Source organism: Nucisporomicrobium flavum (assembly GCF_016464385.1).
GTDB classification, from domain to species: domain Bacteria; phylum Actinomycetota; class Actinomycetes; order Mycobacteriales; family Micromonosporaceae; genus Actinoplanes; species Actinoplanes flavus_A.
The window spans coordinates 287,329-344,059 of record NZ_JADMLH010000006.1; the positions used below are offsets into that span (position 1 = coordinate 287,329).

A 56,731-nucleotide genomic window follows, 5' to 3' on the forward strand; every position below is an offset into this window, starting at 1 on the left:
GCCCCGTATCCGAAGCTCCAACGCGACCGAGCCGCGCAGCGAGTACGTGAGCGCCGGCCGTCCGGGACCCCGCATCCGGGTATCGGAGGCGACCGCGACGTCGGCGGCGAACTCGGCCCGGTACCGCTCCAGCACGCCGGGCAGGCTCGGACTGCCGATCTCCTCCTCCCCCTCGTAGAGGCACACCACGTTGACCGGCAGCCGGCCGTGCCGGCGCAACAGGTCCTCGATCGCGGCGACGTGGGTCAGGAGCTGTCCCTTGTCGTCGCTCGTGCCCCGGCCGTACAGCCGATCGCCGCGCAGGGTGGGCACGAACGGCGGCGACCGCCAGACCGTGCCGGGACCCGCGGGTTGTACGTCGTAGTGCCCGTAGAGCAGCACCGTGGGACGGCCGCGGGCGTGGCGCCACGAGCCCACCACGACGGGATGGCACGGGGTCGCGAGCAACCGCACGTACTCGAGGCCGGCGCGGCGCAACCGGGCCGCCAGCCAGCGGGCTGCCGCGCGGATGTCGGCGGCATGGCCGGGCTCCCCGCTCACACTCGGGACGGCCGCGAAGGCCCGCAGATCCCGGACGAAGCCGGCCGCCGGGAGCGCCGGGCTCACGGGCCGATGCGGACGACGGCGAGCCACCCACGCCCGCTGCCGCTCAGCGGCAGCAGCCGGCCGCCGCTGAGCCGGTGCCGCTCCCACCCGACCGTGCCGGCGCCCTTGTTGCCGCCCACCACGTCGATCTCGTCAGTCCCCACGCGCACGACAACGTCGCAGTGCAGCGGATGCGCCGCGGGCGGTACGGACATCGCGGCCAGTGCGGCGTACGACAGCGGCCGGCCGCTGCGCCAGTTGCACACCAGGTCCCCGGCCCGGGGTGTCACCTGGGTGACCGGGAAGGCCTGGATCGGGCGGTCCGGGCGGTGGACGGCGTTGCGGATCGCGTCGTGGACGTAGACCAGGTGCGCCCGCGAGTAGCGGAACGCGCTGCCGGCACCGGCCGCGCGGAGCACGTACGAGATGAACGCGGCACTCCACGCGGTCTGCCACACCGCCACGCCGGTGAGGGCGGTCCCGGGCGTCGCCCGCCAGTATCCGGCCAGCCGGGACTGCGCGGCCGGCTCCCACTCCATCCGGGTGCCGTGGCCCCACCACGCGCGCTCGTCGAAGGCGATCCGGCGGGCGTCGGCCCGCACGGTCGCCCACAGCAGGGGCCGGACGACACCGCGCCGGATCCTCACCCATTCGTCGCGGAGCCGCGCGAACCCCGGCTCGCCACCCATCAACCGGCGGCCCCGGCGTTCCGGGTGCCGGCCGGAGAAGACGAGATCGGTGAGCCGGTTCTCGTCACGCACCCCGGACGCCACCGACCGGGCGACGCGGGCCGCCTCGTCCGTGGCGGGCACGGCGCGCAGCAGCGGATCCATGGTTGCCGACGAGGATGTTCCGGACGCCGGGCCGAACCAGGTCTGCAGGAGCGACGAGAGCATGACCTGCTCCCCCTACTCCGCAGCCGTACGCCGGGTGTGCGCCTGGGACCGGCGGGGATCCCACGGCAGCGCGGCGGGCCGGCGCTGCCGGGCGCCGGTCAGTCCCAGTGCCTCCGCACTGGTCACCCACTCCTCGGCGTACTCGGCCACCCGCAGCAGCAACGCCTCGAACTGGGCGCGGTTGCTCTGCAGCACGTACGGCTCGGCGACCCACCGCAGCAACTCCCGGCCGGACACGGCGAGCCGCTGCCGGAGCGAGGTGGACAGCGGTTCCCGGAAGTACCGGGTCAGCACCTCCTCGACCACGTCCCAGGCGTTGTCCGCGCCGAACTGTTCGCGGATGTCCGCGGCGCCGAGCAGCGTCATCGCCTCCTCGAGCAGGGCCATGACCTCCACGCGCAGCACGTTGATGTGGCCGTACGAGGCGAACTTGAGGTTGTTGCGCAGGTCCAGGCCGGACCGGCGGACAACCGCGATACTGCCGAAGCTCGGGTCGTACGCGCGCTCGCGGATGACGTCGGAGACCCGCTTGTCGCGCCAGAACGCCGCCACCTCGGCGGCGAACGCCGTGAAGTGGGGATGGAAGTCGCGGTTCGGCCGCCCGCCCGCCGGTGCGGGCACCGTGCCGTAGCCGAAGGCCCGCTGGTACGCGGCGGCACGGTCCTGGCGGGTGTACCGCAGGACCCGTCGCCGGTCGAAGCGGTAGAGGGCGTACGCGCCCGGGCCGTCCGACAGGCGCAGCGTGCCGGCCCGGAACAGTTCCTCCAGCTTGCGGACGACCCGGAAGACACCGAGCCGTTCGTGCTGGTAGATGTAGTACAGGTCGGCGATGGCCAGGATCCGCTCCGAGGCCACCGACTCGTCGTACTCCTCGACCTTGCCGGGCAGGCGCGTGTCGGCCAGGTCGGCCGCCGCCGCATCGCCCAGCCCGACGAGGGCGGCCAGCCCGTTGTCCTTGGGCGGGCCGCCGTTGCCGCCGGCGCCGAGCAGGTCGACGAGCCGTCGATCGATGTCGTCCGCCAGACCCGGCTCACCGCTCAGCCGGCTGCCGAGCAGATCGACCAGCCGTTGGCGCAATTCCGCGGCCTGGTCCTGGAGCCGCTGGCTGTCCCGCACGGTGGCCATGTCACTCATCCTCCCCGTCCGACCGGGTCTGTGGGAGCGTGCCGTTCACGTCCAGCTCGGCCTTCCGGCCGTCCGGGTGGGTGACGACGATCTTGTCGATGCCGGTGCCGTGGAAGTCCCCGACCACGAGCTCGAGCATCGCGTCACCCAGCACCACGATCTGCGCCGGGCTGAGGACCTGGTCCTTGACCACGACGGCGACGTGGACGCTGGGGTCGAAGCCCGAGCCGTACAGCGTGGCGTACAGGCAGGTGTTCGGTCCGGCCGCGTCACCATCGGCCACGTAGGCGGACTTGCCCAGGCGCGCGCTTGTCAGCGTCAGCGGCCGGCGATCCTCCCTGAGCCGTAGCTCGGCCACGGCGCCCGTGGAATTGTGGACCTTGACCACGGCGATGTCCTCGGTAGGACCGCTGGCGACGATGAGCTGCCCTTCGTCGATCACGATCGGCCTGCTCGCCGCGTACACCGTGCCGTACACGCTGGTCAGATCGACCGACGTGTCGGCGTCGAAGCCGGCGCCGTACACGCGCAGCCACGAGCCGCTCGGGGATGCCTGTACACCGGCGGCCATCGGGTCATCGACGAAACGGCCAGCGTCGACCGCGTCAACGGCCAGCGGTCGACCGGCCGGCGGTCGACCGGCCGGCGGTCGACCGGCCGCGGGTCCCCCGATCGCGACCGTGCTGCGGGCGGCGCCCCGCGACCGCGACCGGCCGGAGCGGCGCGACGAGGATGTCGACCGGCCGCCACTCGCTGACATCGTGGAGGCGGAGGGCGGGGGTGGGGGCGAGGCGGCGGCGACGGCTGCCTGCCTCGGCTGTTGCAGCCTCCGCGCGAGCATCGTCACCGTGTCGATTCGGCGCAGCAGCGACTGGAGAGCGTCGCGCACCGGTTGACTGTCGAGCCCGGTCAGCCGAGGGGCGCCGGGACCCGGAGCGACCGCCTGCATCACGGTGCGGATCGTGCCGGTCAGCTCGCCGGTCTCGCTGACGAAGGAGTCGATGCCGTCGCGCCCGCCGTGGCGCAGACGGTCGAAGCCGCGCTGGGCGACGTCCTCCGTCCAGGCGAGAACGGCGCCGAGGCTGGGCACGCTCCGACGGTTCCCGGTCGTGGCGTAGATGCCGGACGTGGGGATCGGCGGCGGGAGGAAGCGTTCGTTCTCCTCCACCTCGGCGCGGTCGAGGGCTTGCCGCACCTCCTCGACGGACTGCCCGACGACCGCGAGCGCGCGCTCGATCTGCACCAGCTGGGTCCCGAGGAACGGCTGACCCGTCAGCGGGTCCAGGTACCGCCGGTCGGCCACCCAGCCCAGGCACAGCGACGACACCGTACCCACGATGGCGACGAAGCTGGTGTACGTACGCTCGTCGTCGAGGCTCGACACCTCGGTCCGGTGCATGCCGAACACGTCCGCGAGCCGTTTCAGGAGACCGTCGAGGGAATCGAGTGCCACCGGCACGGCCTGGTCCCGGACGGCGTCCTCCCCCGCGAGCTCGGCCAGCAGCCGGTCGACGCGGACCACCGTCGGCCCGCCCGGCCGGCTCATCTCCTCGACGGCGGCGTCCACCACGGTGTGCACGAGCGACCGTACGTCCCGGACGGCGTCCGGGTCCGGGGTCAGCGCCAGCGGTACGAGCGCGTCCAGGTTCTCGAAGATCTCGGTACGCGCGAGCTGCGCCCGCTTCACGATGCTCGCCTGCGCACCGGTGAGCACGGCGCCCTGCTTGAGCATCAGGGCCCCGGCGGTGGTGGGACGCCGGTAGCGCACCACCTTCCGGCCGCCGTCCTCCTCGACGACGAACGCGCGGTCCAGGAGCGTCCGGAACTCCTCGGGGTTCTCGGGGCGTGCGCCCAGCAGCGACTCGATCGCCGTGTCCACCACGTCGGCACCGCTCCGGGACGCGGCGGAAACCTTGCCGGAGCCGTCCTGATTACGGGCGAGGAACGACGCCGCGTCGACGATCGTCTGTTTCACATTCGTCACGGTAAGCACCTCCACGTGCTGTTGCCGTCGGCCGACTGGCGGCGGTCCGATCCACCGGATGAGGCGGATGCGGCGGAGACAAGGGATGCGGTCGGCTCCTCGGAACCGGCTGGTGCGGGCGGCGGCTCCGCCGGCCCGGCTGCCTGGCACCAGGCGGCCAGCAGAGCGGTCTGCACGGCGGCGAACGGCGGCCCGCACGCCTCGACGCCGAGCCGCATCGTGGCCAGCCAGCCCTGCCACTCGCGGCCACGGGCGCGGGACAGTCGCCCCAGTTCGTCGTAGGTCTCGTACGGCAGCAGACCGGTCCAGGCACCCTCCGCCAGCCGGTGCACGCGTTCCTGGCACGCGGCCAACCGGCGCAGCGTGCCGACCGGGTCGTGGTGCACCCGGAGGGCGTCGCGCCCGGCGCGTGCCTCGGCGCAGGCCTCCGCCACCCACCCGGCCCGGTCCTCGACCGCGGCGGCGACCCGGTCGAGGATCAGGTCGTCGGCGTCCGCCGGCCGGTCCTCCACGGCGGTCAGCCGCAGCGCGTCCACGGCCCCGGCGAGGCTCCCCAGCCGGGCGGTCAGCTCATCGAGTGCGCTCTGCAGTCCCACGGCTCACCTCCTGGCCAGTTCGCGATAGAAGGCGTCGGTGATCCGGTCCGGCGGGGCGAGCCGACGGTCCAGCGCCGAGCGCGCCGCCCCGATCAGGTACCGCTCGGGCACCACGCCCGGGTCGGTGCCGGCCGCCAGCCGTTCGGCGGCCTCACACACCATGGCCTGGTCCTTGCGGGCGAAGCGCAGCACCGAGGCCAGTGCCCGGTCACCCAGGCTCGGGTACGGGGTGAAGCACATCGTCTCGACCACGACCGGCATCAGGGCGGCGTACGTGTCGAGCACCGGCACAGGGATGTCGGTGGGCAGACCCGGCGGGTACAGCCGCTGCCAGAGCTCGCCGTAGCGGTCCGCCTCCGCGGCGAACCCCATGCGGCGCAGCAACTCCAGGCTCAGGCCCGGGCGGAGGTACGGGGTGGGATGCGGACCCGCCGCCTGGTACTCCAGGACGGTGGGTACACCGCGACCCACCACGTCGATCAGCGAGGCGACCACGGCGGGACCGCCCAGCAGCAGGGCGCTGAGGTCGGCGAACGTCTCCCGGTGCCAGCGCAGCCATACCCGCGTCACCGCCGGCGGTGCGCCGGCCGCCTCGAGCCGGCGGCGCAGCGCGTGCGGAACCGTCTGTGCCAGGCCGAGGTCGTTCTGCAGGTTGTGACTGACCTCGTGCAGGATGGCACCGAGCGTCCACGGGTTGACCAGCCGGTGGTACGGCAACTGGATCAGCGGGAACGGGTTGAGCCGGCGGCCGAGGCGCCGCAAGGGGATGTCCCGCCGGAAGGTGGCCGGCGAGAACCCGGTCCGCATGTACGAGAACGGCGCCGGTGCCGGGATCGACCGTGCCGTGCCGAGGTTGACGAACGCGGTCTGGTAGCAGTCGAGCGCGATGCGATCACAGCTCAGCAGCCGATCCGCCATGCGCGACTGCCGCTGGCCGAACAGCTCGAAGTAGAAGTCCCACACCCGCTCGACCGCCCGCACCCAGGTGTGCGCGCGCTCCTTGTGCCGCAGCACCCGGTGCAGACCCGCCGTGCCGGGCTGCCGCGTCACCGCGTCGATCTCGGCGATGGTCGCGTCGGTCTCCCGCGTCAGGGTGTCCCGGAGCTGGGCCATCAGCCTGTTCACCGCCTGCAGATGCCCGGAGGTGGGTGCCGCGGCGTCCCGCCCGAACTCCCCGTCCACGAACGGCCGCAGAGCCGCCAGGTGGCGTTCCACGTTGATGCCCTGCGTGTGCAACCAGCGGTTCACAGCGGCCGGTGACCGCGGAGCCGGCGGCGCCATGGGCGCCCGCATGACGGTGGTCATGGCTTCAGAAGCGCAGGGACGGCTGACGCCCGCCCGTGTGACGCCCGGCCCGCATCGGGGCGGCCTGTCGCCGGGTTGCCGGCGTGCGTCGCTGCGGCGGCATCCGCCGCGGCTGCAGCGTCGCCCTGGCCGAGCCGACCGGCCGGCGGTACCCGCCCGCGCCCGGCATGACGGCCCGAGCTGCGGGCATCGAGCGCCGGGCGGCCACAACGGTGCCGCGGGCGTGGTTGCCGAGGGCGCGCTGCGTGACGCGCGGCTGGCCCAGCACCCGGTACGTCTGCCGCGCCATGACACGTGCCGCCTGCCTCGGCGTCACCTGCCGGCCGGTAGCCGCCTGCCGGACGAGCTTGCGGGCGGTGCCCCGCACGACGGTGGGTACGACGCGAATGGCCGGACGGGTGGACGATCGGCGCCACAGCACGCGTACCAGGACGGCGGAGCCGCGGACGAGGCTGGCCAGGACGCGTTCCAGTTCAGCCCGTTCGCGGGCCGACAGCGTCGAGAGGGTCGCCGCGCCGATCATGGCCTCCGCCTCGGCCTCCGTGGCGGCGCGGGCGGCCACCGCCGCCATCATCTCGGCGAGAGCCTGCTGCGGAGTGAGCGCGGCCATCTCCTCGGCCTCGTCTTCGAACTCACCCTCCAGTTCGAACTCGTCCTCCAGCTCGTCCTCGAACTCGAACTCCCCCTCACGCAACAGCTGGGTGGCGCCGCGGGCGAGGATCCCACCGAGCGGGCCGCCGACGGCCGTACCGACCAGGGGTGCGGCGATCCGGGCGGCCTGGCGGAGGACCGGCGCGGCGCGGCGCAGCCAGCCCCGGGCTCGGCGGAGGAACTCCTCGGCTTCGTCCTCGGACTCGTACTCATCCTCGAACTCCGCCGAGCCACCGCGGGGTGCGCCGGCGACCTCCTCGCCCTCGTCCTCGAACTCCAGCTCTTCCTCGAACTCGCCCTCGAACTCCATCTCGTCCTCGGACTCGCCCTGACCCGGACCGAGGAGGCCACCGCCGCGTGCGACGGTGCCGAGGAACTCCTCGCCCTCGTCCTCGAATTCCAGCTCTTCCTCGAACTCGCCCTCGGTGAGCGCGCGCTGGCCAGTAGCCATGGCAGGACCTCCTGTCGCACCGACTAGTTCAGCCGCCATCGCACCGCCGCGCGGTCAGTGCCCGGTAGTCGCGCCTTCACGGGACCCACGAACGTGCGTCGCATCCTCCGGTGTCACCGGATCGGACGACACCGCGCCGCGGGGAGCGGGCGAGGGTGGCCCTCCCACGGCGGTGAGCAGGCCGGCGACCATCGCCGCCCGCGAGTTGACGTTGAGCTTGGCGAAGATCCGCCGCAGATGGGTGGAGACCGTCCAGGTACTGATGCCCAGCACATCGGCGATCGCCTGATTGGTGCGGCCCTTGGCCACCATGCGGGCGATCTCCTGCTCGCGCGGACTGAGCGCCGCCCGGGGCGCCCCGGGCGGCGGGGCGACCCGGACGCAGCGGCACCGGACGCCGTCGACCTCCAGATCGAGCAGGTCCCCGGGCTCCGGGGACATCGGCGGACCGTCCGGCCGTTCCGCGGTCAGCGCCGCGACGAGTTGGCGCGCCAATGCCCGCACGGCCGGGTTGTCCGCCGCATTGCGATAGTTGTTCATCGCCTGCCTCCCGACAGCCGATGGATTACGGCTTGCCCTCGGCGGAACCGATCAATTTCCGTTCCGCATTGCGGCCGTCCTGCTCCTCCTTCGGGTACGGGCTCAGAGAATCCTTGCTGCGCTTCGCCGCCTCGAAGTCGTTGACCAATTGCCGGAGGAATCCGTCGTCGTACCCACCGGCGCGGGCCCATTCGAGCGCATCGGCCAGCCGGCCCTTGATCGAGCCGTACTGCGAGGAGAGCTCCCGGGCCTTGCCGGCGGTCTCGCCGTAGTTCTTGACCTTGGGCACGATGCCGATGGCCGCGGCGGCCATGGCCACGAAGGACACCGCAGCCTGCCCCCACCAGTCCTCCGTGCTGGACAGTGCCGCCCAGACGGCGAGACCGGTCAGGGCGCTGAGCAGTGCGGCGGAGATCGCGAAGGCGTCGGCACGCCGCTGCATGCGATCGGCGAACTGGGGCAGCCGCTGCGCCCAGTAGGTGCTGCTCTGCAGGCACATCTCGATGCGTCCGGCCGTGATCGGAGCCACCGCCTCGCCGACCGGCGACGCGGGTGTGCCCGTCGCCGCTGCCCTGCGCCCGGAGGCCCTCACCGCGCCGGAGGACGTGACAAGGTCACGGGAATCGTCGGGCAATATCCCGTTGACCTTCGTGTCGGAACCCATTGTCTGATCACGCATGTCGGCCGCCGTCCGTCATCCTCTCCGCATTCTCAGAAATGGATCACGGACGCCTGTAGAGCCGAACGGCCCGCATACGTGAATGACACGGAGTGCGCATTCTGGCGGTGCTCGTCAGACGGTGATGACCTGGCAGCCCCGGGCCCGGATGGCATCGAGCGCGGCGCTGCCGGCCCGGGCGTCGGTCACCAGATAGTCCACATCAGACATGGCGCACACCCGGGCCAGCGCCACCCGGCCGATCTTCGTGGCGTCGGCGAGCACCACGCTGATCCGGGCCTGGTCGCGCAGGACGGCGTTGACGCGGCAGCCCACCGGGTCGTAGTTGGTGCAGCCCGCCGTGGCGTCCACGCCGTCGACTCCGATGAACGCCACGTCGATGTTGTAGCCGGCCATGAAGCTCTCCGCGCTCGGGCCGACCGCCTCCTGGCTGCTGCTGCGCACCTCGCCGCCGGCGGAGAAGACCCGCAGGCGCGGGTTGGCGACCAGGTAGGTCGCCACGTTGAGGGCGTTGGTGACGATGGTCAGGCCGTCGCGGTCCATCAGCAGGCGGGCGAACTCCGAGACGGTGGTGCCGCCGGTGGTGCCGATGACCCGGGCGCCGTCGAGGAAGCTCAGGGCCTGCTGGGCGATGCGCCGTTTCTCCCCGGTGTCCTGCTCCGTCTTGTACGACAGCGGCAGGTCGTTGAAGGACGCGTGGGTGGTCGCGCCGCCGCGGGTACGGGTGACCAGCCGCTGCTGCTCCAACAGCTCCAGGTCGCGCCGGACGGTGGCGGCGGAGACCGAGAACAGCTCGGCGAGGTCCTCGACGTCGAGTCCGCCCTTCTCGACGATGGCGGACACCATCTCGCGCAGGCGCTGCTTGCGTTGCATGGCGCAGACGCTAGCACCCGTACGCGCAATCTGAGTGCTTGTTGTGCGCATGGATTCGGGGGTCAACTGCGCACTACGCAGCTATTGCGCAGAATTCATTGACCGTATGCGCACCCGGTGCCATAGTCGTGCGCACTGCGGCCCGGAACTGCGCGGAAGCGCACCGGATGCAGGCCCGCGTCGCCATAAGAAGGGCTGACCGTGATGACCTCCTTCCTCCGCTCCCGAACGCTGTTGCTGACCGGCGCCGCCGTGCTCGTGGGCGCGCTGACCACCGGCTGCGGCGGCGGCAAGAGCAGTTCCGGCTCCGACCAGACCACCGGCGTGACCATCACGGTCACGCTCGCCACCGAACCCCCGCCGAAGGCGTCGCTGGACGCCTTCACCCAGAGCACCGGCATCACGGTCAAGTGGACCAACACCGACTGGGACAGCCTGCAGACCAAGATCGCCGCGGCCGCCACGGCGAAGACCTACTTCGCGGACGCGACGAACGTGGACTGGTCGCGGGTCGGCCAGCTCGGCAAGCTCAACTGGTTCCACCCGATGGACGAGTACCTCGACACCAAGGCGCTGGCCGGCGAGATGCCGCAACTGCCCGCGTTCACGTCGAACGGCCATGTCATCGGCATTCCGTACGACGCCTCGTTCCTGGTGACCACGGTCAACAAGAAACTGTTCACCAAGGCCGGCATCACCACCATGCCGACGACGATCGAGCAGTACACGGCCGACCTGAAGCAGATCAAGGCCAAGGGCGTGGCGCAGTACCCGCTCAACATCCCGTTCGCCGCCGCGGAGGGCCTGTCGACGTACTGGTACCAGACGACCGCGGCGTTCGGCGGGACGATCCTCGACGGCGCCGGCAAGCCGCAGTTCGCCACGCCCGGCTCGCCCGGGTACCGCGCCGCGGAGTGGATGGTCGACGCGCTCAAGCAGGGCCTGGTGCCGCCCGGCAACATCAACGTGGCCGACAGCCAGGGACAGCAGACGCTGATGGCCAAGGGCGTTGTGGCGAGCACCTTCGCCGACTACTCCGGCAACGTCGGCAGCCTGTACAGCGTCCCGGCTTCCTCCACTGTGGTCGGCGACGTCACGTACCTGGCGACGCCCGGCGTCAGCGGTCCGGGGCCGAACATGAGCAACCCGGACGGCATCGGCATCCCGCGCCAGGCCAAGTACCCGGCCGCCGCCGCGAAGTTCATCGACTGGTTCACCTCGGCGAAGAACCAGGCCGAGTTCGCCGGTGCCGCCGGGCCGGACAAGGTGATGCCCGGGTACTTCCTGCCGTCGCGCCTGGCCGGCATGACCGAGCTGACCCAGAAGGGCAAGCTCATCGGCGGGCAGCAGCTCGGCGACCTGCTCAAGAACAGCGCGAAGCCGGTGTTCCCGGAGGGCGCCCCCTCCTGGTACCCGGAGTTCTCCAAGGCGGTCTACACCAACCTGCACGCCGCGGCGACCGGGTCGGTGAGCACCGCCGACGCCGTCAAGGCGATCGCCGCCACCGCCGACAAGCTGTCGAGCTGATGGTCGGCACCCGCAGCGGCCGGCGGCACGACGTGTCCCCGGCCGGGACCGGAGCGCCGGGCACCCCCCGGCGCCCCGGGCGGCGGTTCGACCTGCTGCCGTACGCGCTGGTGACGCCGCTGGCCCTGTTCATCGTGGCGCTCGCCCTGTTCCCGGCCGGGGTCACGATCGTGCAGTCGTTCTTCCGCGTCGACGAGCTGAATCCGCCCACGACGTTCAACGGGCTGGAGAACTTCCGGCACCTGTTCGCCGACGGCTCCGTACGCTCCAGCCTCGTCAACACCGGCCTGTACGTGCTGATCGGGGTCGCCCTGTCGACGGTGCTCGGCATCGTCATGGCGGTCACGCTGCAACGGCCGTTCCGTGGCCGCTCGGCGCTGATCGCCGTGCTGATCCTGCCGTGGGCGCTGCCCGGCGTGGTCGAGGGCATCGTGTGGACGGGCATCTGGGACAGCAACACCGGCCTGCTCAACAGCGTGCTCACCTCGGCGCACCTGATCCCGGAATACCAGGTTTTCCTGGGCCAGCACCGGTTCCTCACCATCTTCGCCATCGAGCTGGTGCAGGTCTGGCAGATGACCCCGCTGTCGACCCTGCTGATCCTGGCCTCGCTGCAGAACATCCCCGGCGAGCTCTACGAGGCGGCGGTGCTCGACGGCTGCTCACCCTGGGCGGCGCTGCGCCGGATCACGCTGCCGCTCGCCCGGCCCGGCATCGCGATCGCGATGGTGCAGGCGGTCATCGCCACGATCAACGTCTTCGATCAGCCGTACGTCCTCAACGGCTCCGCCGACACCGGCGCCTCACTGACCATGCAGACGTACTTCATCAGCTTCCAGAACCTCGACTTCGGCGAGGGGTACGCGCTCTCGCTGCTCATCACCGTCGCCACGCTGATCCTCTCGCTCGGGGTCGTGAAGCTGGTCTACCGGCAGGTGGAGTTCTGATGCCCCGACGCCTTCCCTGGGCCCGTACCCTCGGGATCCTGTTCATCGTGCTGTGGTCGCTGGTGCCGCTCTACTGGAGCCTCAACACGAGCTTGCAGACCGACGCGCAGATCAGCGAACGGCCCGCGAACTACGTGCCGCCCGGCCCGACCCTGCGCAACTATCACGCGTTGCTGACCGGCCCCGGCGAGATCCCGGAGACCATCCGCCGGTCGTCGCTCAACATCGTCGTCGAGTGCACCGCCGCCACGCTCATCACGGTCGTGCTGGCCACGCTGGCGGCGTACGCGTTCGCCCGGATGAGGTTCCGAGGCCGGCAGCTGCTGTTCTACGCGGTCCTCGCCACGATGGCGTTCCCCGCCTACACGACGCTCATCCCGCTCTACCGCATCATGAGCGTGTTCGGCCTCGTCAACACGTACACGGGGATCGTGCTCGTGTATGTCTCGGGTTTCCTGCCGCTGGCGACGTGGATCCTGCACAGCTACATGACCAGCCTGCCGCTCGCCATCGAGGAAGCCGGTCAGGTCGACGGCGCCGGCCGCATGCAGATCCTCTGGCGCATCGTGCTGCCGCTGGCCTGGCCGGGCATCGTCTCCACGGCCATCATCACGTTCCTGTTCGCCTGGGCGCAGTTCCTGTTCCCGCTCGTGCTCTCCAGCGACCTGTCCACCCAGCCGCTCACCGTCGCCATCGCCGCGCTGCAGGGCCGCCACGTCGTCCCCTTCGGACTGCTGAACGCGGCCGGCGTGCTGGCCCTGGCGGTCCCCGCGGTGATCGCCGTGTCCCTCAACCGCTTCATCGTCAACGGCCTGCTCAGCGGCAGCGTCAAATGAAAGGACCGCCCCCGTGACTTCGCTGCATCCCGGTCGCCTCACCGCCGGCGAGATCGCCACCCAGCCCGCCCTCTGGGCCCGCGCCCGGGATCAGGTGGCCGCCGGTCCCACCGGACTGCCCGAGGCCGGCGAACGGGTCCTGGTCCTCGGCTGCGGCACGTCGTACTACGTCGCCGCCGCGTACGCCTGGCTGCGCGAGGCGGCCGGCCACGGCGTCACCGACGCGCGGATCGCCTCCGAACTGCCGCCGGTGGCCCGCGTCTACGACCGCGTCCTGGCGATCAGCCGCTCCGGCACCACGACGGAGGTCGTCCAGGCCCTGCGGGCGCTCCCGCCCACGACCCCGGTCACCGCGGTGCTCGGCGAACTCGGCACGCCGGTGGGCGCGGCCGCCACGGACATTCTCGACCTGTCGTACGCCGACGAGCGCAGCGTCGTGCAGACCCGCTTCCCGACCACGCTGCTCACCCTGCTGCGTACCCACCTGGGCGCGACCGCCGGGCAGGTGGAGACCCTCATCGGCCAGGCCCGCGACGCCCTCGACGAGCCGATCACCACCGCACAGCCCCGCCAGCTCGTGGTGCTCGGCACCGGCTGGGCGGCGGCACTCGCCGAGGAAGCGGCCCTGAAGTGCCGCGAATCGGCCGGCATGTGGGCCGAGGCGTACGCCACCGGTGAATACCGCCACGGCCCGATCAGCGTCGCGGCGCCGGGCACCCTGGTCTGGGCGCTCACCCCGCTGACCTCGATCCAGGCCGAGGCCATCCAGGCCACGGGCGCGACGGTACGCCAGGCCGCCCGCGACCCGCAGGCCGAGCTGGTCGCGGTCCAGCGGCACGCGGTGGCCTGGGCAGCGGCATCGGGCCGGGACGCCGACGTGCCCGTCCACCTCACCCGGTCGGTCGTCGCCCTCTAGTCAGGGCGCGCGGCTGATGGCCGCCCCGCGGAATTCCTCCAGCGCCACCCCCATGAGCTCTGCCCGTCCTGTACGCCGCCGTCGCCGACCTGCCCGGCGACAGCTTCACCGGGCCGAGCCGCTTCGCCCACATGCGCGGCGCCCCGGAGCTGATCAACCGATCCGCCACCGCCCGGGACGACCGGCCGGCCGCCCGCCTGTGGTCCGTGTCCGAGCAGCTCACGGGTACGCGCTTCCCGCTCTGACCGTGGGGTAGCGTGGCGGTCCATGACGTCGCTCGCACCCGCGTCCCAGGTCCGCTACGGCACCGGCCCCGGACGCTGGGTGCTGCTGGCCACCGTTCTCGGCTCGGGCCTCGCCTTCGTGGACGCCACCGTCGTGAACATCGCGCTGCCGATGATCGGGCGGGATCTCGGGTCGTCGGCCGCCGGGCTGCAGTGGACCGTCAACGGGTACACGTTGAGCCTGGCGTCGCTCATCCTGCTCGGCGGGTCGCTGGGCGACCGGGTCGGCCGGAAGCGGATCTTCCTCATCGGGGTCGCGTGGTTCGCCGCGGCGTCGCTGCTCTGCGGGCTCGCTCAGAACACCGGGATGCTGGTCGGCGCCCGGGTGCTGCAGGGTGTCGGCGGGGCGCTGCTCACGCCCGGCGCACTGGCCATCATCGAGGCCTCGTTCGTGCCGAAGGACCGGGCGCGCGCGATCGGCGCCTGGTCCGGGCTGGGCGGCATCGGCGGTGCGCTCGGGCCGTTCCTCGGCGGGTGGCTGGTCGGGCTCGGCACGTGGCGGTACATCTTCCTCATCAACGTGCCGCTCGCGCTCGTCGTGCTGCTGGTCGCCGCCCGGCACGTACCCGAGTCGCGCAGCCCGTCGGCGGCCGGCCGGATCGACCTGGCCGGCGTCCTCACCGGGGCGATCGGGCTGGGCGGGCTCACGTACGGCTTCACCGCCTGGACCGCCCGCGGGCCGGCCAGCCCGGTCGTGCTCGCGGCGCTGCTGACCGGGGTGGCCGGCTTCGCGGCGTTCATCATCGCCGAGCGCCGTACGGCGAACCCCCTGCTCCCCCTGCCGATCTTCCGCAACAAGGCGTTCAGCGGCGCGAACCTGGTCACCTTCCTCGCGTACGCGGCCAACGGTGGCGTGTTCTTCCTGGTCGTGCTGAACCTCCAGGTGGTCGCCGGCTTCAGCCCGCTCGCCGCCGGCCTCGCCCTGCTGCCGGTCACCGTGCTGATGCTGCTGCTGTCGGCCCCGTCCGGCGCGCTGGGGCAGCGCATCGGCCCCCGCCTGCCGATGACCGCCGGCCCACTGATCTGCGCTGCGGCGCTGCTGCTGATGAGCCGGATCGGCGCCGGCACCGGCTACCTGACCGGCGTCCTGCCCGCCGTCACCCTCTTCGGGCTCGGCCTGTGCGCGCTGGTCGCCCCGCTCACCGCGACGGCGCTGGGCTCGCTGGACGACACGTACGCCGGCATCGCCTCGGGCGTGAACAACGCCGTCGCCCGTGCGGCCGGCCTGCTCGCGGTGGCGGTCCTGCCGCTGGCGGCCGGTCTCGGCTCCGGCAACCTCACCGACGCCGCCCAGCTGCACCCGGTCTACCGCACCTCGATGCAGATCTGCGCCGCGCTGATGGCGGCGGCGGGGCTGCTGGCGTACGTGACGATCCCGGAACGGCTCGCCGAGAAGACACCCGCCCGCCCGGCCTGCGACCCGAGTTGCCCGCCCACCCACGCAGCCCGCGGCCGCTGAGCCGCAGCTGATACCGCGTTTATCGGCGAAACCCGCGGGCATCCCCCCGGGATCAGGCTCATGCGAGTCGATATCCGCGACGTGGTCGGAGTTGTCATGAGTTCATCGCCATCCCGGGACGATTCCTCCCCCGCGGTCACCGACCGGGACACCTCGGGTTCCCGCGCGGCCGACGCGCCGCCGTCGCCCCGGCGCAGCGGGGCAAGCGTCCCGTCGAGCGACCGGCGGGAAGTCCTGGCCCGGGAGAAGGACCGCTACGGCGGCATCAAGTGGGGCTCGGCGTTCTTCGGCTGGCTGACCGCCACCGGCACCGCCGTCATCCTCACCGCGATCCTGGTGGCCGCCGGCGCCACCGTCGGCGTCGCCACCGGCACGAGCACCGACGACGCCAAGGACAAGGCGACGACCCTCGGACTCGTCGGCGGCCTGACACTGCTGGCGGTGATCCTCGTGGCGTACTTCTGCGGCGGTTACGTCGCCGGCCGCATGGCCCGCTTCAGCGGCGTGAAGCAGGGCGTCGCGGTGTGGATCTGGGCGATCGTGATCGCCGCCGCCGTGGCTGTCGCGGGTGCCGTGCTCGGCGACAAGTACGACCTGCTCGACCGGATCGGCGGCTTCCCGCGCCTGCCGGTCGGCGGCGGCGACGTCACCACGGGAAGCATCGTCGCCATCGCCATCGCGCTGCTCGCCGCCCTTGCCGGCGCCATCCTGGGCGGACTCGCCGGCATGCGGTACCACCGCCGGGTCGACGAGGCCGGACTCGGCCGCTGAGCGGCCGACCACACCGAGGGAAGAAGAGGCACGCATGATCACCCGCGACGCCGTCCGCCACGTGTACGGCACCGACGTCTACAGCGCCGACGGCGACAAGATCGGTTCAGCCGGTCAGGTGTACCTCGACAACGACACGGGTGAGCCCGCCTGGGTGGCGGTCCGCACCGGCCTGTTCGGCAAGAAGGAATCCTTCGTCCCCCTCCAGGACGCCACCCTCGACGGCGACCGCCTCGAGATCCCGTTCGCCAAGGACAAGGTCAAGAACGCCCCCCGCATCGACCAGGACGGCGAACTCAGCCCGGCCGACGAGGACGAGCTTTACCGCTACTACCAGCCGCAACCGGCGGACGACGCAGCCCGGACCACCAGCGGCGATGCTGCCGACCGCCCCGGCGGTGGCGATGCCATGACGCGCTCCGAGGAGCGGCTTGTCGCCGGCACCCGGACCGAGCCGGTCGCCAAGGCACGCCTCCGCAGATACACGGTCACCGAGGACCAGCAGGTGACCGTGCCGGTGAGACGCGAAGAGGTCCGGCTGGAACGCGACCGGGCCCCCGGCGCCGACGACGGCTCGGCCCCGGGCGACCGGGATTCTGACCCCGCGATGACGTTGTGGGCGGAGCGGCCGGTCGTCACGACCGAAGCCGTACCCGTGGAGAAGGTCCGCTTGGGCAAGCAGACGGTCACCGGGGAGAAGACCGTCAGCGGGGAGGTCCGCAAAGAGCGGGTCGAGCTGGAGGACGACACCCACCAGGACCCGGCCGACCGGTGAGGCGGGTCAGCCGGTGAAGGCCTTTCGTTTGCATTCCTGCATCTTCGGCGATCCGGCGTCGCCGTTCGGGCCGATCTCCGTGAGGCCGAACTGGCCCGTCTCCGGGTCCGGCGCGGTCAGTTTGTAGCCCGCCTCCTTCGCGCACCGGTACCACTCGCGCTGGTTGTCCTTGAACTCTGACAGGTCCGTGCGCTGCTGGTGCTCCTCGTACGTTTCCGGCTGTTCCGCCGCGCAGGTCTTGAACACCGCTTCGCCGTCCGTGGCTCCCTTGATGAGCAGGGCCAGGCCTTGGCCGCGGTACTGCGGGCCGCCGTTCTTCACCAGGCAGTCCTCCCACGGCCTGGTCATGGCCTCGCGGTCGGCGTCGGTGGCGTCGACCGGGAACACCGGCCGCTGGTCGGCGAGCACGGCGGCCGCGGACGGCGGTGTGCTCTGCAAGGTGGCCACGCCGGGCTTCTCCTCCTCGCTTCCCGAGCAGCCGGTGACGAGGCAGGTGAGGCCGGTGACCACGATGACGAGGCGGCTGAGCCGCGTTCTGCGCAACATGGCGGGCACTGTGGCAGACCGATTTTAGGATCTTGCTAGCGCGCGGTCCCGGACCGTCATCAGGTTCCTGTTAGCTTTCCGGACCGGCGGGCGCCGCGCACCTATAGTCGTCGCCGTGCGTGCGTTTCTGCTGGTCGCCGAGGATGACCCCGCCCAGGCGGAGGGCATGCGGCGGTACCTGGCCGCCGACGGTCACGACGTGCTCGTCGTGCACGACGGCCTCGTCGCGCTGGAGAAGGTGCGCCAGCGTCCGCCCGATCTGATGGTGCTCGATCTGATGCTGCCGGGCCTGGACGGGTTGAGCCTGTGCCGGGTGGTGCGGGAGGAATCGGCCGTGCCGATCCTGATGCTCACCGCACGATCGGACGAGAGTGATCTGCTGACCGGGCTGGACGGCGGCGCCGACGACTATCTGACGAAGCCCTATTCGCCCCGGGAGCTGCTGGCCCGGATCCGCGCGTTGCTGCGCCGCACCCACGGCCGGGGTGACGACGCCGCGACCGTGCTGACCGTCGGCGAGCTCTCCGTCGATGTCGCGCGGCACACGGTGCACTGCGGTGGCCGTCCGGTGGAGTGCACGCGCGGTGAGTTCGCGATCCTGGCGGCGATGGCGGCGCGTCCCGACCACGTCTTCACCCGGCCGCAGCTGCTGACGTACACCAACGGCGTGGAACGGGACTCCGTCGAGCGCAGCATCGACGTGCACGTGCTCAACCTGCGGCGCAAGATCGAGCCGAACCCGCGCCGGCCCTCGCGGCTGGTCACCGTGTACGGCATCGGCTACAAGCTGACCGCCGGACCGTGATGGACGCGCCCCGGGTGCCGCTGCACCGCAGCCTGACGTTCCGCCTGCTGGCCGCCTCGCTGACCATCGCCGTCGCCGCCGTCCTGGCGACCGCGTGGCTCGCCTCGCAGGCGACCTCGCAGACCATCCGGCAGCAGATCGGGCGGTCGCTGAGCGACGACAAGAGCGTGTACGACGAGCTGCTCGGTTACGCCGCGACGCATCGGGACTGGTCCGGCGTACGGCCGCTGGTCGCCTCCCGTGCGGCGCAGCTGAACCGGCGCATCACCCTGTTGACGGAGAGCCGGCAGGTCATCGCCGACTCGGGGACGGGACCGTCGCTGGTGACCGCGCGCCCGTCGGCGACCGTCGACCCGCTGTCGGTGGATCTGCGGCTGACCGGGCGTACCGATCGCATCGATCCCCGGGTCGTCGGCCCGTTCCGCCTGACGGCCGCCGACCAGGGCGCCCTGCGTGAGGAGCTGGGCCGGTCGCTGCGCTGCCTGACCGACTACGGCAGCGACGGGCAGATCGTCACAGGCCCGTACGGCCGTCCCAAGGTGGTCGTCACGCAGCTCGGCAAGCCACCGAACGGGTGTGAGCTGGTTCCCCGGGCCACGAGGACAGAGCAACGGCCGCTGGCGGCGCTGCGCACGCTGATCGCCGCCTGCGCCGGGGAGAAGGACCTCGAGCAGGTGTGGCTCGCCCCGGATCTCACGATCTCCGTGGTCGATCCGTCCACGAGCCTGGCCGTCCCGGACCGGACGGCGCGGGCCGCCGCGTGCGTGGACAAGGCGCGGCGTACGCAACTCGAGCCGTGGGTGGCACCACCCGCGCTGCTGTTCGTGACCGATCCGGCCGATCCCTCCGCACAGCCGGCATTTCCGCTGTCCCGCGACAACCTCCTCCGCACGGGTACGGCCACAGCGGTCGTGCTGATGCTGGCGGTGCTCCTCACCGTCGTCGTGGGACGGCGGCTGACCCGGCCGCTGCGGGCGCTCACCGAGGCGGCCCGCCATCCCACCGGCCATCCGCGGGTGCCGGTCGGCGGCCGCGACGAGATCGGTTACCTGGCGGCCGCGCTCAACGAGCTGGCCGAGCGCCGGGAGAACTCGGAGCGGCTGCGCCAGGCCATGGTCAGCGATGTGGCGCACGAGCTGCGCAATCCGCTGACCAACATCCGGACCTGGCTGGAGGCGGTCGGCGACGGTCTCGCCACCGTCGACGGACCGCTGCTCGCGCTGTTGCACGACGAGACCGCGCAGCTGCAGCACATCGTCGACGATCTGCGCGACCTCGCCGCCGCCGACGCCGGCACGCTGCGCATGCACCCCGACTCGTTCTATCTCAACGACGCGGTGAGCCAGGTCGTCGACGCCCACCTGCCGAACGCCACCGCCGCCGGCGTCCGCCTGAGCGTGGACCACGACGGCGACCCGGAGGTGGTCGCCGACCCGGTCCGGCTCCGCCAGCTGGTCGGCAACCTGCTCGCCAACGCGATCCGGCACAGTCACCGCGGCGGCACGGTGACCGTACGGACCGGCACCGGCGGTGGCCGGGTCACGATCGCGGTCGCCGACACGGGCACCGGCATCGCCCCGGAGGACCTTCCGCGGCTCTTCGACCGTTTCTGGCGCGCCGACGAGTCCCGCAGCCGCACCACCGGGGGCAGCGGGCTCGGCCTGTCGATCGCCCGCCAGATCGCCGCGGCCCACGACGGCTCCATCACCGTGGCGAGCGAGCTGGGGGTGGGCTCGACCTTCACCGTCACGCTGCCCGGGGCCGTCGAGGGCTGAGCCTGCCCGTCGCGACCGGGCCGTTCACGGTGCGGCGGGCGTCAGGACGCGGTGCAGCTCGGCGAGGAGAGTTTCCTTGGCGAAGGGCTTGCGGATGAGCGGAGCGTCGGCGGGCATCTCGTGGCCTCCGGGCGCCGGCCCGTTGGTGTATCCGGACATGAACAGCACGGCCAGCCCCGGACGGCTCTGACGCAGCTCGGTGGCGAGCTGGGTGCCGGACATGCCGGGCATGATCACGTCGGTCAGCAGCGCGTCGATGTGCAGGTGGTCGTCGAGGCACATCTTCAACGCCTGCTGGGGGTTGTCGGTCGCGCGGACGTCGTAGCCGGCCTTGGTCAGGATGCGGCAGACGATGTCGCGTACGGCGTCCTCGTCCTCCACCACCAGCACGGTCCGCCCGTTGCCGGACGGCGACTCGGGGGCGGCCGCCGTGCGGGTGGCGTCCGCCGCGTCCTCCGAGGTGCCGGGCAGGCACACCCAGAGCGTGGTGCCGTGCCCCGGCTCGGACTCCAGCCGGATGGTGCCGCCCGCCTCGGTGACGATGCCGTACGCGGTGGCCAGTCCCAGCCCGGTGCCCTGCCCGCGTCCCTTGGTGGTGAAGAACGGCTCGAACGCGCGGGCGGCCACCTCCGGGGGCATGCCCTGGCCCGTGTCGATCACGCCGAGGCACACCGGCGCCCCGGCGTCGGGGCAGGCGTCGCAGGTGCTGCTGGTGACGATGGTCAGCCGGCCCCCGCCGGGCATGGCGGCGCGGGCGTTGACCACGGCGTTCATGAGGACCTGTTCGAGCTTGCTGCGGTCGATGGTGATCCGGGGCAGGCCGGGTTGCAGCAGCGTGGTGACGTCGACGTCCTCGCCGAGGGTACGGCCGAAGAGCTTGTGCAGCTCCACGACCACGGAGTTGAGGTCGAGCACCTCCGGCTGCGAGGGTTCGAGCCGGCTGAAGACCAGCAGCTGGCGGGTCAGGGCGCTGCCACGGGCGGCGGCCTGCCGGATGCCCTCCAGGTCGCTGCGCCGCTGGTCGTCGGCGGGGAAGTCCTCGGCCAGCATGCTCGCGTAACCGGAGATCACGGCGAGGAGGTTGTTGAAGTCGTGTGCGATGCCGCCGGCCAGCTGGCCGAGGGAGTCCAGCCGTTCCGCCTGGCGCAGCTGCCGTTCGAGCCGGGCCCGCTCCTGTTCGGCGACGACCCGCTCGGTGACGTCGCGCAGGATGCCCTCGACGGCGGTCACCCGGCCGGTGTCGTCGGTCAGCGCGACCGCTCGCTGCTCGGTCCAGACCGTGGACCCCTCGGCCGGGTGCCACCGTACGGTCAGCGTGCCGGGCCGCGGTGACCGCCAGGACTCCTCCAGAGCCGGCCGGTCCTCGGCGTCGAGCAGGCGGAACACCAGCCCGGGGTCGGCGTAGAAGTCGCCGGGCGGCCGTCCCATCAGCGCCTGCGCGGCCGGGCTGAGGTATTCCATGACCGGTTCGGGAAGCAGCCGGTAGCGGAAGATGACGTCCTGGGCGTGTTCGGCGATCAGCCGGAACCGTTCCTCGCTGCGTCGCAGTGCCGCCTCGGCCCGCCTGCGCTGGCGTCGTTCGGTGGCCTCGCGCAGCTCCCGCTGGACCGCGGGTGCCAGGCGGGCGAGACGGTCCTTGAGCACGAAGTCCTGGGCGCCCGCGCGCATCAGCTTCACGGCCGCTTCCTCACCGACCTCGCCGGAGACGAGGATGAACGGGATGTCGGCGTCGCAGGCGCGCACCTGTTCCAGCGCCTCCTCCGCGCGCAGGGCCGGCATGTTGTAGTCGGAGATCACCACATCGGGCACCGCTCCGGCGAGGGCCGCGCGCACGTCCGCGGGCGTGTCGGCCCGCGTGTGGCTGATCGTCAGTCCGGCCCGGGTGAGGTGGCGGATGATGAGGACCGCGTCGTCGTCACTGTCGTCGATGATCAGCAGATGGACCGGGTCCATGTCCGCCTCACGCCCCTCGCCGGGGCGGCATCGGCTCGTTGACCAGCAGCCAGTACATGCCGAGCAGGTTGGCCGCGTTGAGGAACTCGCCGAACACCACGGGTTTCCGGACGTAGCTGTTGGCGCCCAGCCGATAGCTCTCCACGATGTCCCGCTCCTCGTTCGAGGTCGTCAGGACCACCACCGGCAGCGTGCACGTACGGTCGTCGTGGCGGATGCGGCGGAGCACCTCCAGGCCGTTGACCTTCGGCAGGTTGACGTCGAGCAGAACCAGCGCCGGGCGCAGGGGCGGCGTACCGTCGTCGGGCAGCAACCGCTGCAGCGCCTCCTCCCCGTTGCTCGCGACCACGATCTCGTTCTTGATGTGGTTCTTCTCGAACGCGCGCAGCGTGAACATGACGTCGTCCGGGTTGTCCTCCACCAGCAGGATCGGACCGTCGCTCATCGGATCTCCCAGTCGGTCGGGGCGGGAACGAGGCTGAACCGGAACGTCGCGCCGTCGCCGGGCCGGCTGTCGGCGGTGATCTGCCCGCCATGGCGCACGATGATGCGTTGCACGATGGCGAGGCCGATGCCGGTGCCCTCGTACTCGGCGGTGGAGTGCAGCCGCTGGAAGGGGTCGAACAGCTTGTGCGCGTACCGCATGTCGAAGCCGGCTCCGTTGTCGGCCACGGTGAAGACGTCGACACCGTCGCGGGCCTCGACAGCCAGGCGGATGACGGCGTCCGTACGGTTGGCGGTGAACTTCCAGGCGTTGCCCAGCAGGTTCTGCAGCACGAGCCGGACCAGATGCGGATCCGCCTGGGCCACGAGGCCGTCGGCGATGCTGACGTCGACCGTCCGGTCCGGATCGCGGGCGCTCAGCTCGGCGATGACCTCCCGGGCCAGCGCGCTGAGGTCGGTGGGTCGCCGGCTGAGCTCCGTACGGGTGGCCCGGGACAGGTCGAGCAGGTCGTCGATCATCTGCGCCATGCGGGCCGCGTTGGCCTGGATCCGTCCCAGATACTGCTGTCCCTGCTCGTCCAGAACCTCGGCGTAGTCCTCCAGCAGGACCTGGCTGAACCCTTCCAGGGAGCGCAGCGGCGCCCGGAGGTCGTGCGACACCGAGTAGGCGAAGGCGTCCAGCTCCCGCGTGGAGGCCTCCAGTTCGGCCGTCCGCTCGCGGACCCGCTGCTCGAGCTCCGCGTTGAGCTGGTGGACCTGCTCCTCGGCACGCTTGCGTTCGGTGATGTCGGTGGAGATCCCGCAGACGGCGTACGGCCGGCCGTCCTCGTCGACGAGGGGGAACTTGACGGTGATGTAGGTACGCTCGCCGTCGTCCCCGCGGGTCTGTTCCTCCATCTGCACCGGCACGCCCCGGGCGAAGGCCCGCAGATCGTTGGCCCGGAACGCGTCGGCGATGTCGGCGGGGAACAGGTCGTGGTCGGTCAGCCCCCTGATGTCCTCGCGCCGGACGTTGAACAGCCGTTCGTACTCGCGGTTGATCAGCAGGTACCGGCCGTCGACGTCGCGCATGTAGATCACGGCCGACGTGTGGTCCAGCAGTGCCATCAGCTGCTCGTGCCCGACCGGCCGGAGCGCGGGCCGGCCGGCAGGACCGTCCGTGGTCTCGGCGCCGACCTCCGTACCCATCACCGGCCCCCTGCCGCATCGCGACGGGCGCCATCGCCCCGCCTGCCTCCGGCTTTCCGCGGGAAAGGGCTCCGCCGTCAGGAGACCGGCAGCACCTCGACCGGCGCGGTCCTTCCCGTACGCGACCGTACACCGCCCGCTATGGTGCTGTTTGCCGTTTCCGCGCTTACCCCACGCCGCAGTGGTGCCAGCACGTGCTCGCGCCGGGCCCGGGTCAGCCGCTCCAGGAACGTCTCGGTCATCCCGGTGGTGCCCGAACGGTTCGACACCAGCGGCCGGTCCCCGATGCCTTCCGCGTCGCGCCGATGCTGCGGGTTGAACAGGAACCTCTTGCTCAGCATCAGGTGCGCCCCGGCGGCCCGGGCGTGCGCGGCCAGCAGCGCGTACCAGTCGACGAGCACGGGCTGGCGGCTGAGCAGTCTGCGGATCTCGGCCGGGCCGGCATCCGGGAGCGCCGCCAGGTCCACGCCCAGCGAGGCCGCCATCTGCTGCGGCAGGGTCGGTCGCGCCATCAGCGTCTCCAGAGCCTCCCGCTCGCGGGTCAGCAGCCCGGGGAACAGCCGGCGCACGTGCCGGTCGTAGTCGTCGAGGGCGATACCGAGCAGGAAGTCCCGTTTGAGGGCCTCCGGGTCCAGCGCACCGCTCGGCGGGATGTCCCCGGGCGTCCAGTGCACGGCGAACTGGCGGAACACGTCGAGGAAGTGCTCCGGCGGCATGCTGCGCTCCGGCGGCAGCGCCGCGAAGTCGACGAACATCTGACGCAGCGCCTGCAACAACACGACGGCGGTCCGTACCCGGGCCAGCGACTCCTCGGCACAGAACTGCGTCCCGGACGCGGTCAGCGGTTCGAGCAATTCGTTGACCGCCAGCTCGATGGCCTCGCCCTTCTTGACCAGCGTGAAGAAGCGTTCCTCACCACCGCTGCCGGTGTACGTCCGGATCCGCCCGTCGCCGAACTCCCCCGGCAGCACCGCGAGGAGCTCCTCGCCGTGGCGGACCTCGATCGTCCCGACGTTCCACCGCACCAGCGAGGCGTAGCTGTCCCGGTGATCGTGCCCGGTGCCCGTACGGTCGGCCACGGCGGCGAAATACGCCCGGAACGGAGTCTCCTCCGCGCCGACCGTCAGGTCCTGGAACGCCACCTCCGGCGTCTCCTTACCGCCGGGCGTGCGCTCCTGGTAGTGCCGTGCCACCGAAGCGCCGATGAAACCGAGGTTCACCAGCATCTGCCGGGCCTCGGCGGGCGTCCACCGTCCGGGCATGGGCAACTGCGGCAGGATCACGGACCGCACCGCCTCGCGCATCGCGCCGGGCGGCAGCTCGTCGCGCAGAATCGCCGAGTTCAACCGGGGCAGCTCCTCGAGCACCCAGGCCCCCACCTGTTGCAGAACCATCACCCGCTACCTCTCAGACCACTACCCGCCAGTCGGCACAGTCGATCCCGATCTGAGTGGTTTCCTCCGCAGCGGTCCGTACACCTGCCGGGACCAACGTCCCGACCTGGGCGCCGACGGTCCGCTCGAGGCGGCATCGCCGGCGCCGCACCGGCCGGCGGGTGAACGCTGAGAAGGCCGGAACAAGAGCCCCGCCGAGAGAGGAGCCCGTCATGACCACCATCCTCATCGCCGAGGACGACACTGACGTCCTGACGATGCTGTGCCGCGTCTTCACCCGGGCCGGGTTCACGGTCCTGGACGCCGCGGACGGGGACGTCGCGCTCGACCTGGCGCGCCGGTGGACGCCCGACGTCGTCCTCTCCGATCTCGAAATGCCGCACCTCGACGGGCGGCAGCTGTGCCGCGCCATGCGCCGCGATCCGGTGCTGCGCGATGTCCCGGTGGCCCTCCTCAGCGGAGGCCTCGGCTCCGGCGACCCGGACGTGGCCGGCGAGGACGTGTGCGGCGTCTGGCTCAAGCCGTTCGACAACGCCGAGCTGGTCGCGGCGATGCGGAAACTCGCCGACGCGGGTCACGGCCGGAAGGTCAGTCGCGGAACAGCTTGAACATCAGCGCGTGCACACCCATGGCCAGCGGGATGCCGGCCGCCGCCACCGCGACCGCCGGGGCGTCGATCTCGCGGATGCCCTCGCGGGCCAGCTCCCGCCGGGCCCAGAGCCAGTAGGGCAGGACCATCGTGGGCGCCGTCACCGCCCCGCTCACGTACCCCCGCGCGGCCGCGGTCATCCCCAGGTGCCCGAAGCCGTGCAGGCCGAAGCCCAGCAGCACACCCCGGAACAGCGGGGAGCGGCCCTCCGTGCGCACCCCGGACGCCGCGGCAAGGGCTATCACCGCGCCCATCGTGGCTATCCCGGCCGTCACGTGCCGCTGCGAGACCCCGTCACGACGCAGCGCGGCGGGAATCGGCAGAGCCTGCGGCAGGCGCGGCAGCACCCGCCTGCTGCTGCGGCTCATCGTCCACAGTTCCTCGAGGTCGCTCACGGCCCAGGTGCCGAACAGCCCGAGCGCGATCTTCGTCGTCCGCTTCATCGTCGCCTCCTCGCCCTTGAGTTACGCTACGAACGGTAGCGAAACCGGATCCGCCCCCGGCACGGCCGGAGCTCCCGTCCGGACGGGACCCTCGGCCCACGGAGAGGAAGAGCGGCGACATGAAAACAGCAGGGAGCGCCGGCGGACGCCCACGGGACGCCGGCGCCACCGCGAAGGTGCTCGCCGTCACCCAGCGGCTGCTCGACGAGCGGGGTGCTGCCGCGCTGCGCATCGACGACGTCGCCCGGGCGTCCGGGGTCGCCAAGACCACCATCTACCGGCGGTGGCCGTCGCTCACCGCCCTTATCGTCGCCGCGATGGAGGTGGCCCTCGGACCGCGGCCGCTGCCCGACACCGGCGACCCGGAGGCCGACCTGATGGCCCTGCTCGAGGTGGTGTTCGACTCGGTCGCCCGGGCCCCGTTCGCCCGCGCCCTCCCGCTGATCAGCGTCGAGCTGCTGCAGCAGCCGGAACTCGCCCGGCAGTACCGTACGCGGGTCATCGATCCGGCCCGTGACCACGGCATCCGGCTGGTACGGGCCGGCATCGCCCAGGGGTTGTTCCGCGCCGGCACCGACCCGGCGCTGGTGGTGGACACGGTGATCGCTCCGTTGATCTACCGCCCGGTCGTGCTGCACGAGCAGGTGTCACCGGCCCAGGCCCGGGCGATCGCCGAGCTGGTGCTGCGGTCCGTACGCGCCGGCTCGCTCGAAAGGACCAGACCCGTGATCGCTCCCGGCGGCGATGTGCCGGGCCCGTAGCCGCCCGTAGCGTCGCGGCCATGACTGCGACAGCCGACGACGCCGATCGTTCGAAGACCCTGGCCATCAGCTCACTCGTGGTGGGCATCCTCTCCTTCGTCCCCGCGCCGGGCCCGCTGGCCGGGGTGCTGGCCGTCGTGCTCGGCCTGCTCTGCCCCACCGATCACACCGGCCGGCGGCCGGCGCAGGCCCGCGCCGGCATCGCCCTCGGCGCGACCAGTGTGCTGCTGCTGGCCGGCTTCTGCGTCGTCTACTTCGGCATCCTCGGGTACCCGTTGCCGCGTATCGAGCGCTACCACGGCGAATAGGCGGGCGCTCAGGACCTGCGCCGCAGCGGGACGATGCCCTCCTCGAAGGCATAGATCACCGCCTGCACCCGGTCGCGGAGCCCGAGCTTGGTGAGGATGCTGCCGACGTGGGTCTTCACGGTGTGCTCGCTGAGGACCAGATCGGCGGCGATCTCGGCGTTGCTGCGCCCACCGGCCAGCGCGGCGAGCACCTCCACCTCGCGCGGGGTGAGGACATCCCCGGCGGGCCGCCCGGGTCGCGGGTCGAGGCGGACGAACTCGGCGAGCAGCCGCCGGGTGGCGCGCGGGGTCAGCAGCGCCTCCCCCGCCGCCACCACCCGCACCGCGTCGACCAGGGCGGCCCGCGGGGTGTCCTTGACCAGGAAACCGGAGGCGCCGGCCCGCAGCGAGTCGAGCACGTGCTCGTCGAGGTCGAAGGTCGTCAGCATGATGACCCTGGTGGCCGGGCTCCCGGCCACCACCTCGGCCGTGGCGCGGATGCCGTCGACGCGGGGCATGCGGATGTCCATCAGCACCACGTCGGCCCGGGTCCGGCGCGCCAGGCCGGCCACGCCCGTCCCGTCCGCGGCCTCGCCGACGACCTCGATGTCCGGCTGCGACTCGAGGATCATGCGCAGCCCGGTACGGACCAGCTCCTCGTCGTCGACCAGCAGCACCCGGATGGCGTCGCTCATTCGTGGGCCTCCCCCGCCCCGAGACGCAGCGTCACCCGCCACGTCTCTCCGTCCCGTCCATGCTCCAGCCGGGCACCGACGGCGGCCGCCCGCTCGCGCATGCTCTGCAGCCCCTGGCCGGTGCTCCCGTCCGTACGGCCGCCGGCGCGGTTGGCGACCGTCACCACCGCCCCGCTCCCGTCCTCGCCGAGCTCGACGCTGACCGGCTCGCCCGGCGCGTGCTTGCGGGCGTTGGTCAGCGCCTCCTGGACGATGCGGTAGACCGCCACGCCGGCGGCGCCCGTGATCGGCGCCGGCAGCGACGACCGCCACGCGACCGTCATCCCGGCGGCCCGTACGGCGTCGATCAGGCCGGGCAGATCGTCGCTGGTCGGGGCGGGCCGCCGGGTCAGGTCGTCATCGGTCGCCCGGAGACCGCCCAGCATCGTCCGCAGCTCGGTCATCGTCTCCCGCCCCGTGGCGGCGATCCGCTCGAGGGTCTCGGGGCTGGGGTCGCCCGCCTCGGCGCGCGCGGCCGCACCCTCGGCCAGGAGTACCATCACGCCGACCGAGTGACCGAGCAGGTCGTGCATCTCCCGGGCGATCCGGTTGCGTTCCTCGGAAGCCGCCCGCGCCGTTTCCGCGCGCCGCTGTGCCCGCTCGGCGGCGATGCGTTCCTCGTACTGGCGCAGCTCGCCGAGGCGCGACCGGGTCAAGGCGCCCGCCAGCCAGGCGACCCCGGCGGCCAGGGCGACGTTGAGCCACTCGTACGGGTCCGGCTCGGCGGCGCGGGAGAGCAGGACGACCGGCGTCCCCAGCAGGGCGAGAGCCAGCAGAACGTACGACTGGACGCGGGTGCCGTACGCGGCGATCGCATGCAGGGCGACGAGCGGCCCGATCGGCACCAGCGGGCTGGGCCACCCGATCCACCCGTACGCGACGGCGCTCGGCGCGATGAGAACGTTGGCGAGCAAGGGGTTCTGCCGGCGCAGCACCAGGGGCAGCGTCTGACCGGCGGCCGCCACGTACGCCCACCCGGTGCGCGGTTCCGCCGCGCTCAGCGGGAGCAGCGTGAGACCGAAGGCGACCACGGCGAGCAGCCCGTCGACGACGAGCGGCCGCCGCGCCCAGGACAGCTGCATCGTGCTCCTCTCCGGCGTTGTATGACGAAGCTGGTATGCCCGCGCCGGCAACCCTTGCTCCCATACTGTGCTCATGCCCGGATCCTCGTCACACCGGCGCGCCATGGCGCTCACGATGCCCGCCCTGCTCGGACTGGTCGCGCTGCTGCTCACGCTGGTCCGCGGCCCGGCCGGGATGCAGCCGGTGGCCGCCACGACGCTGACCGTCGCGCAGGCGATCAGCGGTCAGAGCGGCACCGGTACCGTACGCGGCTACGTCGTCGGCCAGCCGACCGCCACGAGCACGGTGCTCTTCAGCGGCTTCACCGCCGACACCGCGCTGGCCATCGCCGACAGCGCCGGCGAGCGGGACACCGCCAGGATGCTGTACGTCCAGGTCACCAGCGCGTACCGGGCGAGCTTCGGCCTGCAGAGCAACCCGGGCCGGGTCGGCGCGGTGCTCACGGTGACCGGGTCGCTCGCGGCGTACTTCTCCCATCCGGGTCTCAAGTCGCCGACCGCGATGACCTTCGGGACGGGCAGCCCCACGCCCACTCCCACACCGACCGGTTCCACCGACGCCTACTACGCGGCGGCGGCCGGCAAGTCCGGGGTGAGCCTGAAGAGCGCCCTGCACGGGATCATCTCCAGCGGGGTGACCACCCTGTCCTACGACGCGGTGTGGAACGCGCTCAAGGTCACCGACCAGGACCCGGCGAACCCGTCGAACGTGATCCTCGTGTATTCCGGGATCAGCCGGTCCAAGACCCTCAACGGCGGCGACCAGGGCGACTGGAACCGCGAGCACGTCTGGGCCAAGTCGCACGGCGACTTCGGCACGAGCAACGGCCCCGGCACGGACCTGCACCACCTGCGCCCGGAGGACGTCCACGTCAACAGCGAGCGTGACAACAAGGACTTCGACGCCGGCGGTACGGCGGTCGCCGACGCGCCGGGCAACCGTACGGACTCCGACTCATGGGAGCCGCGCGCCGCGGTGCGGGGCGACGTGGCCCGCATGATCTTCTACATGGCGGTCCGCTACGAGGGTGGCGACGGCTACCCCGACCTCGAGATCGACGACGCCACCAGCGGCGGTACGGCGCCCCGCCTGGGCCGCCTCTCGGTCCTGCTGCAGTGGAGCGCCCAGGACCCGCCGGACGCCTTCGAGAAGCGGCGCAACGACACGATCTACGGCACGTACCAGCACAACCGGAACCCGTTCGTCGACCACCCGGAGTGGGCCGCCTCGGTCTTCGGCTAGGAGCTTCGACGCGAGGACGCCGGCGAGCACCCCACCGGCGATCGGCGCGATCACGTAGACGGCGAGCAGGCGGAGCTCACCGGAGAACAGGGCCGGGCCGAGCTGCCGCGCGGGGTTGGCGGACCCGCCGGTCAGCGTGCCCAGCACCGCACCCTGCAGCCCGAACAGGCCGCCCACGATCCAGATCAGCGGCCAGGCCGGCCGGCGGACCGGCGCGCCGCACAGCACCGCGACGATCACCGCCAGCGTCACCGCCTCGGCCACGGCGACAGCCGTTCCGGACCAGCCCGGCCCCGGCTGCACGACCGCCCACCGCACCGCCGGCCCGGACACCGCGGGACCCCAGACGAACCTGGTGAGCGCGGCGGCGGCGAGCGAACCGGCTCCCTGGGCCGCCAGATAGGGCAACACCCGCCGGCCCGGCACGCTGCCGTACGCGAAGAGCCCGAGGGTGATCGCCGGGTTCATGTGGGCACCGCTGAAGCGTCCCGGCGCGGAGGTCGCGAACCCGACGATGACCAGGCCGACCAGCGCGGACACGACGACCACCCGGAGGCGTAGCTCGGTGGCCGTGGCGCCGGGCGCCATCGTGCCGATCCCCCACCGCACGAGCGAGAAGACGACCGTCATGAACGCCGTCGTCAGCACGAGCTCGACCATCGCGGCGAGCCCGTCCGCCCTCGTCGGCCGCCATCCCGCCCGCCATCCCACGCCCATGATCACGAGTCTCGCGAGAGATCGATCCGGCGGGCAGGGTCGAAGGCCCCCTCCCCGGCGGACGATGTCCCTAGCGGGTCACCGGGACGGCGCGGGCGAGGTGACCGGACAGCCAGTCGAGCGCCGGGCTCTCCATCCGACGCCACAGCGAATGGCTGTGACCCCCGCCGGGCAGCTCGACCGCCGTGACGGTCAGCGGCGGCCGGGCCAGGCGGACGACGGCGCGGGAGCCGTCGCGGGACTCGCGGTCGTCGGCGGCCCAGGCCACGTAGAAGGCGGCGCGCGGCTGCGGCAGGTTCTGCAGGCGCCAGGCGACGTTGTTGGTCGTGTTCTCGCTCCCGTCGCCGACCTTGATGCCCGGGCCCGCGTCGCCGGACAGCGAGGCCGCCGCCGCGTACCGGTGCGGGTGGCGCAGCGCGAGGTTCATCGCGCAGAAACCCCCGGCCGAATACCCCATGAGTCCCCAGCCGGCGCGGTCCGTCCGTACCCGGTAATGGGTGGCGGCGTAGGTCGCGACGTCCTCGGTGAGGAACGTCTCGGTCTGCGGCCCGCCGGCGAGGTCGGTGCACTCGGTGTCCAGCAGCCTCCGGGGCGTCTGGTACGGCAGCAGCACCACGGTCGGCGCCATCCGGCCCGCGAGGATCTCCTCGTCGAGGTGCTGGACCACCTTGAGCCGCCGCACCCAGGTGCTGGGGGATCCGGGGTAGCCGTGGAACATCTCGATGACGGGGAACCGGCGGCCCGCTCCCTCCGGGGAGTCGTAGGCGGCCGGCAGGTAGACGCCCATCGTCAGGCTCAGCCCGCTCGCCCGGCCGGGCACCGTGACCGTCAGCAGCCGGCCGCCCCCGGGCCGGACGGGCAAGCCGGTCGACAGCGCGGGCTCCTGCGACGGCGCGGCCACCAGAGCCGACCACGACGGGTACGCCACCGTCAGCCGGTTCAGCTGCAGCGCACACGTGGCGCTCAGCAGCAGCGTGACGACGACGGACAGCAGGGTCCTTCCGACCGCGCGGAACCGATCCCAGAGAAAAGCGGCCACCAGGGTGGCGGCGGCGGTCAGCGCCGCCCCGCACGCGACGGTGCCCGGGGCGTCGATGGTCATGGCCGCAGGGGTGCCGTGAGCGGCGGCGGGAGCTCGCCGGCGGCGGCCGCCAGCGTCGCCGGCCACGCCCGGCCGGTGGTGGTCACGACGGTGCCGTCCCGGCCGGCGACCCGGTCGGCCAGCTCCCGGTGCGGCCGGTCCGTCACGACGGCCCAGCCGTGGTCGCTGACGCGGACGCTGTGCCGCACTTCGTCGATCAGGGCCCGGACGTCCGCCGGTGACGTCGCGGCGGCCGGCACGACGGCAAGACCGACCACATCGGGGGTACGGGCAGCCGCCGCCTGGACCGCCTGCCCGTCCACCGGCGCGTGCAGCACGACCAGCAAGGGGAAGGTGACGCCGGCCCGAGCCGGGTAGTCCGCCGGGACCGAGATCCGGGGCGCCGCCAGGAGGTGCCACCGCCCGGCCGCACCACGGAAGTCGGGCACCTCCTGGCCCGCCGTGACCGGACGCCCGACGGTCACCTGCTTCGCGTCGCCGCCGGTGAGCGCCTGCCACGAGGGGTAGAAGCTCTGGTACCGGTTCACCACCAGCCCGACAGTTGCGACCACCAGGAGCTCCGCGCAGACGCCCGTCACGGTACGGGTCAGCGGCCGCCACCGACCACCGCGCGGCCACATCCGTACGGTCAGCGCCACGGTGCCCACGGCGGCGCCGGCGGCGAGCAGGATGAGCGGGAAACCGGTCAGCCGCACCGGCGTTCGTCCTCGCTCCGGCGGCGTCCGGACGGCAGGAACGCCTCGGCGCTGAGCGCGGCCACCGCGATGCGGGGCAGGTCCCGCGCCGACGGGAAGCACAGGAACCTCGGCTGCCACTGCGGCTGGTACTTCGCGTTGGCGCGGTACAGCGACTCGATCTGCCACCAGCCGGAGAACGCTCGCAGGATCCGTGCCCAGAGCCGGGTCACGGGACCGGCGCCGAGCTGCTCCGCCCGCGCCAGCACCGAACGCAGCATCGCGAAGTTGAGCGAGATGCGCCGGATCCCCGAGGCCGCGGCGAACTCCACCGCACTCGTGATCATCAGCTCGGTGATGCCGTTCTCGGCACTCCGGTCGCCGCGCATCAGGTCCAGCGACAGCCCCGACTCGCCCCACGGCACGAACTGCAGGAGCCCGCGTACGCGGCCCTCGCCGTCACGGCAGAGCACGACGAGGCAGTCACCGTCGCCCGTCTCACCGAACCGGGACAGCGCCATCGAGTAGCCCCGCTCCACGGAACTGTGCCGGAACGCGCCGGCGCACGTACGGGCCTCGTCGAGCACGGCGTCGTCGAGATCCCGCTGCCGCGCCACCTCGACGGTGTAGCCGGCCCGGCGCGTACGGGCCACCGCCTGCCGGACCGTCCGCATCGGACGCCCCTGCAGGGAGAAACCGGGCACGTCCAGCACCGCTTCGTCGCCCAGCTCGATCACGTCCAGACCCAGCCGCCGGTACGCCGTCCCGCCGGTGGTGCTGCACGCGAGGACCGCCGGGGTCCAGCCGTGGGCGTCGCAGTCGGACAGCCACGCCGCGATGGCATCCGGCCACGCCGCGGGATTGCCCAGCGGGTCGCCGGAGGCCAGGCTCACGCCGTTGACGACCCGGTACGCCACCGCCGCCCGCCGCGACGGCGCCCAGATGAACGACTTGTCGCGCCGCAGCGCGAAGTATCCGAGCGAATCCGCGTCTCCGTGGCAGGCCAGCAGGTCGCGGACCCGGGCCTCCTCGCCGTCGGCCCAGCCGGCGCGCCGGGTGCACGGCCGGAGCAGCAGGACCGCGCCGACGCCGAAGCCCAGCAACCCGAACGCCCCCGTGGTGAGGTCCACCGCGGTCGTCGTGGCCGGGTGGTCGAAGCGCAGCGGCCCGGTGACACCGACCATGCCGAGCGCCACGTGCTGCGCCCACTGCAGCGGCCCCGCCGCCCCGGCGATCTGACCGGCGCGCAGCGCCACCTCCACGAGGCCGAGCAGGAAGCCCGTACCGATGAAGCCCGCGCACACCCCGAGCGCCCGCCAGCGGGTCCCCACGTCTCCCCGGGCGCGGAACCGGTGCCGTTCCACGATCAGGACCAGCAACAGCACGGCCGACACCACCGCCGGCGCCGGGGAGGCCTTGAGCATGTGCAGGCCGATGCTGAGGCCGCAGAGCCAGGCGGCCAGCTGCCACGCCCGCCGCTTGCCCCGGCGCAGCCCGGCGCCCAGGTACACCAGCAGGACGCCCACCACAGCGGTCGCCGTACGAGCAGTCACCATCCCGGCGGTCGGCAGCAGGTGGGCCATCGACGCCATCCTGTGGTGCCAGGACGGCAGGACGGCGAAGACGGCATCGAGCGCGCCCACCACTTGCACGCACCGCGCGATCACAGCACGCGACGGCGGCGGCCGCCACGGCGTGAGCGTGGCGGCCCGCGTCCGTGCCGCCTCCGGCCGATCGGCGACGGCGGTTGCTCCCCCGGGTGTCCCGGACATCGACATCCTCCTCGTCTCGTGGCGCACATCTTGCCCACGATCCGGGCTCCCGGCGTCGGCCCCTGGTCGGGACCTCGGGCGCGGCCCTATGACTTTTGACGGAGGAGGGGCCCCCACCGGTTTTCCGATCTCGGGAGAGATTCACCGGTGGCATGCTGGGCGGATGGCCGTACCGGACGAGTCCGCCCGCGACGCCGTCACGCTGCGGCCCGTGCCGCGCTGGGTGGCGCCGGTGTTCGCGGTGCTCGGCGCGGCCACCGTGCCCTGGACCGCGTACCTGGCGATGTCCCTGCCGGCGCGGTACAGCGCCGAGCACTACCGGGTCGCCTGGGTCGGTTTCGACCTGATGCTCGTCGCGCTGCTGCTGACCACCGCCCTGCTCGCCTGGCGCGGCTCACGACAGGTCGGGCTCCTGGCCGCCGCCACCGCAACCGTGCTCGTGGTGGACGCCTGGTTCGACGTGACCACGTCCCGGCCCGCGGACGTGCCGTCGGCCGTCGCCTCCGCCGTGCTGCTCGAGCTGCCCCTCGCCGTCGTCTGCGGCTGGATCGCCCTGCACGTCGACCAGGTCGTCGAACGCCGCCTGCGGATCCTCGCCCGGCGCGCCGCCCGCGCGCCGGGCAGGGCATCACGGACGGATCGTCGCGGCGATTAGCACCTGGTGGTAGGTCTGCCCGGCCGGTGGCTCCGAGGAGAACGCCCAGGCGGCGTAGAACCGGCCCGGGCCGGCGGCCGTACCGATGTAGTCGCCGGGGAACGCGCCGCCGGCCTGCGCGGCGTACCGCAGATCGGAGGGCGGCCCGAGCGTCAGGCGCGAGCGGAACGACCGGGCCTGGTCGGAGGAGATCCGCGCCCGCTGCTGCACGTAGCGGCCGTCGGCCGCGGCGGCGTCCCGGACGCCGTAGGAGACCAGAACCTTGCCCGCGTACGCGGCGACGTCGGCGTTGACGACCTGGGTGGTGGACGTGCGCTCGGGGTTCACCGTGACCGGAGCCGTCCAGTGCACACCGTCGGTGGACGATGACGCGCGGAGCAGCGACACGTCGGTGGACTGCCACACCGCGTGCAGGCGCCCGGTCACGGCGTCGACGGTCGCGGACGGAAGGCAGCACCGTACGCCCGGCACGTCCCCGCCGACGTCGGTCGCGACGGTGACCGCGGCCGACCAGGTCCGGCCGCCGTCGCGCGACGTCCGGGCCCGCATCGGCACACCGGGGTCGGCGGGCGGGGCGGCGGCCCGGGCGGCGTCGCTCTCCCGTTCGCGGTCCGGCTCCCGCCCGGTGCCGGCGAAGTCCAGGTAGAGGTCGGTGATGGACCCGTCCGGCCGGATCAGCGCCTGCGAGTTCTGCGTCGACGCGTTCCCCGGGGTCACCACGGCCGCGGCGCTCCAAGTGCGGCCGTGGTCGTCGGACCAGCGCACCCGCTGCTGCGCGAACTCGCCGAAGAAGTAGCTCCAGAACTGGTAGATCCGGCCACGGTGCGGCGAGTGGGCGCCGTTGTCGACGGCCAGCCAGTTCTTGTCGTTGAAGATGCGGCAGTCGTCGGTGGACTGGGCGACCGACGGGCGCCCGAAGGTCGCGCCGCCGTCACGTGACCGGGACACCAGCACCACACTGCGACAGTCCGAGACGTCGCTGTTGAACGCGATGGTGGACAGGTAGGCGTCGCCGCCGGGCCCGAAGGCGAGCACCGGGTCGGACGCCCGGTCCCACGCGCCGCCGGCCGCCGTGGTGATGTACCGGACCGCGGCGTGCCGCCAGGTCAGCCCGCCGTCGCGGGTCCAGGCGTGGGTGATGCCCACCGCCCCGCCGTCGGGATACCGGCCGTCGTGGGCGGCGGCCACCGCGACGTCCCGGTCGACGGGTGACACGGCGATGTCGGGCTCCACCAGCGTGTCCGGCTCGGAGCCGGGCGCGGCCGGGACGTCCTGACGCGAGACCTGCCCGAGGGTCAGGACCGTGGGGTGCCGGACGCCGGCCACCGCCGGAACCGACGCCGAGATCGTGATGGCTGCTACGCCGGCAACGAGTGCCGCGCTACGGACGTGACGCATGCGTACCCCCGGAAGCATCGACAATGATGCACGTCCGACCCTCCCACCGGCCCGGCGGACAGGCAAGGCCGGTTTCGGGTATAGATCGACGAGCGCGGACCGGGCGCTGGGCCACGCCCGGCAGTACTCGAGCACCGTCCTCGCCTGCAACGGCCCCTGCTGACGCCGGCTGCGGCTCAGGGTCATCGTTCCGACACGTGAAGGACGTCGCTCAGGTCAGCCAGCAACGCTGCTTCCTCGCCCCTGAGGTAGAAGTGCCCGCCGGGCAGCACCCGCAGCCGGAACGCGGACCGGGTCAGGCCGGCCCAGCCGCGCATCTGCTCCGGGGTCACCTCGGGGTCGTCGGCGCCGGTGTAGGCGTACACCGGGCAGTCGAGCGGGGGCCGGTCGCCGCCGGAATAGGCGTCGAGGAGCTGGTAGTCCGCGCGGATCGGCGGGAGCACCAGCTCCCGCAGCCCCGGATCGGCGAAGACCGCGGCGCGGCTCCGGTCGAAGCGTACGACGTCCGCCACGATTTCGTCGTCCGTGCCGGGGTACGTGCGCCGGCCTTCGAGCGCGTGCGGTGGCCGCCGCCCGGACACGCACAGGGCGGCCGGTGCGTTTCCCCGCCGATGCAGGCGCAGCGCGACTTCGTGGGCCACCGAGGCGCCCATGCTGTGCCCGAAGAACACGAGCCGGCGCGTCGCGAGGTCGCCGAGCGCCTCCCCTATGTCGTCCGCCAGTGTCTCCAATGCGGACGGGAACGGATCACCGAGCCGGTCCTCGCGGCCGGGATACTTGACGGCGAGCACCCCGACGTCCGGTGGCAGGCCCCGGGGCCAGGTCGAGAAGGCAGTCGTCCAGCCGCCGGCGTGGGCGAAACACACGAGCTTGGTCTCGTACCCGTCGTCGTCGCGAAGGCGGCGGATCCACCGTTCCCTCATGCGGGTTTCTTCTTTTCTCGCGCGGGTTTCACGCACCAATTCTACCCGGCGCACAGACGCTTATCAGAACCGGATCCGCGCGCATTCTTCCGCCGATGGCGACGGCTTTGGAAATGACCGTCGAACGCACGGGGACGGGACCCGGTCGGCAGAAAGACACTTGTCGATCCTGCCGGGCTGCCCTAGCGTGAGGGCCGAACCGAACACCAAACGGGGGGTGTCTTGGTGCGACGGAGTGTGGCCGTGTCCTCTCAGGACGCGGCGACGACGTACCGGTATGTCCGGAAACCACTGCACGAACCGGATCGACGCCGAGTGCCGGCCTGGCGCGAGGTCACCGACGGGCAGTGGCGGGACGCTCAGTGGCAACGGGCCCACTGCGTCAAGAATCCGCGGGATCTGCGCGCGCTGCTCGGCGGCCTGCTCAGCGACTGGTTCTACGACGAACTGGCGGCCGATCAGGAACGGTTCGCCACCATGCCGATCCTGCTCACGCCGCAGATGGTCAACACGATGCTGCCCGACGAGCCGGCCGGGTTCACCGACGGGTTCCTCGCCAATCCGATCAGGCGCTACATGCTCCCGGTCCGCCGCGACCGGGACCCACGATGGCCCAGTCATCCGCTCGCCCAGCGCGACTCGCTGCACGAGTCCGAGATGGCGGTCGCCGAGGGCCTGGTGCACCGCTATCCGACCAAGGTGCTGGCCGAGCTCGTGACGACCTGCCCCCAGTACTGCGGGCACTGCACCCGGATGGACCTGGTCGGCACCTCCACCCCCCAGATCGCCAAGGCGGCGCTCACGCTCACCCCGGCGGACCGGCAGGCGGGCATCCTGCGCTACCTGCAGGAGAATCCGGGCGTACGCGACGTGGTGGTGTCCGGCGGCGACGTCGCCAACCTGCCCTGGCCGCACCTCGAGTCCTTCCTGCTGCGGCTGCTCGACGTGGAGTCGGTACGCGACATCCGGATCGCCACCAAGGCGCTGATCGGCCTGCCCCAGCACTGGCTGCAGGACCGGGTACGCGCCGGGATGGAGCGGGTCGCGCGGCTGGCGGCCGACCGGGGCGTGCATCTCGCGGTGCACACGCACGCGAACCACGCGCGCTCGGTGACGCCGCTGGTCGGTGAGGCCGCCCGGGCGCTGCTCGACGCCGGCGTGCGCGACGTGCGTAACCAGGGTGTGCTGCTGCGCGGCGTCAACGCGACCGCCGGCGACCTGCTCGACCTGTGCTTCGCGCTGCAGGACGAGGCCGGGATCCTGCCCTACTACTTCTACCTGTGCGACATCGTGCCCAACGCCGAGCACTGGCGGACGTCGCTGGGCGAGGCTCGGCGGCTGCAGCACCAGATCATGGGTCTCCTGCCGGGCTACGCCACACCCCGCCTGGTCTGCGACGTCCCCTGGCTCGGCAAGCGCTGGGTCGACCAGGTCGAGGAGTACGACACCGAGCGCGGCATCTCGTACTGGTCCGGGCCGGACGGTGGCCGCCGCTATACGTACTACGACCCGATCCGATCGCTGCCGGAGGCCGGGCGGCGTTGGTGGGCCGGTTCTGTCACCGAGAACGCCGGAGGGTGAGATGGCGCAGCCGGACATCGGCACGTTGACCGTGCCCGACCACATCTGGGGCTTCCCCGGGGTCGCCCACGGCGGGTACGTCGCCGGCCGCCTCGCCGAGCTGGCCGACACCGAGGACCTGCGGCTCGACCTGCGGCGTCCCATTCCCGTCGGGCAGCCCCTGTCGATCGAGCGCAGCGGCCCGGATTCCTGGACGCTGAGCGGCGACGGGGGGCCGCTGGCCGCGGCCCGGATCGTCGCGCCGGGCATCGCCGTGCCGGCCCTTCCCGGCTGGGACGAGGGGCTCGCGGGGATCGAGCAGCGGCGGACCGCCGAGCGCGCGGGCAACGCCTTCCCGGACTGCTGGGTGTGCGGCTCCGGCCGGCCCGCGGGGCAGGGCCTGCACGTACTGCTCGGCCTGGTGCCCGGCCGTGCGGTGGTGGCGGCCGCCTGGACGCCCGGCCCCGAGGCCGGCGACCCCGGCGAGGAGCTGAGCCTCGCCTCGGTGTTCGCCGTGCTGGACTGCCCGGGGGGCTGGGCCTGCCGGGCGTTCGCCGGCGCGCCCATCGCCGAGACGGTCACCGCCTTCCAGACCAGCCGGCGCCTGCGCCCCGTCCGGGCGGGCGAGCCGTACGTGGTGAGTGGCTGGTCGGTCGCCGCCGAGGGCCGCAAGTACCGCACCGGCAGCGCCATCAGCACCCCCGACGGCGAGCTGTGCGCGATCGCCGAGTCGCTGTGGCTGGACGTACGCAGAGGAGCCGGATGACCACCGAACCGCTCGCCCCGTTCGACGACCGCTACCTGGCCGACCCCGACGCGACGTACGCCGAGCTGCACCGCCTCGGCCCGGCGCACCGCATCCGGACGCCGGAGGGCACGCCGGCCTGGCTGGTCACCCGTTACGAGGACGTCCGGCAGCTGCTCGGCGACCCGCGGCTGGCCCGCAACATCCGCTACGCCTCCGACGTCTACCGCGCGATGCCGCTGCCCTCGGAGTTCAGCTTCGAGAGCGTGGCCACGGTGGACGGAGCCGACCACCGCCGGCTGCGCAAGTTCCTCAACCAGGCGGTCTCGGTGTCCCGGTTCCGGGCGATGCGGCCGCGGATCGAGGAGATCACCGCCGGGCTGATCGACGCGATGGGCGACTCGGGGCGTACCGATCTGATCGCCGCACTGGCCGCGCCTCTGCCCATCACCGTGATCGCCGACATGCTGGGCGTGCCGCCGGCCGACCGGGCGCGGTTCCGCTCCTGGACCGACGGGCTGCTCGGCCTCGACGCCGAGCTGGCCAGCCACGCCGGCGCCGCGATGTACGCCTACCTCGGCGCTCTGATCGGCCGCAAGCGGGCGGAGCCGACCGGCGACGTGCTCTCCGAGTGGGTGCACGGACTCGACGAGCAGGGCCGGCCGCTGGACGACAACGACCTGCTCGGCCTCGCCTTCATGGCGCTGCTGGGCGGCTACGACACCACGGTGAGCACGATCGCCAGCAGCGTGCTCATCCTGCTCGGCGACCCGGACCTCATGGCACGGCTACGCCGCGACCCGGAGCAGCTGCCCGCAGCGGTCGAGGAGTTCCTGCGCTTCCACGGCCCGGTGCACACCGCCGTGCGCCGCTTCACCGCCGAGGACGTGCCCGTCGGCGATCAGGTGATCCCGGCCGGCGAGACGGTGCTGCTGTCCATGGGCGCCGCACATCGCGATCCGGCGCACTATCCCCATCCGGAGCGGGTGGACCTGGACCGCGGCAAGGTGCCACATCTGGCGTTCGGCAACGGCCCCCACTACTGCCCGGGCGCCGAATTCGGACGCACCGAGGTACGGGTGGCCCTCGAGCAGGTGCTGCTCCGGCTGCCCCGGTTGCGGCTGGCCGTGCCGCCCGAGCAGATCGCATGGCGGGCGGCGTACCAGATCCGGGTGCCGCTCGCCCTGCCCGTCGAGTACTGACCGCCAGGAGAGAGGCACCGATGAACCGCACCACCGCAGAGCCGATCGCCGTCATCGGGATGGGGCTGCGCTTCCCCGGCGGCAACACGTCCCCTGCCGGCCTGGCGGAGTTCCTGCGGGCCGGGCGGTCCGGCATCGAGCCCACGCCGCCCGGCCGCTGGTCCGGGGTGGAGGGCATCACGGCGAGCGGCGGCGGCTTCCTGTCCGGCATCGACCGCTTCGACGCGCTGTTCTTCAACACCTCGCCGAAGGAAGCCGCGTACGTCGACCCGCAGCAGCGGCTGGTGCTGGAGACCGCCTGGGAGGCGCTGGAGTCCGCCGGGGTGGACCCTGCGACGGTCGAGGGCGACGGTGGCGTCTACATCGGCTGCAGCATGGCCGACTACGCGTCCCGGGCCGGCGAGCTGGCCGACGAGCAGCTCACCCCGCACCTCGGGGCCGGCCTCGCGCCGAGCGCCATCCCGGGCCGGCTGTCGCACTTCCTCGGCTGGCACGGTCCGAGCATGACCGTCGACAGCGCCTGTTCCTCGTCGCTGGTCACCCTGCATCTCGCGGCCACCGCCCTGCGCGCCGGCGAGTGCTCGATCGCGCTGGCCGGCGGCGTCAACCTGATGCACCATCCGCGCAACCACATCATCTTCAGCCAGGCGGGCATGCTCTCCCCGGACGGCCGCTGCCGGACGTTCGACCAGCACGCCGACGGGTACGGGCGCAGCGAGGGCTGCGGGGTCCTCGTGCTCAAGCGCCTCGCCGACGCCCGGGCGGGCGGTGACACCGTGCTCGCCGTGCTGACCGGCTCGGCGGTGCGCCAGGACGGCGCGAGCGGCGGCCTGACCGTGCCGAACGGGCTGGCCCAGGCCGACGTCATGCGCCGGGCGCTGGCCGCGGCGGGTCTCGCCGCCGAGGACGTGTCCTACGTGGAGGCGCACGGCACCGGCACCCCGCTGGGCGACCCGATCGAGGTCGCCGCGATCAACACGGTGTTCGGGCCGTCGCGGGGCGCGGACGACCCGGTGCTGATCGCCTCGCTCAAGGGCAACCTCGGGCACATGGAGGCCGCGGCCGGCGTCGGCGGGGTCATCAAGACGGTGCTGCAGCTGCGCGAAGGCACGATCTACCCGCACATCGGCATGACCACGCCGTCCCAGCACATCCCGTGGCGGCGGTTCCGGGTCGGCGTACCGACCGAGGGGCGGGACTGGCCGGCCGGGCCGCGGCGGGGCCTGGTCAACTCGTTCGGCTTCGCCGGGACGATCGCCTCGGTGGTCGTCGAGGAGGCCCCGGACGCGCCGGCGCCCCCGGCGGCCGGAGGCGAACAGCTTCTCGCGGTGTCGGCCAAGAGCGCCGCCGCCCTGCGCCGCCGGCTCACCGACCTGCGAGACTTCCTGGCCGCGCACCCGGACGTGCCGCCGGCCGACCTGGCCTACACCAGCACCGCGCGGCGCGCCCACTTCGCGCACCGGTTCGCCGCGGCCGGGTCGACCACAGCCGAGCTGGCCGCGGCGGTGGAGGCCGGTATCGCCGAGGACATCCCGGCGGCCGATCCACCCGAGGTGGCGTTCCTGTTCACCGGCCAGGGCGCGCAGTATCCGGGCATGGGGCGCGCGCTCTACCGCGACCACGCCGTGTTCCGTAACCGGATCGACGAGTGCGACAAGCTGCTCGAGCCCTTCCTCGATCTCTCCGTCCGCGACCTGCTGCTCGCCGACCCGGACGAGGGCGGCCTCGAGATCCACCGCACCGCGTACGCCCAGCCGGCCCTGTTCGTGCTCGAGTACGCGCTGGCCGGCCTCTGGATGTCCTGGGGTGTGACGCCCGGCGTCCTGCTGGGCCACAGCATCGGCGAGCTCGTGGCGGCCACCGTCGCGGGCCTGTTCGACCTGCCGGACGCCGTACGCCTCGCCGCCGAACGCGGCCGCCTCATGCAGTCGATGAGCACCCACGGCGGAATGGCCGCGGTGTCGGCCGGCCGGGACACCGTGCTGCCCTATGTCGACGGTTTCGACGAGGTCGGGATCGCCGCCGTGAACTCCCCCACCCAATGCGTCATCTCGGGCCGGCGGGACCAGCTGGCCCAGATCATCGTGGCCCTGCAGCGGGACGGCATCCGGGCGAAGGCATTGGCCGTCTCGCACGCCTTCCACTCGCCGCTCATGGCGCAGGCCGCCGCGAGCTTCGCCGAGGTAGCCGGGACCGTCACCTTCCGGCGGCCCGCCCTGCCGTTCGTCTCCAACCGCACCGGGGAGGTCGCGCGCTACGAGGATGTCGCCGACCCGGCGTACTGGGCGCGGCACATCCTCGAACCCGTCGATTTCCTGGGCGGGGTGCGGGCTGTCGAGGCGCGGGGGCGGCACGCGTTCATCGAGGTCGGCCCGTCCGCCACGCTGACCGCGCTGGGCAAGCAGTCGGCGGCCGCTCCCGGTCACCTCTGGCTGGCCAGCGTCACCAGCGCGGCCGACGACGGCGGCGGGCTGCGCCGGGCGGTGCTGCGCGGCTACCAGGCCGGGCTGGACATCGACTGGCGGGCGTACCACGGCGAGCGGCGGGGCCGGCTGACCGAGCTGCCCGGCTACCCGTTCGAGCGCAAGCGGCACTGGCTGCCGAGCCCGCAGGCGAACGGCCGGGCCGCCGGGCACGGGCTGCTCGGCACCGAGACGGCGGCCGCTGCCCCGGGCGTGCGCGAGTTCCGCTCCTCCTGGTCGGCGACCGAACCGGCCTGGCTGGGCGACCACGTGGTGCTGGGCCAGGTGTACTTCCCCGGCGCGGGCTACGTCGAGCTGGTGCTGGCCGCCCAGGACGCGGTGTTCGGCACGAGCGACCGTCCCGTCTTCGACCTGCGCATCCACGAGCCCCTGGCGCTGACCGACGAGCCGGTCGAGGTGATCACCCGGGTCCGGCCGGACGACGGCGGGACGACCACGGTCGAGGTGCTCAGCCGCCGGCCGGAGGGGCAGGGCGGCGGCGAACGGGGGCACGCGACCGCCCGGCTGGGCCCCCGGGGCGAGCGGGAACCCGCCTGGGTCACCGAGCTGCGCGAGCCGCCCGGGGACACGGCCGGCGGACCGGTGCTCACCGGTGACCGGCTCTACGCCGAGTTCGCCGGGCTCGGGCTGCCGTACGGGCCGGAGTTCCGGCGGATCGAGTCGGTGGTGGTCGGTGCCGACGGGCTCGCCCGGGCGGAGCTGCGCGAGGTGGACACCCCGCCGGGGATGGTGCTGCCGCCGTACGCGCTGGACCCGGCCGTGCAGACGCTGCTGACGCTGACCGAGCCGGGCCGCACCTACCTTCCCCGGTCGTACGCCGAGGTGCGGGTGTTCAAGAAGCCGAAGGGCGCGCTGCGCAGCGTGGTACGCCTGACCGGCCGCGACGACGACCTCGCGGTGGACGTGCTCGTGCTGGAGGGCGCCGAGCCGGTCGCCGCGGTCCGCGGGCTGGGCCTGGTCCGGGTGGCGAACCCGGCGGCCACCCGCGACCGGCTGTCGTACGAGCCGCAGTGGGTCGAGCAGGCCGCGGCGGCGACCGGCCGGGACCGGCACCGGGTGCTGCTCGTGCACCCGCCGTTCGAGGCGCCGGAGGGGCACCTCGCGGCGGCCGACGTCGACCGGGCGGCCGACCTCGTGTGGACCGACCCCGACATCACCGACGTGGCGTGGTTCTGGTGGGCCGACCCGGGAGCGACCGGCCTGGACCGGCTGCGCCGCGAGAGCGAGGAGAACTACACCGGGCTGCTGCGCCTGCTGCAGGAGATGGAGGACCTCGGCCGGTCCCGGCCGCTGCGGCTCTGGCTGGTGACGGTCGGCGGGCAGGCGCTGCCGGGCGACGCGCCGGACGACCGGGACGCGGACGCGCTCGGGGACGGCTCGCTGTGGGGCTTCGGCCGGGTGCTCGCCAACGAGTACCCCGCGTACCGGGTGATGCTCGTCGACCTCGATCCGGCCGCCGCCGGGCCGGAGCCGCTCCTCGCCGAGCTGGACGCCGCCGGTGACGACTTCCAGGTCGCGTTCCGCGGCGGCGTACGGCACGTGCTGCGCCTGCGGCCCTCCCGCACCCCGGCCGCGGAGGCCACGCCCCGGCTCGATCCGGAGGCCACGTACCTGGTCACCGGCGGGCTCGGCGGCCTGGGCAGGCTGGCCGCCCGGCGGCTGGTGGAGGCCGGTGCCCACCGTCTCGTGCTGGCCGGCCGGCGCCCGTCCGGCGACCAGGAGGCCCGGCTCTCCGCCGAGCTGGGCGCCGACGTCCGGGTGGTGAGCGCCGACATCGCGGATCCGGCCGGCGTCGAGCGGATGGTGGAGGCGGCCGGGCCGCGGCTGGCGGGCATCGTCCACGCCGCCGGCGTGCTGGCCGACGCGCCGATCTCGAGTCAGGACTGGGCGAGCTTCGAGCGGGTGCTGGCGGCCAAGATGTACGGCGGCTGGCTGCTGCACCGGGCCACCGCCGATCTGGGGCTCACGTTCTTCGTGGCGTACTCGTCGGCGACCGCCCTGCTCGGCACCGCCGGCCAGAGCAACTACGCGGCGGCGAACGCCTACCTCGACCGGCTGATGCACTGGCGCCGGGCCGGCGACCGGGCCGGGCTGAGCGTCAACTGGGGACCGTGGGGCGAGGTCGGCATGGCCGCCCGGATGGACGACCAGCAGGCGGCCCAGCTGGCCGGCCGCGGGTACACGCCGCTGGACCCGGAGCAGGCGATGGCGGCCTGCTTCCGGGCGCTCGCCCGCACCCAGCCGCAGGTGCTCGTCGCCGACGTGGACTGGGAGCGGTTCGCCGCCACCCAGAAGGTGCCGAACGCGATCCTGGCCGAGCTGGCCGAGCACACCGGCGGCACGACCGCCGGCGTCGACCGGGAGGCGTTGCTGAAGCTCGATCCGGCCGCGCGCGAGGAGGCGTTGCTGACGATCGTGCGGGCGCAGGCGGCGGCGGTGCTCTTCTTCGACGCGGTCGAGGACATCTCCTTCGACGCGCGCTTCATCGAGCTCGGCCTGGACTCGATGATCAGCGTGGAGTTCAAGAACGCGCTGGAGACGGCGCTGCGCGTGCCGCTCTCGGCCTCGCTCGTCTTCGACCATCCGACGATCCGCGCGCTCGCCGGCTACCTGGCGGCGCGGCTCGCCCCGGCCGGAACGGAGTCCTGATGGGCGTCGCGACCGAGGTGCTGCGGGCGGCCGAGCGACATGCGGACGCGCCGGCGATCGTCCACAACGGCGCCGTCACGACGTACGGCGAGCTGATCGGGCGCGCCCAGGCGGTGGCGGCCGGGCTCACCGCCGGGGAGACCGTCGCGGTTCCGGCCGTCCGGGGCGTCGAGCTGATCGTCGACTTCCTCGGCGTGCTCCTCGCCGGGGCGACGTACTGCCCCATCGACCCGGCGCTACCCGCGGCGCGCCGGACGGCGATGCTCGACGCGGCCGGCTGCACCCGCGAGCTCGGCGCCGGGCCGCCACCGGCGAGGGCGGCAGCGGGCACCGGCGAGCCCGGGCCGGAGGGGATCGCCTACGTGCTGTTCACCTCAGGGTCGACCGGCACGCCCCGTCCGGTGGAGGTGCCGCACCGGGCCGTCAAGGCCGTCGCCGGCTCGCTGCGGCAGCTCTTCGCGGCGACCCCGGCCGACCGCTTCCTGCAGTTCGCCTCCCCGAGCTGGGACACCTGCTTCGAGGAGATCCTGCCCGCGCTGACCAGCGGCGCGACCCTGGTCATCGACGACGACGCGCACTCCGGCTCGTTCGCCCGCATCCTCGGCCTGCTGGCCCGGGAACGGATCAGCGTGCTCAACCTGCCCACCGCCTTCTGGCACGAGCTGGTGCTGCACCTGGCCGAGGAGCGCGTACGCCTGCCCGAGTCGGTGCGGCTGGTGGTGATCGGCGGCGAGGGCATCAACCCGGTACGGCTGGCGACCTGGCGTGACCTGCCGACCGGGGACGTACGGCTGCTCAACACGTACGGCTGCACCGAGACCGCGCTGATCACGCACGCGGCCGACCTGTGGGGGCCGTCCGCCGTGCCCGCGGTGACCGGGCTCGCCGAGGCGCCGATCGGACGGCCGTTGCCGCACGTACGGCAACGGCTGGAACCGCACGGCGCGCTGGGGCTGCTGCACGTCGGCGGCCCGTCCGTGGCCCGCGGCTACCGGGGCGATCCGGAGGCGACCGCCCAGCGGTTCACCGACGGCTGGTTCCGCACCGGGGACCTTGTCGAGGAGGCGCCCGACGGAGTGCTCCTCTACCGCGGCCGGGTGGACCGGCAGCTCAAGGTGCGCGGGGTCCGGATCGACCCGGGCGACGTCGAGGCCGAGATCATCCGGTGTGCCGGGGTGCCGGACGCGGCGGTCATCGGGGTGCCGCTCGCCGGCCGTACGGCGCTGATCGCGTATGTGGTGGGCGCCGCGGAGTCCGACGCCGAGAGCCTGCTCGCCCGGTTGCGCGGCGCGATGCCGGCCCACCTGGTGCCCGCCCGGCTGCTGGTCCGGGCCGCGCTGCCCCGTACGACCAGCGGCAAGACCGACTATGCCCGGCTGTCCAAGGAGTGGAGCGAGCGATGAGCGACAACCCGGTCGGCCTCGACCGCCTGATCGGCATCTTCGGCGAGGTGCTGGAGACCGGCGGCGTACGGCCCGACTCGAACTTCTTCCTGCTGGGCGGCGACTCGCTGCTCGCCACCCGGGTGATCGGCCGGCTGCGCCGCGACTACGACGTCGACGTGACGTTCGCCGAGTTCACCCAGGCGCCGACGCCGCGCGCGCTGGACGAGCTCCTCGACTCGCTGGCGGCGGAGGCGGCGCCGCGGTGACCGTGCCCGACGTGGTGGTCGTGGGGGCCGGCCTGGCCGGGCTGACCGCGGCGCACGATCTGGCGGCCCGCGGCGCCGACGTGCTCGTGCTCGAGGCGCGCGGGCGGATCGGCGGCCGGGTGCGGGGTGTGCCGCTCGCGCCGGGGCTGGTGACCGACGGGGGCGCGGCGTACCTCGGGGAGCGGCACACCGCGGTCTGGCAGCTGCTGGACCGGTTCGGCCTCGCCCGGGTGAGCGCCGACGAGGACGGCGACAGCGTCTTCAGCCTGCCCGAGCGGTCCCGGTCGCCGTACCGGATCCCGCCGTACGACGCGGCCGGGCTGGGCGAGCTCTTCGAGGCGCTGCACGAGCTGGCCGCGGCCGTGGACCCGCAACGGCCGCACGCGGCGGCGGCCGAGCTGCGCGAGCTGACCGCGGGGCAGTGGATCCGGCGACGGGTGGCCGATCCCGGCGCGCTGGCGTTCGCCCCGCTCTACCTGGGGCAGCTGGTCGCGGCCGAGATGGACGACCTGTCCGCGCTGTGCCTCGGGTTCTACCTGCGGTCCGGCGGCGGGCTGCGGTATCTCAACGCGTTCCGGTCGGGTGCCCAGGAGTTCCGGGTCGACGGGGGCGCCCAGCGGATCGCCGAGGCGCTGGCCGCGACGCTGCCCCGGCCACCGGTGCTCGACACCCCGGTCGTCCGCGTCGAGGCCGGGGCGGCCGGTGTGTCCGTGGCGACCCGGCACGGCGTACACCGGGCCGGCGCGGCCGTGGTCGCCCTGCCGCCGCCGCTCGCCGCCGCGGTGTGCGGAACGACGACCGGCGGCGCGGTCCGCGGCCGCGCGGTCAAGACCCACCTCCTCTTCGACCGCCCGGCCTGGCGGGACCACGGCCTCTCCGGCTGGTCGCTGAGCGACCGCGGCCCGTTGATGTACACAGTGGACGTCAGTCCCGCCGGCGGCCCGGGCGTCCTCACCGGCTTCGCGACCGGGCAGCGCGCGGAGGACTTCGCGGCCCTGCCCGGGACGCAGCGCGAAGCCGCCGTACGCCGGCAGTTCGCCGCCGTCTTCCCGGAGGTCCCGCCGCCCTGCGAGGTCGTGGTGACCGACTGGGTCACCAGCCGCTGGAGCAGCGGGTGCTACGCGACGCTGTGGCAGCCCGGAAGCTGGGGCGGGCCACCGGGTGCAGCCGGGCCGGACGGCCGGATCGTGCGCTGCGGCACGGAGACCTCGGCCGAGTTCTACGGCTTCATGGAGGGCGCGGTGCGGTCCGGCCACCGCGCCGCCGAGCAGGCGCTGACGGCGCTCGCGCAACCGTTGCAGGAGGACCGACGGTGAAATGGGACAGCCTCTACTTCGCGGGGGTCGGCACCTACCTGCCGCCGCCGGCCGCCGCCGGGCAGGCGGTGGCGGACGGGCTCTACCCGGCCACCGAGTTCCGCACCACGGCGATGCTGTCGGCGCTGCAGGAGGAGAAACTCGAGGCGGTCGACATGGCCGTCGCCTCGGCCGGGCAGGCGCTCGAACGGGCCTCGGCCGACCCCGCCGACATCCTCCTGCTGCTGCACAGCAGCCTGGGCCAGTGGAGCACGGGCCAGGACGTGCTGACCCCGGCCAGCTACATCCAGCGGCGCACGCTCGGCGGCCACGCCCCCTCGATGTACGTCAACAGCGCGTCCAACGGCGGCATGGCCTCGGTCGAGCTGGCCGCCGACTGGCTGGCCGTACGGGACCCGCACGGCCAGGTGCTCATCACCTCCGCCAGCCGGTTCGCGCCGCCGTTCGACCGCTGGCGCACCGACACCGGGCTCATCTACGGCGACGGTGCCGCGTCGGTCGTGCTCTCCGGGACGGGCGGCTTCGCGCGCATCCTGGCGACCCGCTCCGACTCGGCCTCCGAGCTCGAGCCGATCTACCGGGCGGCCGGCGCTGAGGACGACACGCTCGACATGGCGGCCCGCAAACGCGACTTCGTCGGGCAGCGCGGGCCGGCCGAGGTACTGGAGACCCTGCAGGCCACGGTCGGCCGCAACGTGCGCGGCGTCCTCGAGGAGGCCGGCACGGAGATGGACCAGGTCGCCCGGTTCGTGCTGCCCAACGTCGGCCGGCCGCTGATCCGGCTGCACTACGGCGTACCGCTGCGGATCGGCCTCGACCGCACCCTGTGGAGATGGGGCCGCACGGTCGGGCACATCGGCTCGAGCGACCAGTTCGCCGGGCTCGCCCACCTCGTCGAGAGCCGCGCGGTGGCGCCCGGCGACCGGGTGGTGCTGCTGGGCCTCGGCGCCGGCTTCAACCTGACGAGCGCGGTCGTCGAGATTCTGGACCTGCCCGACTGGACTGCCGTACCCGGCAGCGGATCGACTCACGAGACGGAGTGACCCCATGAGCGACGACCTGCGGGCCCGGCTGCTGGCCGTGCTGACCGAGGAGCTGTCCATCGACCCGGCGACCGTACGCGACGACTCCGACCTGGTGGCCGACCTCGGCTTCGACTCGGTCGCGTTCTCCGTCGGGTCGGTCGCGATCGAGGAGTCCATCGGCGTGCGCGTGCCGATCAACGACCTGATGGAGTGCCTGACCTTCGGCGACCTCACCGCCCTCGTCCAGAAGGCGGAGCACCCGTGAGCGACTACGCCGCGGTGCTCGACGAGGCGTTCACGCCGGAGATCGGGGCGCTGGTCGCCCGGGCGGAGGAGACCGGCAGCTTCCCGCGCGAGGTGATCGAGCGGCTGGGCGCGGCCGGCGTCCTCGCCGGCAAGTGGCGCGACCGTACGCTGCCCGACATCGCCTGCCTCGTGGAGCTCGGTGAGCGGCTCGGCGGCCTCACGTCGCTCGGCATCTCGGTCGGGGTCAGCCTGCACGACGCGGCGATCGCCATGCTGCGGCGCTTCGGGCGTACGCCGTACCTGGCCCGGCTCGCCGACGAGGCCATCGCCGGCCGTACCGTGCTGTGCATCGGCGCGTCGGAGTCGGGCGGCGGCTCCGACCTGTCCCGGGTGGTCTCGGCCGCCACCCCGGAGGGCGACGGTTTCCGGCTGCGCGGGCACAAGAAGTTCGTCTCGCTCTCCCCGGTCGCCGACGTGGTGCTGCTCGTCGCGCAGGTGCCGGACGGGCTGGGGGTCTTCGCCGTCCCCCTCGACCAGGTCACCGTCGGGCGCAGTTACCGCACGGTGGGCACCAAGTGCCTGGACACCGCGCCGCTGGAGTTCGACGTGCACGTGCCGGGCGAGGCGGTCGTCGGGCGTACGGGCACCGGCCTGGCGGTGATCAGCTTCGGGCTGGCTCACGAGCGGCTGTCCGTGGCCGGGCAGGTGGTCGGGCTGTGCGACGTCGCGCTCGGCGTGACCGTGGCCCGGATGAAGCGGCGCGAGCAGTTCGGCGCCAGCCTCTTCGACCACCAGGCGTTGCGGCTGCGCGTGGCCGACCTGAGCGCCCGGGTCGACGTGTTGCGGTGGGCGTTGCGCGGGCTGGCTCAGCAGGATCGGCTGGACATCCGTACGGCGTCCGGTTTCAAGGTGACCGCCGCCCGGCTCGGCAGCGAGGTGCTGAGCGAGTGCATGCACATCTTCGGCGGCACCGGCTACCTGCTCGACGAGTCGCCGGTCGGCCGCTGGTTCCTCGACATGAAGCTCGGCCGGGTCGGCGGGGGCGCCGACGAGGTGCTGTGGGAGCTGGTCGCGGCCGGACTCAAGCCGGACTTCGCCCGGTACGACGAGATGGTCCGCGAGCACTGAGGGGAGAGACCGGTGAGCAGGTTCCTTGATCGTCTGATCGACTCCGCCCGTACCTCGGACCGGGGCCTGGTCGTCCGGGACGGCGACGGGTTCGCCCGGCGCACGTGGGGCGAGCTGCACCACCAGGCCCGGCGGATCGCGGGCGGCCTGGCGGAGGCGGGGGTCGGCCCCGGCTCGCGGGTGGCCGTGCTGTGCGGCCAACCGGGTGAGGTGGCGCCGCTGGTGCAGGCGGTGTGGTTGCGCGGCGCCGCGGTGACGATGCTGCAGCAGGCGTCGCCCCGGGCCGATCCGGCGATCTGGCTCGCCGACACCGCCGTCGCACTGGCCACGGTGCGGGCCGGCCTCGTGGTGGCGGGGCCGCCCTACGACCCGGCGGTGCTGGCCGGCACGCCGGTGCGGACGGTCCCGCTCGCCGCCCTCGCCGCCGGCCCGGACACCGATCCGGTCGAGGTGGGCGAGGACGCGGCGGCCCTGCTGCAGCTCTCCTCCGGCTCGACGGGCGCCCCCAAGGCCATCGTCGTCAAGCACCGCAACCTGTACGCGAACATCGACGCGCTGCTGGCCCGGTTCCGCCTCACGCGGGAGGCGGACACCGCCGTTTCCTGGCTCCCGCTGTTCCACGACATGGGTATGATCGCGTTCATGGCCCAGCCGATGATGGCCGGTATCGAGCTGGTCAAGGCGTCGCCGCTGGACTTCCTCGGCTCCCCGGTGCTCTGGGCCGAGATGATCGCCCGCTTCCGTGGCACCTTCACCGCGGCCCCCAACTTCGCCTACGTGCTGCTGTCCCGGCGGCTCGAACGCATCCCCGACGGCCGGTTCGATCTGTCCTCCATGCGGTACGCCATCAACGGCGCCGAACCGGTCGACTACGTCGCGATGCAGCGGTTCACGGCCGAGGCGGGGCGCTTCGGCTGGCCGGGGACCGCGCTGGTCGGCGCGTACGGGATGGCCGAGGCGGTGCTCGGCGTCTCGGCGCCCGAACCGGGCATCGGCCTCGGCGCGGACCGGGTCGACCCGGACGCGCTCGAGCTGACCGCCGCCGCGGTGCCGCACCGGGACGGCCGCCCGCTCGCCACCCTGGGCCGGCCGTTCGACGGCATCGAGGTGCGGGTCGTGGCGGAGAACGGGGAACCCGTGGGTGCCCGCCAGGTCGGCGAGCTGGAGATCCGCGGTGAGGCCGTCACCGAGACGTACCTGACCACGGAGGGCGAGTTCGCCGCGCGGGGCGCCGACGGCTGGCTGCCTACGGGCGATGTCGGCTACCGCACCGACGACGGCGAGCTGGTGATCTGCGGCCGCCGCAAGGACGTCATCATCGTGGCCGGGCGCAACATCTTCCCGACCGAGATCGAGCGGGCCGCCGAGCAGGTACCGGGCATCCGGCCCGGCGGCGTCGTCGCCGTCTCGATCGACGCCGGCCGGCCCGACGAGGGCTTCGCGGTGATCGCCGAGGCCGACCCGCGCGACGCCGGCCGGGATGCCGGTGAGCTGCGCCGGACGGTGGGCCGGCGGGTCTTCGACGCGGTCGGGGCGACGCCGCGCCAGGTGCTCGTGGTGGCCGCCGGCCGGGTGCCCAAGACGTCCTCCGGCAAGCTGCGCCGGGGCCAGGCCCGCGAGCTGCTGCCGTGAGCGGGGACGGCCCGCCGCCCACCGGCCTGGAGCAGCTGCGGGCGGCCGCCTTCGGGCCGGACCGGCAACCGCACATCGGCGACGTGCTCGGCATGGAGGTCGTCTCGCTCGCGGAGGGCGCCGTCGTGTTCGCGCTCAGGGCCGAGCCCCGGTTCGCCAACTACAGCGGCACGATGCACGGCGGGGTGTGCGCGACGCTGCTGGACTCGGTGATGGGCTGCGCCGTGCACAGCGCGCTCGGGCCGGGCCTTACCTGCACGGCCCTCGAGATCAAGGTCAACTTCGTCCGGCCGGTGGTCCCGGGCGGCGCCCGGCTGGTCGCCGAGGGCCGCACGATCCACGTCGGACGGACCATCGCCACCGCCGAGGGCACGGTCCGCGACGAGCGGGACCGGCTGATCGCCCACGGCACCGGGACCCACCTTGTCCAGCCCCGCTGACCTGACCGGTACGGCGCACCCGCCGGGCCGTACCGTGCTCGAGGCGCTGCTCCCCCCGGCGGTGGTGGCCGTCGAGGCGTTCGGCGACGTGCCGGGCGAGGCACCGTTCCCCGGCGAGGAGGACCTCGTCGCCCGGGCGGTCGAGGGCCGCCGCCGCGAGTTCATCACCGCCCGCCGCTGCGCCCGGACGGCCCTGCGCGCCTTCGGCCACCCGGATGCGCCGATCCTGCCCGGGGCCCGGCGCGAGCCGCAGTGGCCGGCGGGCATGACCGGCAGCATCACCCACTGCGCCGGCTACCGCGCCGCGGCCGTGGCCCGTGCCACCGACGTCCGCCTGATCGGCATCGACGCCGAACCGCACGCCCCGCTGCGCCCGGGCATCGCCGAATCGATCACCTCGCCGGACGAGCCGGCCATGCTGACCCGCCTCGCCGCGACCCGTCCCGGCATCTCCTGGGACCGGCTGCTGTTCAGCGCCAAGGAATCGGTCTACAAGGCGTGGTACCCGGCGACCCGGCGCTGGCTGGGCTTCGAGGAGGCGCGGCTGAGCATCGACCCGGACGCCGGCACGTTCACGGCGACGATCCTGGTGGACGGCACCCGCATCGACGACGGCCCGCCGCTGCGGACGATGCCCGGCCGCTTCACCGTGACGCGCGGCCTCATCCTGACCGCCGTCACCTCGCCGTGAGCCGGCGGAGGGTGAGGCGAAGCGCCACCACTGCCACCACGGCCACGTCGAGCAGAAGGAGTGCCGCGCTGAGCGGGTCCGGGCCGTGGTCGTGCCCGGGGGCGGCCGCCGGTGCGGGTCGTGCGGCGGGGGGTGCGACACCGGTGCCGACGCTGAACCGGATCTCACCGGCGGCGTCCCGGCCGTCGGTGAACGCGACGTGGAACGCCATCGTGAACACCCCGGTGCCGCTGAGGCGGACCGGCCGGCTGAGCTCGTACCCCGCGGCCTCCGGTGTCGTGTCCGGGCCGACCGTGTGGCCGCGCGGGTCACGGACGGTGAGGTGCGACCGCGCGGGGTCCGGCGCCGCCGAGCCGATCACCCGGATCCGGTCGGGCGCCGCGGCCAGCGCGGCGCCGTCTGCCGGGTCGGTGACGACGACGGACGGGCCGCCGGCACGCGCGGCGGGCGACGGCAGCAGGACCAGGAGGATGGCGGCCGCGCCGGCGGCGAGCCACCTCATCGAGGACCGGCCACCGGCTCGGCGGCGCGCTCCGGCTCGGCGACCGGCGCCGGCTGGAGGTGGTGGTACATGGCGATGACCATGGGGACGAACACCACGGAGTTGTAGAAGAGGTGCAGCTCGACGCGGGGGAAGACGGTCTGCGCCACGCTGGTCGGCACCGAGCCGCCGAAGTAGTAGTGCCCGGTCTGCGCCTGGATCAGAAGCAGCAGATGCTCGATGTGGTGCCAGAACTGGATGACCAGGGCCACCGTCCACCAGGTCCGGGCCCGGCCGGTGAAGCCGGGGCGGAGCAGGAACAACCCGGCCAGCATGACGATCGCGTACCCGTAGTGCAGCCACTCCGAGGTGATCAGCCAGGGGAAGAACTGCCCGAGCACGCCGCGTGCCTTCGGCCGGGGGGAATGCAGGACCCAGATCTGGTACGCCTGCACGAGATGCTCCGCCCAGTGCGCGAGCACCACGATGAGGAACGCGGTCAGTGCCGCGCTGTGGTAGCGGGTGTTCACCGCGTGCACCGCCGCGCCGGTGCGGCGAACCAGAGTGTTCATGAGGGCCTCCGGGTGAGCCGTCGAAGTCGACTGACGCTATGCACGCACCCGGCCGCCGTTTTTCTTCCCGCTTGCGCAAACCCCGATCCTCGCAATGTCGGAGAAGCAGCCGCCGGTCCACCGGTCCTACGCTCCCGGCGTGTCCCTGCGCGACCATCCCCTGCTGTACGTCTTCCTCGAGGCCCACGATCTCGCCGCGCAGCGCCGGTTCCTGGAGTCGGACGCGGGGTTGCCGGTGCTGGAGACCGACCCCGACCCGCGGCACCGCCACGGCGTGGTGAAGTACGAGGCCGGCACCGTGATCCTCGCGCTCAACCTCTCCCCCGCGAGCCGCTTCGTCCCCGCCGCGGACGAGGGTCTGACCATGGTGTTCGCCGGGGGTACCGAGCCGCGGACCGACCCGCACGGCCACCGCTATCTGCTCGGCGCCCCCGGGCAACCGGTGGCCGAGCTCCGCTTGCGGGTGGACGACCTCGGCGCCTCGGTGGCGTTCTACCGCGACGTGCTCGGCCTGGAGTGCGAGCGGTCGGCAGCCACCGCCACGGTCCGCACCGCCGGCGTGCCGCTCGTGCTGGAGCAGGGGCCGTCCGGCCGGCACGACACCTGTCTGCTCGTGTTCCACACCGGCGACATCCGGAAGCTGCGCGACGAGCTCGCCGGCCGGGGGCTGAGGTACTCGGGCCGTGACGTGGGCTCGAAGAAGATCGGGTGGACGATCCGCTTCACCGATCCGTCCGGCCACCGGCTGTGCCTGTACGAGCCGTCCGAGGCGGCGCTGCGGTGGGACAGCGGGCGGGCGGTCCGCGCGATCCTGGCCGGTTCCCGGTGACCACCGACGACGGCCTGCGCGCGTTCGTGACGCGCCACGGCACCGGCAGCGTCGTCCGGGCCGGTCCCGCCGGTACGGCACCGGACGTCGCGGGCGCCGGCACGGTCGTCTGGGCGGACTGGCCGCCACCGGGTCGCGAGGCCGCCCACCGGCGCCTGCTCGGCGACCTCCGGCGCGCGATGAGCCCCGCGGGCGTCCTGATCATCGAGCAGCGGCTCCGGGGCCCTTCGGACCTCGCGGCTCTGGTCCGCTGTGCCGGCTACGCCGTCGAGCACACGGAGCCCGCCGGCGCGGGCGTACGCCTGGTCGCGCGTCCGCTGCCGGCGCCGCCGGAGT

At 73.1% G+C, this 56,731-nt stretch carries 54 protein-coding genes and 1 pseudogene (2 of these 55 running past the window's edge); 29 read left to right on the forward strand and 26 right to left on the reverse strand.

Annotated features, from left to right (window positions below; all coding sequences use genetic code 11):
- The 10 genes from IT780_RS17325 to IT780_RS17370 all read right to left on the reverse strand — a co-directional run.
- Positions 1-606, reverse strand: the 5' end (the start) of a protein-coding gene (locus tag IT780_RS17325; protein WP_199512594.1) for a M20/M25/M40 family metallo-hydrolase. The gene continues 840 nt to the left of window position 1, outside the view; only the first 606 of its 1,446 coding nucleotides appear in the window; it begins with the start codon at positions 604-606; its stop codon lies off the left edge, out of view.
- Positions 603-1,481, reverse strand: a complete 879-nt coding sequence (locus IT780_RS17330; RefSeq protein ID WP_199512595.1) for a DUF2272 domain-containing protein — start codon at positions 1,479-1,481, stop codon at positions 603-605. The genes IT780_RS17325 and IT780_RS17330 overlap by 4 nt, the downstream gene beginning before the upstream one ends.
- Positions 1,482-1,493: 12 nt before the next feature.
- Positions 1,494-2,606, reverse strand: a complete 1,113-nt coding sequence (locus tag IT780_RS17335) for a hypothetical protein (RefSeq protein WP_199512596.1) — start codon at positions 2,604-2,606, stop codon at positions 1,494-1,496.
- 1 nt (position 2,607) lies between these two features.
- Positions 2,608-4,590 (reverse strand): hypothetical protein, encoded by a 1,983-nt coding sequence (locus tag IT780_RS17340; RefSeq protein WP_233412981.1) that lies wholly within the window; start codon positions 4,588-4,590, stop codon positions 2,608-2,610.
- The gene (locus IT780_RS17345) at positions 4,587-5,186 is read right to left on the reverse strand and encodes a hypothetical protein (RefSeq protein ID WP_199512598.1); all 600 of its coding nucleotides are present in this window, start codon (positions 5,184-5,186) and stop codon (positions 4,587-4,589) included. Before IT780_RS17345 ends, IT780_RS17340 begins: the two co-directional genes overlap by 4 nt.
- A 3-nt stretch (positions 5,187-5,189) precedes the next feature.
- The gene (locus tag IT780_RS17350; RefSeq protein ID WP_199512599.1) at positions 5,190-6,491 is read right to left on the reverse strand and encodes a hypothetical protein; all 1,302 of its coding nucleotides are present in this window, start codon (positions 6,489-6,491) and stop codon (positions 5,190-5,192) included.
- Between the two features lie 4 nt (positions 6,492-6,495).
- Positions 6,496-7,593 carry a hypothetical protein gene (locus IT780_RS17355; RefSeq protein ID WP_199512600.1) on the reverse strand — a complete coding sequence of 366 codons (1,098 nt, stop codon included), beginning with the start codon at positions 7,591-7,593 and terminating at the stop codon, positions 6,496-6,498.
- Positions 7,594-7,647: 54 nt separating this feature from the next.
- The gene (locus IT780_RS17360; RefSeq protein WP_199512601.1) at positions 7,648-8,133 is read right to left on the reverse strand and encodes a helix-turn-helix transcriptional regulator; all 486 of its coding nucleotides are present in this window, start codon (positions 8,131-8,133) and stop codon (positions 7,648-7,650) included.
- 25 nt (positions 8,134-8,158) lie between these two features.
- Positions 8,159-8,812, reverse strand: coding sequence for a hypothetical protein (locus IT780_RS17365; protein WP_199512602.1), 654 nt, complete (start codon positions 8,810-8,812; stop codon positions 8,159-8,161).
- A gap of 114 nt (positions 8,813-8,926) precedes the next feature.
- The gene (locus tag IT780_RS17370; protein ID WP_199512603.1) at positions 8,927-9,685 is read right to left on the reverse strand and encodes a DeoR/GlpR family DNA-binding transcription regulator; all 759 of its coding nucleotides are present in this window, start codon (positions 9,683-9,685) and stop codon (positions 8,927-8,929) included.
- Between the two features lie 204 nt (positions 9,686-9,889).
- Here IT780_RS17370 and IT780_RS17375 point away from each other — a divergent pair, with 204 nt between their 5' ends.
- The 7 genes from IT780_RS17375 (at position 9,890) to IT780_RS17405 (ending at position 17,200) form a co-directional block, all read left to right on the forward strand.
- A complete protein-coding gene (locus IT780_RS17375; RefSeq protein WP_199512604.1) occupies positions 9,890-11,212 on the forward strand; it encodes an ABC transporter substrate-binding protein in 1,323 nt (440 codons plus the stop codon).
- Positions 11,212-12,159, forward strand: coding sequence for a carbohydrate ABC transporter permease (locus IT780_RS17380; protein ID WP_199512605.1), 948 nt, complete (start codon positions 11,212-11,214; stop codon positions 12,157-12,159). Before IT780_RS17375 ends, IT780_RS17380 begins: the two co-directional genes overlap by 1 nt.
- A complete protein-coding gene (locus IT780_RS17385) occupies positions 12,159-12,995 on the forward strand; it encodes a carbohydrate ABC transporter permease (protein WP_199512606.1) in 837 nt (278 codons plus the stop codon). Before IT780_RS17380 ends, IT780_RS17385 begins: the two co-directional genes overlap by 1 nt.
- 13 nt (positions 12,996-13,008) lie before the next feature.
- Entirely contained in the window at positions 13,009-13,911 is a 903-nt protein-coding gene (locus tag IT780_RS17390) for an SIS domain-containing protein (RefSeq protein ID WP_307831236.1), read from the forward strand.
- Positions 13,912-14,178: 267 nt separating this feature from the next.
- On the forward strand, positions 14,179-15,654 hold the full coding sequence (locus IT780_RS17395) for a DHA2 family efflux MFS transporter permease subunit (RefSeq protein WP_199512607.1): 1,476 nt from the start codon (positions 14,179-14,181) through the stop codon (positions 15,652-15,654).
- A gap of 96 nt (positions 15,655-15,750) precedes the next feature.
- On the forward strand, positions 15,751-16,425 hold the full coding sequence (locus tag IT780_RS17400) for a hypothetical protein (RefSeq protein ID WP_199512608.1): 675 nt from the start codon (positions 15,751-15,753) through the stop codon (positions 16,423-16,425).
- Positions 16,426-16,459: 34 nt separating this feature from the next.
- Entirely contained in the window at positions 16,460-17,200 is a 741-nt protein-coding gene (locus IT780_RS17405; RefSeq protein WP_199512609.1) for a PRC and DUF2382 domain-containing protein, read from the forward strand.
- Positions 17,201-17,206: 6 nt separating this feature from the next.
- Here IT780_RS17405 and IT780_RS17410 read toward each other — a convergent pair whose 3' ends face one another.
- Positions 17,207-17,746: a hypothetical protein gene (locus tag IT780_RS17410; protein ID WP_199512610.1), complete on the reverse strand. Its 540-nt coding sequence runs from the start codon at positions 17,744-17,746 to the stop codon at positions 17,207-17,209.
- A 115-nt stretch (positions 17,747-17,861) separates the two neighbouring features.
- On the opposite strand from IT780_RS17410, the gene IT780_RS17415 reads away from it, so the two are divergent.
- Positions 17,862-18,551: a response regulator gene (locus IT780_RS17415; protein WP_199512611.1), complete on the forward strand. Its 690-nt coding sequence runs from the start codon at positions 17,862-17,864 to the stop codon at positions 18,549-18,551.
- Complete coding sequence (locus IT780_RS17420; protein ID WP_199512750.1) at positions 18,551-20,326, forward strand: sensor histidine kinase; 1,776 nt, start codon at positions 18,551-18,553, stop codon at positions 20,324-20,326. Before IT780_RS17415 ends, IT780_RS17420 begins: the two co-directional genes overlap by 1 nt.
- Before the next feature lie 24 nt (positions 20,327-20,350).
- Here IT780_RS17420 and IT780_RS17425 read toward each other — a convergent pair whose 3' ends face one another.
- From IT780_RS17425 to IT780_RS17440, 4 genes are all read right to left on the reverse strand, one after another.
- A complete protein-coding gene (locus IT780_RS17425; protein ID WP_199512612.1) occupies positions 20,351-22,279 on the reverse strand; it encodes a response regulator in 1,929 nt (642 codons plus the stop codon).
- Between the two features lie 7 nt (positions 22,280-22,286).
- The gene (locus IT780_RS17430; RefSeq protein ID WP_199512613.1) at positions 22,287-22,724 is read right to left on the reverse strand and encodes a response regulator; all 438 of its coding nucleotides are present in this window, start codon (positions 22,722-22,724) and stop codon (positions 22,287-22,289) included.
- Positions 22,721-23,911 carry a sensor histidine kinase gene (locus IT780_RS17435; RefSeq protein ID WP_199512614.1) on the reverse strand — a complete coding sequence of 397 codons (1,191 nt, stop codon included), beginning with the start codon at positions 23,909-23,911 and terminating at the stop codon, positions 22,721-22,723. Before IT780_RS17435 ends, IT780_RS17430 begins: the two co-directional genes overlap by 4 nt.
- A 77-nt stretch (positions 23,912-23,988) precedes the next feature.
- On the reverse strand, positions 23,989-25,305 hold the full coding sequence (locus tag IT780_RS17440) for a hypothetical protein (RefSeq protein ID WP_199512615.1): 1,317 nt from the start codon (positions 25,303-25,305) through the stop codon (positions 23,989-23,991).
- A gap of 212 nt (positions 25,306-25,517) precedes the next feature.
- On the opposite strand from IT780_RS17440, the gene IT780_RS17445 reads away from it, so the two are divergent.
- Positions 25,518-25,913, forward strand: a complete 396-nt coding sequence (locus IT780_RS17445; protein ID WP_199512616.1) for a response regulator — start codon at positions 25,518-25,520, stop codon at positions 25,911-25,913.
- Here IT780_RS17445 and IT780_RS17450 read toward each other — a convergent pair.
- Complete coding sequence (locus IT780_RS17450) at positions 25,894-26,397, reverse strand: HXXEE domain-containing protein (RefSeq protein WP_199512617.1); 504 nt, start codon at positions 26,395-26,397, stop codon at positions 25,894-25,896. The two genes, IT780_RS17445 and IT780_RS17450, sit on opposite strands and share 20 nt — an antisense overlap.
- Before the next feature lie 119 nt (positions 26,398-26,516).
- On the opposite strand from IT780_RS17450, the gene IT780_RS17455 reads away from it, so the two are divergent.
- On the forward strand, positions 26,517-27,158 hold the full coding sequence (locus IT780_RS17455; protein ID WP_199512618.1) for a TetR/AcrR family transcriptional regulator: 642 nt from the start codon (positions 26,517-26,519) through the stop codon (positions 27,156-27,158).
- A gap of 20 nt (positions 27,159-27,178) precedes the next feature.
- The gene (locus tag IT780_RS17460) at positions 27,179-27,466 is read left to right on the forward strand and encodes a hypothetical protein (protein WP_199512619.1); all 288 of its coding nucleotides are present in this window, start codon (positions 27,179-27,181) and stop codon (positions 27,464-27,466) included.
- Between the two features lie 8 nt (positions 27,467-27,474).
- On the opposite strand, the gene IT780_RS17465 is transcribed toward IT780_RS17460, so the two are convergent.
- Both IT780_RS17465 and IT780_RS17470 read right to left on the reverse strand, forming a co-directional pair.
- A complete protein-coding gene (locus IT780_RS17465) occupies positions 27,475-28,140 on the reverse strand; it encodes a response regulator (protein WP_199512620.1) in 666 nt (221 codons plus the stop codon).
- Positions 28,137-29,261: a sensor histidine kinase gene (locus IT780_RS17470; RefSeq protein WP_199512621.1), complete on the reverse strand. Its 1,125-nt coding sequence runs from the start codon at positions 29,259-29,261 to the stop codon at positions 28,137-28,139. The genes IT780_RS17465 and IT780_RS17470 overlap by 4 nt, the downstream gene beginning before the upstream one ends.
- 73 nt (positions 29,262-29,334) lie before the next feature.
- On the opposite strand from IT780_RS17470, the gene IT780_RS17475 reads away from it, so the two are divergent.
- On the forward strand, positions 29,335-30,504 hold the full coding sequence (locus IT780_RS17475) for an endonuclease (protein ID WP_233412982.1): 1,170 nt from the start codon (positions 29,335-29,337) through the stop codon (positions 30,502-30,504).
- Between the two features lie 75 nt (positions 30,505-30,579).
- On the opposite strand, the pseudogene IT780_RS43470 reads toward IT780_RS17475, so the two are convergent.
- The 4 genes and pseudogenes from IT780_RS43470 to IT780_RS17495 form a co-directional block, all read right to left on the reverse strand.
- Positions 30,580-31,221, reverse strand: a pseudogene (locus IT780_RS43470) (aquaporin); the annotation flags it as partial.
- Positions 31,222-31,291: 70 nt separating this feature from the next.
- Positions 31,292-32,323: an alpha/beta hydrolase gene (locus IT780_RS17485; protein ID WP_199512622.1), complete on the reverse strand. Its 1,032-nt coding sequence runs from the start codon at positions 32,321-32,323 to the stop codon at positions 31,292-31,294.
- Entirely contained in the window at positions 32,320-33,018 is a 699-nt protein-coding gene (locus IT780_RS17490; protein ID WP_199512623.1) for a hypothetical protein, read from the reverse strand. Before IT780_RS17490 ends, IT780_RS17485 begins: the two co-directional genes overlap by 4 nt.
- Positions 33,009-34,769 (reverse strand): phosphatidylglycerol lysyltransferase domain-containing protein, encoded by a 1,761-nt coding sequence (locus IT780_RS17495; RefSeq protein WP_199512624.1) that lies wholly within the window; start codon positions 34,767-34,769, stop codon positions 33,009-33,011. Before IT780_RS17495 ends, IT780_RS17490 begins: the two co-directional genes overlap by 10 nt.
- Before the next feature lie 163 nt (positions 34,770-34,932).
- On the opposite strand from IT780_RS17495, the gene IT780_RS17500 reads away from it, so the two are divergent.
- Positions 34,933-35,424, forward strand: coding sequence for a hypothetical protein (locus tag IT780_RS17500; RefSeq protein WP_199512625.1), 492 nt, complete (start codon positions 34,933-34,935; stop codon positions 35,422-35,424).
- Here IT780_RS17500 and IT780_RS17505 read toward each other — a convergent pair.
- Both IT780_RS17505 and IT780_RS17510 read right to left on the reverse strand, forming a co-directional pair.
- Positions 35,398-36,822, reverse strand: a complete 1,425-nt coding sequence (locus IT780_RS17505) for a sialidase family protein (RefSeq protein ID WP_199512626.1) — start codon at positions 36,820-36,822, stop codon at positions 35,398-35,400. The two genes, IT780_RS17500 and IT780_RS17505, sit on opposite strands and share 27 nt — an antisense overlap.
- Before the next feature lie 182 nt (positions 36,823-37,004).
- Positions 37,005-37,745: a thioesterase II family protein gene (locus tag IT780_RS17510; protein ID WP_199512627.1), complete on the reverse strand. Its 741-nt coding sequence runs from the start codon at positions 37,743-37,745 to the stop codon at positions 37,005-37,007.
- 237 nt (positions 37,746-37,982) lie between these two features.
- On the opposite strand from IT780_RS17510, the gene IT780_RS17515 reads away from it, so the two are divergent.
- The 13 genes from IT780_RS17515 to IT780_RS17575 are packed head-to-tail and all read left to right on the forward strand — an operon-like array spanning position 37,983 to position 54,513.
- Entirely contained in the window at positions 37,983-39,326 is a 1,344-nt protein-coding gene (locus IT780_RS17515; protein ID WP_443678584.1) for a KamA family radical SAM protein, read from the forward strand.
- A 1-nt stretch (position 39,327) separates the two neighbouring features.
- Positions 39,328-40,071 (forward strand): hotdog fold domain-containing protein, encoded by a 744-nt coding sequence (locus tag IT780_RS17520; protein ID WP_199512629.1) that lies wholly within the window; start codon positions 39,328-39,330, stop codon positions 40,069-40,071.
- Positions 40,068-41,252, forward strand: coding sequence for a cytochrome P450 family protein (locus tag IT780_RS17525; RefSeq protein WP_199512630.1), 1,185 nt, complete (start codon positions 40,068-40,070; stop codon positions 41,250-41,252). Before IT780_RS17520 ends, IT780_RS17525 begins: the two co-directional genes overlap by 4 nt.
- A 20-nt stretch (positions 41,253-41,272) precedes the next feature.
- Entirely contained in the window at positions 41,273-46,384 is a 5,112-nt protein-coding gene (locus tag IT780_RS17530) for a type I polyketide synthase (protein WP_199512631.1), read from the forward strand.
- Complete coding sequence (locus IT780_RS17535; protein ID WP_199512632.1) at positions 46,384-47,787, forward strand: amino acid adenylation domain-containing protein; 1,404 nt, start codon at positions 46,384-46,386, stop codon at positions 47,785-47,787. Before IT780_RS17530 ends, IT780_RS17535 begins: the two co-directional genes overlap by 1 nt.
- Positions 47,784-48,035: an acyl carrier protein gene (locus tag IT780_RS17540; RefSeq protein WP_199512633.1), complete on the forward strand. Its 252-nt coding sequence runs from the start codon at positions 47,784-47,786 to the stop codon at positions 48,033-48,035. The genes IT780_RS17535 and IT780_RS17540 overlap by 4 nt, the downstream gene beginning before the upstream one ends.
- Positions 48,032-49,351, forward strand: a complete 1,320-nt coding sequence (locus IT780_RS17545) for a flavin monoamine oxidase family protein (RefSeq protein WP_307831237.1) — start codon at positions 48,032-48,034, stop codon at positions 49,349-49,351. The genes IT780_RS17540 and IT780_RS17545 overlap by 4 nt, the downstream gene beginning before the upstream one ends.
- Positions 49,348-50,394 carry a ketoacyl-ACP synthase III family protein gene (locus IT780_RS17550; RefSeq protein WP_199512634.1) on the forward strand — a complete coding sequence of 349 codons (1,047 nt, stop codon included), beginning with the start codon at positions 49,348-49,350 and terminating at the stop codon, positions 50,392-50,394. The genes IT780_RS17545 and IT780_RS17550 overlap by 4 nt, the downstream gene beginning before the upstream one ends.
- Positions 50,395-50,398: 4 nt before the next feature.
- Positions 50,399-50,641, forward strand: a complete 243-nt coding sequence (locus tag IT780_RS17555; protein WP_199512635.1) for a phosphopantetheine-binding protein — start codon at positions 50,399-50,401, stop codon at positions 50,639-50,641.
- Positions 50,638-51,750 carry an acyl-CoA dehydrogenase family protein gene (locus IT780_RS17560; protein ID WP_307831238.1) on the forward strand — a complete coding sequence of 371 codons (1,113 nt, stop codon included), beginning with the start codon at positions 50,638-50,640 and terminating at the stop codon, positions 51,748-51,750. The genes IT780_RS17555 and IT780_RS17560 overlap by 4 nt, the downstream gene beginning before the upstream one ends.
- A gap of 12 nt (positions 51,751-51,762) precedes the next feature.
- Entirely contained in the window at positions 51,763-53,382 is a 1,620-nt protein-coding gene (locus tag IT780_RS17565) for a fatty acyl-AMP ligase (RefSeq protein ID WP_199512637.1), read from the forward strand.
- Complete coding sequence (locus tag IT780_RS17570) at positions 53,379-53,822, forward strand: PaaI family thioesterase (RefSeq protein ID WP_199512638.1); 444 nt, start codon at positions 53,379-53,381, stop codon at positions 53,820-53,822. Before IT780_RS17565 ends, IT780_RS17570 begins: the two co-directional genes overlap by 4 nt.
- Before the next feature lie 34 nt (positions 53,823-53,856).
- The gene (locus IT780_RS17575; protein WP_199512753.1) at positions 53,857-54,513 is read left to right on the forward strand and encodes a 4'-phosphopantetheinyl transferase family protein; all 657 of its coding nucleotides are present in this window, start codon (positions 53,857-53,859) and stop codon (positions 54,511-54,513) included.
- Here IT780_RS17575 and IT780_RS17580 read toward each other — a convergent pair.
- Together IT780_RS17580 and IT780_RS17585 are read right to left on the reverse strand one after the other, a co-directional pair.
- Positions 54,500-55,015 carry a copper resistance protein CopC gene (locus IT780_RS17580; protein WP_199512639.1) on the reverse strand — a complete coding sequence of 172 codons (516 nt, stop codon included), beginning with the start codon at positions 55,013-55,015 and terminating at the stop codon, positions 54,500-54,502. The genes IT780_RS17575 and IT780_RS17580 overlap by 14 nt on opposite strands.
- Positions 55,012-55,566 carry a hypothetical protein gene (locus tag IT780_RS17585; protein ID WP_199512640.1) on the reverse strand — a complete coding sequence of 185 codons (555 nt, stop codon included), beginning with the start codon at positions 55,564-55,566 and terminating at the stop codon, positions 55,012-55,014. Before IT780_RS17585 ends, IT780_RS17580 begins: the two co-directional genes overlap by 4 nt.
- A 139-nt stretch (positions 55,567-55,705) precedes the next feature.
- On the opposite strand from IT780_RS17585, the gene IT780_RS17590 reads away from it, so the two are divergent.
- On the forward strand, positions 55,706-56,395 hold the full coding sequence (locus tag IT780_RS17590) for a VOC family protein (protein ID WP_199512641.1): 690 nt from the start codon (positions 55,706-55,708) through the stop codon (positions 56,393-56,395).
- Positions 56,392-56,731 carry the start of an aminotransferase class I/II-fold pyridoxal phosphate-dependent enzyme gene (locus tag IT780_RS43160; protein WP_199512642.1) on the forward strand. It continues 1,022 nt past the right edge of the window, so only the first 340 of its 1,362 coding nucleotides appear in the window; it begins with the start codon at positions 56,392-56,394; its stop codon lies beyond the right edge, outside the window. The genes IT780_RS17590 and IT780_RS43160 overlap by 4 nt, the downstream gene beginning before the upstream one ends.

Coding starts and splice junctions, on each gene's coding strand:
- IT780_RS17535 (WP_199512632.1), top strand. CDS start 46,384: ATGGGCGTCGCGACCGAGGTGCTGCGGGCGGCCGAGCGACATGCGGAC.
- IT780_RS17420 (WP_199512750.1), top strand. CDS start 18,551: ATGGACGCGCCCCGGGTGCCGCTGCACCGCAGCCTGACGTTCCGCCTG.
- IT780_RS17505 (WP_199512626.1), bottom strand. CDS start 36,822: ATGCGTCACGTCCGTAGCGCGGCACTCGTTGCCGGCGTAGCAGCCATC.
- IT780_RS17580 (WP_199512639.1), bottom strand. CDS start 55,015: ATGAGGTGGCTCGCCGCCGGCGCGGCCGCCATCCTCCTGGTCCTGCTG.
- IT780_RS17460 (WP_199512619.1), top strand. CDS start 27,179: ATGACTGCGACAGCCGACGACGCCGATCGTTCGAAGACCCTGGCCATC.
- IT780_RS17375 (WP_199512604.1), top strand. CDS start 9,890: ATGACCTCCTTCCTCCGCTCCCGAACGCTGTTGCTGACCGGCGCCGCC.
- IT780_RS17400 (WP_199512608.1), top strand. CDS start 15,751: ATGAGTTCATCGCCATCCCGGGACGATTCCTCCCCCGCGGTCACCGAC.
- IT780_RS17485 (WP_199512622.1), bottom strand. CDS start 32,323: ATGACCATCGACGCCCCGGGCACCGTCGCGTGCGGGGCGGCGCTGACC.
- IT780_RS17405 (WP_199512609.1), top strand. CDS start 16,460: ATGATCACCCGCGACGCCGTCCGCCACGTGTACGGCACCGACGTCTAC.
- IT780_RS17410 (WP_199512610.1), bottom strand. CDS start 17,746: ATGTTGCGCAGAACGCGGCTCAGCCGCCTCGTCATCGTGGTCACCGGC.
- IT780_RS17425 (WP_199512612.1), bottom strand. CDS start 22,279: ATGGACCCGGTCCATCTGCTGATCATCGACGACAGTGACGACGACGCG.
- IT780_RS17540 (WP_199512633.1), top strand. CDS start 47,784: ATGAGCGACAACCCGGTCGGCCTCGACCGCCTGATCGGCATCTTCGGC.
- IT780_RS17365 (WP_199512602.1), bottom strand. CDS start 8,812: ATGCGTGATCAGACAATGGGTTCCGACACGAAGGTCAACGGGATATTG.
- IT780_RS17395 (WP_199512607.1), top strand. CDS start 14,179: ATGACGTCGCTCGCACCCGCGTCCCAGGTCCGCTACGGCACCGGCCCC.
- IT780_RS17430 (WP_199512613.1), bottom strand. CDS start 22,724: ATGAGCGACGGTCCGATCCTGCTGGTGGAGGACAACCCGGACGACGTC.
- IT780_RS17520 (WP_199512629.1), top strand. CDS start 39,328: ATGGCGCAGCCGGACATCGGCACGTTGACCGTGCCCGACCACATCTGG.
- IT780_RS17500 (WP_199512625.1), top strand. CDS start 34,933: ATGGCCGTACCGGACGAGTCCGCCCGCGACGCCGTCACGCTGCGGCCC.
- IT780_RS17470 (WP_199512621.1), bottom strand. CDS start 29,261: ATGCAGCTGTCCTGGGCGCGGCGGCCGCTCGTCGTCGACGGGCTGCTC.
- IT780_RS17525 (WP_199512630.1), top strand. CDS start 40,068: ATGACCACCGAACCGCTCGCCCCGTTCGACGACCGCTACCTGGCCGAC.
- IT780_RS17465 (WP_199512620.1), bottom strand. CDS start 28,140: ATGAGCGACGCCATCCGGGTGCTGCTGGTCGACGACGAGGAGCTGGTC.
- IT780_RS17355 (WP_199512600.1), bottom strand. CDS start 7,593: ATGGCTACTGGCCAGCGCGCGCTCACCGAGGGCGAGTTCGAGGAAGAG.
- IT780_RS17530 (WP_199512631.1), top strand. CDS start 41,273: ATGAACCGCACCACCGCAGAGCCGATCGCCGTCATCGGGATGGGGCTG.
- IT780_RS17585 (WP_199512640.1), bottom strand. CDS start 55,566: ATGAACACTCTGGTTCGCCGCACCGGCGCGGCGGTGCACGCGGTGAAC.
- IT780_RS17350 (WP_199512599.1), bottom strand. CDS start 6,491: ATGACCACCGTCATGCGGGCGCCCATGGCGCCGCCGGCTCCGCGGTCA.
- IT780_RS17475 (WP_233412982.1), top strand. CDS start 29,335: ATGCCCGGATCCTCGTCACACCGGCGCGCCATGGCGCTCACGATGCCC.
- IT780_RS17495 (WP_199512624.1), bottom strand. CDS start 34,769: ATGTCCGGGACACCCGGGGGAGCAACCGCCGTCGCCGATCGGCCGGAG.
- IT780_RS17450 (WP_199512617.1), bottom strand. CDS start 26,397: ATGAAGCGGACGACGAAGATCGCGCTCGGGCTGTTCGGCACCTGGGCC.
- IT780_RS17555 (WP_199512635.1), top strand. CDS start 50,399: ATGAGCGACGACCTGCGGGCCCGGCTGCTGGCCGTGCTGACCGAGGAG.
- IT780_RS17435 (WP_199512614.1), bottom strand. CDS start 23,911: ATGGGTACGGAGGTCGGCGCCGAGACCACGGACGGTCCTGCCGGCCGG.
- IT780_RS17385 (WP_199512606.1), top strand. CDS start 12,159: ATGCCCCGACGCCTTCCCTGGGCCCGTACCCTCGGGATCCTGTTCATC.
- IT780_RS17440 (WP_199512615.1), bottom strand. CDS start 25,305: ATGGTTCTGCAACAGGTGGGGGCCTGGGTGCTCGAGGAGCTGCCCCGG.
- IT780_RS17510 (WP_199512627.1), bottom strand. CDS start 37,745: ATGAGGGAACGGTGGATCCGCCGCCTTCGCGACGACGACGGGTACGAG.
- IT780_RS17445 (WP_199512616.1), top strand. CDS start 25,518: ATGACCACCATCCTCATCGCCGAGGACGACACTGACGTCCTGACGATG.
- IT780_RS17370 (WP_199512603.1), bottom strand. CDS start 9,685: ATGCAACGCAAGCAGCGCCTGCGCGAGATGGTGTCCGCCATCGTCGAG.
- IT780_RS17380 (WP_199512605.1), top strand. CDS start 11,212: ATGGTCGGCACCCGCAGCGGCCGGCGGCACGACGTGTCCCCGGCCGGG.
- IT780_RS17455 (WP_199512618.1), top strand. CDS start 26,517: ATGAAAACAGCAGGGAGCGCCGGCGGACGCCCACGGGACGCCGGCGCC.
- IT780_RS17360 (WP_199512601.1), bottom strand. CDS start 8,133: ATGAACAACTATCGCAATGCGGCGGACAACCCGGCCGTGCGGGCATTG.
- IT780_RS17330 (WP_199512595.1), bottom strand. CDS start 1,481: ATGCTCTCGTCGCTCCTGCAGACCTGGTTCGGCCCGGCGTCCGGAACA.
- IT780_RS17335 (WP_199512596.1), bottom strand. CDS start 2,606: ATGGCCACCGTGCGGGACAGCCAGCGGCTCCAGGACCAGGCCGCGGAA.